Annotated in this window: 44 protein-coding genes and 2 pseudogenes; 39 read left to right on the top strand and 7 right to left on the bottom strand. The window is 36.9% G+C overall.

What is annotated here, in order from left to right; all coding sequences use genetic code 11:
* Positions 1-91 precede the first annotated feature (91 nt).
* The 3 genes from ACFSTH_RS17365 to ACFSTH_RS17375 all read left to right on the top strand — a co-directional run bounded on the left by ACFSTH_RS17365 (position 92) and on the right by ACFSTH_RS17375 (position 2,441).
* The gene (locus ACFSTH_RS17365; protein ID WP_377775218.1) at positions 92-826 is read left to right on the top strand and encodes a class I SAM-dependent methyltransferase; all 735 of its coding nucleotides are present in this window, start codon (positions 92-94) and stop codon (positions 824-826) included.
* Positions 827-845: 19 nt separating this feature from the next.
* A complete protein-coding gene (locus ACFSTH_RS17370) occupies positions 846-1,331 on the top strand; it encodes a nucleoside deaminase (protein ID WP_377775220.1) in 486 nt (161 codons plus the stop codon).
* A 63-nt stretch (positions 1,332-1,394) separates the two neighbouring features.
* Positions 1,395-2,441: a S66 family peptidase gene (locus ACFSTH_RS17375; protein WP_377775222.1), complete on the top strand. Its 1,047-nt coding sequence runs from the start codon at positions 1,395-1,397 to the stop codon at positions 2,439-2,441.
* 91 nt (positions 2,442-2,532) lie between these two features.
* Here the strand turns inward: ACFSTH_RS17375 and ACFSTH_RS17380 are convergent, their stop codons facing one another.
* Positions 2,533-2,964 (bottom strand): hypothetical protein, encoded by a 432-nt coding sequence (locus ACFSTH_RS17380; RefSeq protein WP_377775224.1) that lies wholly within the window; start codon positions 2,962-2,964, stop codon positions 2,533-2,535.
* Positions 2,965-3,214: 250 nt separating this feature from the next.
* On the opposite strand from ACFSTH_RS17380, the gene ACFSTH_RS17385 reads away from it, so the two are divergent.
* The 3 genes from ACFSTH_RS17385 (at position 3,215) to ACFSTH_RS17395 (ending at position 10,887) form a co-directional block, all read left to right on the top strand.
* Positions 3,215-6,202 (top strand): chondroitinase family polysaccharide lyase, encoded by a 2,988-nt coding sequence (locus ACFSTH_RS17385; protein WP_377775226.1) that lies wholly within the window; start codon positions 3,215-3,217, stop codon positions 6,200-6,202.
* A 93-nt stretch (positions 6,203-6,295) separates the two neighbouring features.
* Positions 6,296-8,554, top strand: coding sequence for an ATP-binding cassette domain-containing protein (locus ACFSTH_RS17390; protein ID WP_377775228.1), 2,259 nt, complete (start codon positions 6,296-6,298; stop codon positions 8,552-8,554).
* Between the two features lie 638 nt (positions 8,555-9,192).
* Positions 9,193-10,887, top strand: coding sequence for a proline--tRNA ligase (locus ACFSTH_RS17395; protein ID WP_377775230.1), 1,695 nt, complete (start codon positions 9,193-9,195; stop codon positions 10,885-10,887).
* A gap of 77 nt (positions 10,888-10,964) precedes the next feature.
* Here the strand turns inward: ACFSTH_RS17395 and ACFSTH_RS17400 are convergent, their stop codons facing one another.
* A complete protein-coding gene (locus tag ACFSTH_RS17400; protein ID WP_377775232.1) occupies positions 10,965-11,327 on the bottom strand; it encodes a winged helix-turn-helix transcriptional regulator in 363 nt (120 codons plus the stop codon).
* 122 nt (positions 11,328-11,449) lie between these two features.
* Between ACFSTH_RS17400 and ACFSTH_RS17405 the strand changes: the two genes are divergently transcribed.
* The 4 genes from ACFSTH_RS17405 (at position 11,450) to ACFSTH_RS17420 (ending at position 16,197) form a co-directional block, all read left to right on the top strand.
* On the top strand, positions 11,450-12,565 hold the full coding sequence (locus ACFSTH_RS17405) for an S-(hydroxymethyl)glutathione dehydrogenase/class III alcohol dehydrogenase (protein ID WP_377775234.1): 1,116 nt from the start codon (positions 11,450-11,452) through the stop codon (positions 12,563-12,565).
* A 4-nt stretch (positions 12,566-12,569) separates the two neighbouring features.
* On the top strand, positions 12,570-13,403 hold the full coding sequence (gene fghA / locus ACFSTH_RS17410) for an S-formylglutathione hydrolase (protein ID WP_377775236.1): 834 nt from the start codon (positions 12,570-12,572) through the stop codon (positions 13,401-13,403).
* Positions 13,404-13,519: 116 nt separating this feature from the next.
* Positions 13,520-15,769, top strand: a complete 2,250-nt coding sequence (gene gshAB / locus ACFSTH_RS17415; RefSeq protein ID WP_377775304.1) for a bifunctional glutamate--cysteine ligase GshA/glutathione synthetase GshB — start codon at positions 13,520-13,522, stop codon at positions 15,767-15,769.
* A 77-nt stretch (positions 15,770-15,846) separates the two neighbouring features.
* Positions 15,847-16,197: a thiol reductase thioredoxin gene (locus tag ACFSTH_RS17420; RefSeq protein WP_377775238.1), complete on the top strand. Its 351-nt coding sequence runs from the start codon at positions 15,847-15,849 to the stop codon at positions 16,195-16,197.
* A 259-nt stretch (positions 16,198-16,456) separates the two neighbouring features.
* Here ACFSTH_RS17420 and ACFSTH_RS17425 read toward each other — a convergent pair whose 3' ends face one another.
* Positions 16,457-17,215, bottom strand: coding sequence for an HAAS domain-containing protein (locus tag ACFSTH_RS17425; protein WP_377775240.1), 759 nt, complete (start codon positions 17,213-17,215; stop codon positions 16,457-16,459).
* Positions 17,205-17,552, bottom strand: a complete 348-nt coding sequence (locus tag ACFSTH_RS17430; protein WP_377775306.1) for a PadR family transcriptional regulator — start codon at positions 17,550-17,552, stop codon at positions 17,205-17,207. Before ACFSTH_RS17430 ends, ACFSTH_RS17425 begins: the two co-directional genes overlap by 11 nt.
* A 332-nt stretch (positions 17,553-17,884) precedes the next feature.
* Between ACFSTH_RS17430 and ACFSTH_RS17435 the strand changes: the two genes are divergently transcribed.
* The 6 genes from ACFSTH_RS17435 to ACFSTH_RS17460 all read left to right on the top strand — a co-directional run bounded on the left by ACFSTH_RS17435 (position 17,885) and on the right by ACFSTH_RS17460 (position 21,631).
* Positions 17,885-18,274 (top strand): DUF2089 domain-containing protein, encoded by a 390-nt coding sequence (locus ACFSTH_RS17435; protein WP_377775242.1) that lies wholly within the window; start codon positions 17,885-17,887, stop codon positions 18,272-18,274.
* Positions 18,267-18,698, top strand: coding sequence for an SHOCT-like domain-containing protein (locus ACFSTH_RS17440; RefSeq protein ID WP_377775244.1), 432 nt, complete (start codon positions 18,267-18,269; stop codon positions 18,696-18,698). The genes ACFSTH_RS17435 and ACFSTH_RS17440 overlap by 8 nt, the downstream gene beginning before the upstream one ends.
* Positions 18,699-18,701: 3 nt before the next feature.
* Positions 18,702-19,061: a hypothetical protein gene (locus ACFSTH_RS17445; RefSeq protein WP_377775246.1), complete on the top strand. Its 360-nt coding sequence runs from the start codon at positions 18,702-18,704 to the stop codon at positions 19,059-19,061.
* Positions 19,062-19,082: 21 nt separating this feature from the next.
* A complete protein-coding gene (locus ACFSTH_RS17450) occupies positions 19,083-19,667 on the top strand; it encodes a YdcF family protein (protein WP_377775248.1) in 585 nt (194 codons plus the stop codon).
* A 174-nt stretch (positions 19,668-19,841) separates the two neighbouring features.
* Positions 19,842-20,327 (top strand): NUDIX hydrolase, encoded by a 486-nt coding sequence (locus ACFSTH_RS17455; RefSeq protein WP_377775250.1) that lies wholly within the window; start codon positions 19,842-19,844, stop codon positions 20,325-20,327.
* Positions 20,328-20,407: 80 nt separating this feature from the next.
* Positions 20,408-21,631, top strand: coding sequence for a hypothetical protein (locus ACFSTH_RS17460; protein WP_377775252.1), 1,224 nt, complete (start codon positions 20,408-20,410; stop codon positions 21,629-21,631).
* 130 nt (positions 21,632-21,761) lie between these two features.
* On the opposite strand, the gene ACFSTH_RS17465 is transcribed toward ACFSTH_RS17460, so the two are convergent.
* A complete protein-coding gene (locus tag ACFSTH_RS17465; protein ID WP_377775308.1) occupies positions 21,762-22,649 on the bottom strand; it encodes a dihydrodipicolinate synthase family protein in 888 nt (295 codons plus the stop codon).
* Positions 22,650-22,801: 152 nt separating this feature from the next.
* Positions 22,802-23,668, bottom strand: coding sequence for a DMT family transporter (locus ACFSTH_RS17470; RefSeq protein WP_377775254.1), 867 nt, complete (start codon positions 23,666-23,668; stop codon positions 22,802-22,804).
* Positions 23,669-23,791: 123 nt separating this feature from the next.
* On the opposite strand from ACFSTH_RS17470, the gene ACFSTH_RS17475 reads away from it, so the two are divergent.
* The 23 genes and pseudogenes from ACFSTH_RS17475 to ACFSTH_RS17585 all read left to right on the top strand — a co-directional run bounded on the left by ACFSTH_RS17475 (position 23,792) and on the right by ACFSTH_RS17585 (position 41,543).
* On the top strand, positions 23,792-25,165 hold the full coding sequence (locus ACFSTH_RS17475) for an aminotransferase-like domain-containing protein (RefSeq protein WP_377775256.1): 1,374 nt from the start codon (positions 23,792-23,794) through the stop codon (positions 25,163-25,165).
* Positions 25,166-25,930: 765 nt separating this feature from the next.
* Positions 25,931-26,554, top strand: coding sequence for a hypothetical protein (locus ACFSTH_RS17480; protein ID WP_377775258.1), 624 nt, complete (start codon positions 25,931-25,933; stop codon positions 26,552-26,554).
* A gap of 177 nt (positions 26,555-26,731) precedes the next feature.
* On the top strand, positions 26,732-27,430 hold the full coding sequence (locus tag ACFSTH_RS17485; RefSeq protein WP_377775260.1) for a GntR family transcriptional regulator: 699 nt from the start codon (positions 26,732-26,734) through the stop codon (positions 27,428-27,430).
* A gap of 24 nt (positions 27,431-27,454) precedes the next feature.
* Positions 27,455-28,465, top strand: coding sequence for a zinc-binding alcohol dehydrogenase family protein (locus ACFSTH_RS17490; protein ID WP_377775262.1), 1,011 nt, complete (start codon positions 27,455-27,457; stop codon positions 28,463-28,465).
* Between the two features lie 24 nt (positions 28,466-28,489).
* Positions 28,490-29,626 carry a mandelate racemase/muconate lactonizing enzyme family protein gene (locus ACFSTH_RS17495; RefSeq protein ID WP_377775264.1) on the top strand — a complete coding sequence of 379 codons (1,137 nt, stop codon included), beginning with the start codon at positions 28,490-28,492 and terminating at the stop codon, positions 29,624-29,626.
* 58 nt (positions 29,627-29,684) lie between these two features.
* A complete protein-coding gene (locus tag ACFSTH_RS17500) occupies positions 29,685-30,533 on the top strand; it encodes an SDR family oxidoreductase (RefSeq protein WP_377775266.1) in 849 nt (282 codons plus the stop codon).
* Between the two features lie 172 nt (positions 30,534-30,705).
* Positions 30,706-31,212 carry a DUF2569 domain-containing protein gene (locus ACFSTH_RS17505; protein ID WP_377775268.1) on the top strand — a complete coding sequence of 169 codons (507 nt, stop codon included), beginning with the start codon at positions 30,706-30,708 and terminating at the stop codon, positions 31,210-31,212.
* Positions 31,213-31,280: 68 nt separating this feature from the next.
* Positions 31,281-31,778: an NUDIX hydrolase gene (locus ACFSTH_RS17510; RefSeq protein ID WP_377775270.1), complete on the top strand. Its 498-nt coding sequence runs from the start codon at positions 31,281-31,283 to the stop codon at positions 31,776-31,778.
* An 87-nt stretch (positions 31,779-31,865) separates the two neighbouring features.
* Positions 31,866-32,126 (top strand): DUF2569 family protein, encoded by a 261-nt coding sequence (locus ACFSTH_RS17515; protein ID WP_377775272.1) that lies wholly within the window; start codon positions 31,866-31,868, stop codon positions 32,124-32,126.
* A gap of 19 nt (positions 32,127-32,145) precedes the next feature.
* A complete protein-coding gene (gene pgsA / locus ACFSTH_RS17520; protein ID WP_377775274.1) occupies positions 32,146-32,733 on the top strand; it encodes a CDP-diacylglycerol--glycerol-3-phosphate 3-phosphatidyltransferase in 588 nt (195 codons plus the stop codon).
* Positions 32,734-32,833: 100 nt separating this feature from the next.
* Positions 32,834-33,847 (top strand): leucine-rich repeat domain-containing protein, encoded by a 1,014-nt coding sequence (locus ACFSTH_RS17525; protein WP_377775276.1) that lies wholly within the window; start codon positions 32,834-32,836, stop codon positions 33,845-33,847.
* A 386-nt stretch (positions 33,848-34,233) separates the two neighbouring features.
* Complete coding sequence (locus ACFSTH_RS17530; protein ID WP_377775278.1) at positions 34,234-34,719, top strand: NUDIX domain-containing protein; 486 nt, start codon at positions 34,234-34,236, stop codon at positions 34,717-34,719.
* A 547-nt stretch (positions 34,720-35,266) separates the two neighbouring features.
* Positions 35,267-35,662 carry a RidA family protein gene (locus tag ACFSTH_RS17535; RefSeq protein WP_377775280.1) on the top strand — a complete coding sequence of 132 codons (396 nt, stop codon included), beginning with the start codon at positions 35,267-35,269 and terminating at the stop codon, positions 35,660-35,662.
* 191 nt (positions 35,663-35,853) lie between these two features.
* Positions 35,854-36,177, top strand: a pseudogene (locus tag ACFSTH_RS17540) (NUDIX domain-containing protein); the annotation flags it as partial.
* The gene (locus ACFSTH_RS17545; RefSeq protein WP_377775282.1) at positions 36,174-36,488 is read left to right on the top strand and encodes a hypothetical protein; all 315 of its coding nucleotides are present in this window, start codon (positions 36,174-36,176) and stop codon (positions 36,486-36,488) included. The pseudogene ACFSTH_RS17540 and the gene ACFSTH_RS17545, both read left to right, overlap by 4 nt.
* Positions 36,482-36,718: a hypothetical protein gene (locus ACFSTH_RS17550; protein WP_377775284.1), complete on the top strand. Its 237-nt coding sequence runs from the start codon at positions 36,482-36,484 to the stop codon at positions 36,716-36,718. Before ACFSTH_RS17545 ends, ACFSTH_RS17550 begins: the two co-directional genes overlap by 7 nt.
* 56 nt (positions 36,719-36,774) lie before the next feature.
* A complete protein-coding gene (locus ACFSTH_RS17555; RefSeq protein ID WP_377775286.1) occupies positions 36,775-37,893 on the top strand; it encodes a hypothetical protein in 1,119 nt (372 codons plus the stop codon).
* 689 nt (positions 37,894-38,582) lie between these two features.
* The gene (locus ACFSTH_RS17560) at positions 38,583-38,885 is read left to right on the top strand and encodes a GNAT family N-acetyltransferase (protein ID WP_377775288.1); all 303 of its coding nucleotides are present in this window, start codon (positions 38,583-38,585) and stop codon (positions 38,883-38,885) included.
* Positions 38,886-38,902: 17 nt separating this feature from the next.
* Positions 38,903-39,061: a ChbG/HpnK family deacetylase gene (locus ACFSTH_RS17565; protein WP_377775310.1), complete on the top strand. Its 159-nt coding sequence runs from the start codon at positions 38,903-38,905 to the stop codon at positions 39,059-39,061.
* A 736-nt stretch (positions 39,062-39,797) separates the two neighbouring features.
* Complete coding sequence (locus tag ACFSTH_RS17570) at positions 39,798-40,007, top strand: hypothetical protein (protein WP_377775290.1); 210 nt, start codon at positions 39,798-39,800, stop codon at positions 40,005-40,007.
* A 107-nt stretch (positions 40,008-40,114) separates the two neighbouring features.
* On the top strand, positions 40,115-40,321 hold the full coding sequence (locus tag ACFSTH_RS17575) for a hypothetical protein (protein ID WP_377775292.1): 207 nt from the start codon (positions 40,115-40,117) through the stop codon (positions 40,319-40,321).
* Positions 40,322-40,374: 53 nt separating this feature from the next.
* Positions 40,375-40,713 carry a hypothetical protein gene (locus ACFSTH_RS17580; RefSeq protein ID WP_377775294.1) on the top strand — a complete coding sequence of 113 codons (339 nt, stop codon included), beginning with the start codon at positions 40,375-40,377 and terminating at the stop codon, positions 40,711-40,713.
* Between the two features lie 500 nt (positions 40,714-41,213).
* Positions 41,214-41,543, top strand: a pseudogene (locus ACFSTH_RS17585) (restriction endonuclease).
* Here the strand turns inward: ACFSTH_RS17585 and ACFSTH_RS17590 are convergent.
* The coding region (locus tag ACFSTH_RS17590; protein WP_377793604.1) for an IS3 family transposase at positions 41,517-41,637 on the bottom strand (121 nt) is incomplete at its 5' end. The pseudogene ACFSTH_RS17585 and the gene ACFSTH_RS17590 overlap by 27 nt on opposite strands.

A 41,637-nucleotide genomic window follows, 5' to 3' on the forward strand; every position in this document is an offset into this window, starting at 1 on the left:
GTTTATTTTTTTGACAAAAGAGATTTAACATCGATATGATAAGAAATAATAGTAATTATTCAGGTTAATTGAGGGGGAAAAGGTGATATAAATGGAGACTAATACATTCTACCACGATGCCTTAGTAGCTAAACTCCCTTTAATGGAGTTGCTACAGGTGAAGTCAGGTGAACATATACTCGATCTCGGGTGCGGTAATGGAAATTTGACAGCTCAAATTGCAGCTGCGGGAGCAACGGTACTAGGAATTGACTCGTCTGAACATATGATTGAGAAAGCAAAAGCACAATACCCTTCACTACCGTTTGTTACAGTAGATGCTACAACATTTCGTAGGGTACAATTATTTGATGCTATTTTTTCTAACGCAACTATTCATTGGATACAGGATGCCAAAGCGTTAGTAGAAATGATGCAAGCTGTATTGCAAGTCGGTGGAAGAGTTGTTGCGGAATTTGCTGCTGCCGGTAATGTATCGATTGTAATGGATGCGATCTACCAGGTGCTAAAGAACTATGGTTATCATACAACTAATCGCCATCCTTGGTACTGGCCAACGATTGGAGAATATAGTCAGTTACTGGAACAGCATCAGTTTCGGGTACTGTATACGCATCACTTTGATGGAGTTCAGCCTCTGCCAGCAGAAAAAACGATTCGTCATTGGATAGAGAGTTACGCAGCTTACTTTTTCCATGATTGTGCCGAAAGCGATATAGAGATGATGTATAATGAGATAGAAGCAATGACAGCCCCAGTTTTAATGCAGAATGATAGATGGCATATTAATATTAGCAGAATGCGTGTAGTAGCGATCAAAGAATAGATGGAAGGGGATTAATAATATGATTACAGATAAGGATATACAGCATTTACAACGTGCTGTTGCACTTGCGGAAATAGCTTTAGAAGCAGGAGATCATCCATTTGGATCAGTACTTGTGTCCGAATCAGGTGAAGTATTAATGGAAGATCATAATCGGGTATCTGATGGAGATCATACAAGGCATCCTGAATTTGAAATTGCTCGTTATGCGGCGAATCATTTAACGCCAGAAGAACGAAAAAAAGCGACTGTTTATACTTCAGGAGAACATTGCCCGATGTGTGCTGCGGCGCATGGTTGGGTAGGACTTGGCAGAATTGTCTATGCTAGTAGTTCCCAGCAATTAGTAGAGTGGTTAACCGAGCTAGGCGTAGCAAACAGTCCAGTTAAAAACTTACCTATTCAAGATGTCATTCATGATGCAATAGTCGAAGGACCAGTACCAGAATTAGCAGAACAAGTAAAGCAGTTACAGATTCGGTTTCATACGAAGAATAAAGCATAGTAGTAAGTAATTAGTGTATGGAGAAGTTGAGAAGGATTGCGACGAAGGGGAGGGGAGAATAGGATGAATATCAAGCCGAAATGTTTAACGAAGCAAGCAAGGATAGCTGTCGTATCACCATCTAATGGTTTACCTTATTTATTTCCGGAAATTTATGAGCTGGGATTAAATAATTTACGAGCGTTATTTGAGTTTAACGTAGTAGAAATGCCAACTGCTCGTATGTCATCAGAGCAATTATATCGCAATCCTCAAATGCGAGCAGAAGAACTTAATGAATGTTTTGCCAATCCTAACATAGATGGCATTATTACATCCATTGGTGGATATGAGTCCATTAGAATACTACCCTATTTAGACACAGAGCTTATATTACAGCATCCAAAGTTCATTATGGGCTTCTCTGATGCAACTACTTTTCTTTGTTACTTAAATACATTAGGTTTAGTGACATTCTATGGTCCTTCTGTCATGGCTGGTATTGCACAACTAAGAAATCTACCTAAAAAGTCACTAGAACAGATGAAAACTATTCTATTTTCAGATAAATATCCGTTCCCGCTTCAAGCAACTTCACAATGGACTAATGGTTATCGTGATTGGAGTGACCTTAACACTTTAGGAGAATGTTTACCATTTCAAGAAAATAAGCATTATCCGCACTGGCGATTTTTACAAGGCACAACTACAGTACAAGGAAAACTATGGGGTGGCTGCATAGAAGTATTGGAGTTTATGAAAGGAACAGATTACTGGCCTTCACCGGATTTTTGGCACGACAAAATATTACTTTTTGAAACATCAGAAGAAAAACCAAGTCCAGAGCAAGTAGGGTATATGCTTCGTAATTATGGCATGCAAGGTATTTTACATAAAGTACAAGCAATTCTGTTTGGCAGAGCAAAAGACTATAGTAGTGAAGAAAATATTGCGCTTGAAAAAATCATTTTATCTATAGTAGAAGTGGAGTTTGGATTGAATCAATTAGTTATTGCATTTGATGTTGACTTTGGTCATACTGATCCGAAATTAATTTTGCCATTAGGCACAATGGTCGAACTTGATTCTGCCGAGGGTACAATACTATTGCAAGAAAGCCCATTTCAATAGCTATAGAACTAATGTCCGGTGTGAAACGGGAAGAGCACTCCATCTACTTACATCCATGGATGTGAGTGATAGAGTGCTCTTTTTTAGTACTCTATAGTAAAGTTTGAAGTAGTCGTTTACTTTCATCTTCCATACCTAAGTTCCATAAAACTTCGCTGCACTGTTGAGCTAGTGGTAGGTTATCCATAATTTCTGAGAGAAACTGTAAGTTTCGAATAGCAGCCAGCTTTATTTCTGGTACAGCATGTTGTAATGCTTCTATACAACTTTCTGCATCTACTAGTAACTCCCCAGTTTGCTGAACTAGTCCTCCACTATGTTTCGAATGATCATTTAATGGTACCACGCCTATTTTATCAAGTGTCGATACATAACATAATTTCGCACGCTCGTTTGAAATTATTTCCATATATTTAGCTAAATTTTCAATGGGACGCAGATCAAATGTTTGTTCATGCAGTAGTACATAGTAGTTCCAAACACTTGATATAATTGCATTTTTATCTCTTATGATCTCTTTCATGATCAATCCCCCTGCTTATTCAATATGGTGTTAATTAAACCAAATATTACATTATATCAAGCTTACCACATAATGGATGTTAGCACTTAGTATAGTGAAATTAAAAAATTTGCAAGTGGAATAGTAGGCTTTTACTGAACGACTGCTTATTTTAGTGAACGTCCACAGCATTTCTGAAATCTAGCATATACTAAAAGCAATCTCCTAACATTTGATAGAATACAGATTTTTAGAAGGGGTTGTTAGTATCATGGAATCATTTGAAACGAATAGTTGGCAAGTGAACTGGAGTGCTACGAATAATGGAACATTGGAACAAACGAGTGATCGCTTTAAAGATGGTCAGCATTCCTTGGTTTGGAATTGGACGAGCAATGGAGCAAAAGTACAAATTTCTAGTCATCCTGAACTTGCTGCTGCAAATGTGAAAAATGGTGGGCTAAAGCTGTGGATATACAATGAACTAGAAGTGGATGATGTGGTTACTTTTCAATTTGGAACATATTCAGAAATTGCACAACAAAATCATCATTTTATATTTCAAGTACGATTAAAATTTACGGGCTGGCGTGCCATTTGGGTGAAATTGCGTGAAGAAGGATATAATTCAAACTATACGGGCACTCATTCCTCACCGCTTGAAGTAATGGAAATTGTAGCTCCTGCATCTGTCTCTAGTGGAAAACTTTATTTTGATAACGTAGAGTTTTTGACAACGATTGTGAAGAGACGTTCTGAGGATTATCAGTTGCCCAAACCAGGTATAGATGTAGGTGCTAGTAGTTGGGATAATGTGTATTATTATAGTCAACAACAACCTACTATTCCGTTAAAACCGGAAATAACACAAGCAGAGATAGATGGATTCGAAGCAATAGCTAACAAGTATGAACAATGGATTTATGGTGATAATATCGTTATTTCTAATATAGAAGGACCTCTATTGGCTAGATATAATGCTTTGCAGCAATACATTACTCAGGGATTACAAGCTTATTCAAGTTTGAACATTGTCCGTCATATCGATGGACGAATAACTGGAAAACCATTGTATGCCCAAAATGATCCGCAAACTCCTAAGTTTGGTGATCAACTTAGCCGAAATGTATTGCTTCCATTAGTCTATGATTACAAATGGAATGGAAATATATCGAGCAAACAAAAATATATAGATGCACTTGATTATATGCATGATCAAGGATGGGCAGATGGCAGTGCAATTGGAACGTTAGATCATGAATCTAATCGACATAGTGGCTATTTTCATAGTGTGTTTTTAATGAGGAATGAATTAATAGCAGTCGGTAAGTTAGATAGAGAATTATCTACTATTTTTTGGTACGGTTCTTTTGGTAGAACATTTGATCACTCCGTTTATATTGAAACAACAGCTGATGAAATTCGGACAAAGTTTATCTATTTACTGCTCTATGTTTTAGCCATGGAACATACCCCTAAAAAAGTACAATATATGGAAGGTTTAATGGAGTGGTATGAGCAAGGATTACAAGTTGTACCTGGGTATGCCGATTTATTCAAGCCAGATGGAACAATGTTTCATCATCGGGCTGTTTATTTGAATGCATATGGAGAACCAGCGCTGCAATCTGCTACTTTACTTGCCTATTTATTGCATGGAACGGTATGGCAACTTTCTCATAGAGTATATTCTACATTAAAGAATTCTTTACTAACATTAGAAAAGATAACAAACAGTTTTACAATGCCTATTGGGGCGACGGGTCGGTTTCCAGATAAAACGAATATAGCAGCTTACTTATTCAGTTATGTTTATTTAGCATCTGCTTCAACACCGATAGATTCAGATTTGGCAGCTAGATTTAAAAGGCAATGGCAACCAGACTCACCTGCATTACAAGCAGTATTTCGTCAAGCAGATGCTTATGGTGTGCAATATTTGGACACTTTAGGTGGATTACAAATGGCAATTGACTTAGCGCAACAAACAGGTGTTCCGAAGATAAATCCGCAAGGGGTATGGATGATGCCGTATGGCGCAATGGCTGTTAACCGTATCCATGACTACGTTGCAGCAACAAAAGGATTCGGACAATATACTTGGAATGCTGAAATGACTAATAAAGAAAATGTTTATGGATACTATCAAAATTTTGGGAATCTATTGCTTATCGGCAAGAGTGAAGGTGATAGTCTAAAAGATAGTGGTATTCATGTAGGGGCAGGCTGGGATTGGAGCAGGTGGCCAGGTACAACCATTAAAACAATGCCGTTGTCCGAATTGGTTAATAGGTTTAATTATTCAAGAATATTTACAGAGAGCACTTTTGTAGGTGGGGTAACAACAGCAGATCAGTATGGTTTTTTTTCCTTATTGTTACAAGATCCTGTTGATCCAACCTTTTCTGCTCACAAGTCCATGTTTTTTTTCGGTGATCTTATTGTCTGTGTTGGTTCAAATATAAATAATACCGATCAAGTAAAGCCGACGGAAACGATATTATTCCAATCTTATATGTCTCATAGTGCCAAGCCTTTTTGGCATAATAACTCAGCAGCTATTACCGCAAGTGCATATGATGATGTGCAAACAACTGCAACAATGAGCTGGTTGGTAGATCCTTATGGGCATGGTTATATTATTCCTAATGGTAAAGGAGTAACGATAAAACGAGGATTACAAACATCGCGTTCAAGTACGGACAAACAAGCTACTTCAGGTTATTACACAACTGCTTATATTCAGCACGATTATGCGCCACAGCAAGCATCATACGAGTATGCGATTAAAGTTGGAGCTGGTGCAAGTGTAACTGCATCTTATGCGATGGATAGATCATACACCATTTTACAAAACGATCAATATGCTCATATTGTAAAGCAACAAGATAATGACGTTGAAGTAATCGGATATGCTATTTTTGATCATTCTCTAGTTGTCGATAAAGGTATTTTATACAAAAGCAGCGATCCTTTACTTGTAATGGAGCAACGATTTGCGGATGGAACAGTACAACTGAGTATCGCAGATCCTGATTTAAGACTTGGAAAACATGAGAATAATAATATGCCGTTTTCCGTTCTGACTCAGTCAAGTATGATGAAAACTATTTCGCTTACTATAATAGGTGAATGGGATATCGTAACAGCTGATACATCCATTCGGTTAGTATTAATAGAAGATAACTATACAACAATCGAGATAGATGCCATAGATGGAAAATCTTATCAAGTAACTTTGCATTCATTAGAAGATTAACGTTCTTTGTTGACAACTACCTCATTTATAGCTATATTACTAAAGCACTAACTTTTATGGCATTTAATACGGAGCAATCGGAGGATAATAACCATGCACAACGATGAGCAAAAGTATATTCAGATTTCTGGTGCAAGAGAGAATAATTTGAAAAATGTATCGTTACGTATTCCGAAACAGAAAATAACAATCTTTACTGGAGTATCCGGTTCAGGAAAGTCTTCTATTGTATTTGATACGATTGCCGCTGAATCTGCCCGTTTACTTAATGAAAACTTTAGTATGTTTGTTCGTAATTTTCTGCCACGTTATCCGAAACCAGATACAGATGCGATTGAAAATTTAAGTATGGCTGTTATCGTCGATCAAAAAAGGCTGGGTGGTGGTTCACACTCTACCATGGGTACGATTACGGATATTTCGCCATTATTGCGATTGCTTTTTTCACGAATTGGAGAGCCTAATATTGGAAAAGCGCATCTTTTCTCATTTAATGATCCGCATGGTATGTGTCCCGATTGTTCTGGGCTAGGTAGACAGATGATAGTAGATATGGATAAAGCAATCGACATGTCAAAATCGCTTTTGGAAGGTGCAATGCAATTACCCGATTATACGGTAGATAGTTTTGATTGGACAATGCTTGTGCAGTCTGGACCATTTGATACGAATAAAAAATTGGCAGACTACGCTACAGATGAACTAGAACAATTATTATATGGAAAAGCTAAAAAAATGGCTGTACAGTTCGGTGGAAAATCAATGAACATAACAGTTGAAGGCTGCATAGAAAAATTTACTAACAAATATATTAAACGTGATTTAAAAACGATGTCTGAACGGACACAGCGTGCCGTCACTCCCTTTATTATAGAAGGGGGCTGTAATAGTTGTAACGGAGCTAGATTAAGTCAGCATACGTTACAAAGTAAAGTAAACGGCTATAACATTGCAGACATGTCGGCAATGGAAGTAGGTAAACTAATCACTATAATGGAGAGCCTAGATAGTGAAATAGCAAAACCGATCGTTACATCTCTAGTTGAACGACTGAAACACCTAGTAGAAATTGGTCTTGGTTATTTAACATTAGATCGTGAGACAGATACGTTATCTGGTGGAGAATCGCAACGGGTGAAAATGGTCAAACATTTGAGCGGTAGTTTAGTGGATGTCACTTATATATTCGACGAACCTAGTATTGGACTCCATCCTCGCGATGTTAATCGATTAAATAAATTGCTACAAAAACTTCGTGACAAAGGCAATACAGTAATTGTAGTAGAACACGATCCCGATGTTATCCAAATTGCCGATCATATCGTTGATGTCGGACCCCACGCTGGAACTAATGGTGGTACGATAATGTTTGAAGGAAGTTACGAACAACTGTTGCTATCCGATACATTAACAGCTAAGTTTATGAAACAATCGATGCAACTTAAAGAACAAGTGCGAGAACCAATCGGACAATTAGTTATTGCTAATGCAACGAAGCATAATTTACAGGATGTAACTGTGTCCATACCGACTGGCGTACTAACTGTAGTGACTGGTGTTGCTGGTTCTGGCAAAAGTACTTTAATTCATGACGTCTTTTTGCAACAACATCCCGAAGCAATAACTATAGACCAATCAGCAATTGGTGTGTCCACTCGTTCCAATCCAGCTACTTATACGGGAATAATGGACGATGTTCGCAAAACATTTGCGACAATGAATAAAGTTAGCCCGGGGCTGTTTAGCTTTAACTCAAAAGGAGCATGCGAGAACTGTCAAGGCTTAGGCGTTGTATATGCCGATGTCGCTTTCCTAGATCAGGTAAAGTTACCTTGTGAAATTTGTGAAGGAAAAAGATTTAAGGAAGAAGTGCTAACCTATACGTTGCATGGCAAATCAATCGCGGATGTACTTGAAATGACGGTTGAAGTTGCATTATCATTTTTTACACAGAAAGAAATTGTTCGTAAACTACAGTCGCTAAGTGATGTCGGCTTAAATTATATTAAGCTTGGTCAACCGCTCAGTACGTTGTCGGGTGGAGAATGTCAGCGGATTAAACTAGCAAGTGAACTTCATAAGCAAGGTAGTATTTATGTAATGGACGAGCCAACAACTGGACTACATATGTCTGATGTTGGTCTTATCATTCAAATTATGAATAGACTTGTAGATGCAGGAAACAGTGTTATCGTTATTGAGCATCATTTGGATGTAATAAGTCAAGCGGATTGGATTATAGATATGGGTCCAGATGGCGGAAGTAAAGGTGGACAAGTTGTTTTCGAAGGAACACCTGTGCAAATGGCCAAAGCAGAACATTCTATCACAGGTAAACATTTGGAAAAATAACGAGATTAAAATCTTTTTCAATCATACCTCATTTCAATAAAACTTCACTATGTAAAATTGATTCTCACGTAACGTGATTTGCCGGAATTTATAGATAGTAAAATCCGGATTAACTCATTACGCAAACAGGATTAATAGATGATTTTGCAAAGGCAAGTGAGCAAACTGTTGAACTTGCTGGAGTGAAAATTGACGGTGGGGAACAAATTAAGCAAATGTATTTATTGGAATGGAATAGTCGAGTTGCTACACAGGATGAAATGTGCTAATAAACGCTGTAGATGGTCAATCATTCCAGTTGGAACTACATTTGATATACAGGGAAAATAACTTGACTTTGAAGTGAACTATCGTCTATGATCATTATCAATAAATAATATAAACAGCTAAGATCAAGGAGCATGTAATTGCATTCGGCGGCGCAGAGAGGGACCATCCGAGCTGAAAGGTCTTCCCCGAACTTACATTCCCTGCCTTGTGAGCTGCAGCGGTGAATAGAGTAATCGTTGCCGGAGCCGATCGTTATTCGGATGGAGGATCGTCTTTTATAGGCGATTAAAACTAGGGTGGTATCACGACACATTCGTCCCTGACGAATGTGTCTTTTTTTTTATATTGAAAAAAGGGAGGAAACAAACGTGCGTCAATCTCAAATATTTGTAAATACATTAAGAGAAGCGCCGGCGGAAGCAGAAGTCGCAAGCCACCAATTGTTGCTACGAGCCGGTTTTATTCGTCAACTTGCTGCTGGTATTTATACGTATATGCCTCTCGGTCGGCGTGTTCTACGTAATATCGAGCGCATACTACGCGAAGAACTGGAACTAGCTGGGGCACAAGAAATGCTCATGCCAGCATTGCAGCCAGCAGAGATATGGAAAGAATCGGGGCGTTATAAAAGCATAGGCTCCGAGCTAATGCGACTTACGGATCGACATCAACGTGAGTTTGTACTAGGACCAACACATGAGGAAGTTATTACGATGTTGGTGAATAACGAAATTAGTTCCTATCGTAGATTACCTTTAATACTTTATCAAATCCAGACGAAGTTTCGTGATGAACGTCGTCCGCGTTCTGGTTTACTTCGTGGTCGTGAATTTCTTATGAAGGATGCCTATTCTTTTGACGCATCTTGGGATGGATTAGATCAGTCTTATCATGCTATGTATAATGCTTATCATCGGATTTTTGAGCGGTGCGGATTAACATTTAGAGCAGTAGAAGCTGATGGGGGAGCGATCGGTGGTGCAGGAGGTACACATGAATTTATGGCGCTAACCGACATTGGGGAAGATACAATCGCCGTTTGTTCTCACTGTGGGTATGCGGCAAACCTAGAAAAGGCAATTTCTAAGGAGAAACATTTTGAGAGTGACAGGGATAGAATCGCTATTATCGAAAAGATCCACACCCCAGAAGTGCGAACAATCGAGCAACTAACCCAGTACTTGTTAATCGAGCCTATGGAAATAATGAAGACGCTCATTTATTTAGCGGATGGTAATCCTGTAGCAGTCCTCGTACGTGGTGATCATGACGTGAATGAAATCAAGATAAGAAATGTTTTAGGTGTTGATTTATTGATGCTTGCAGATGCGGAGTCGACTGTAGTGGTAACAGGTACTACTCCTGGGTTTGTCGGTCCGATTGGACTTTCAATCCCCCTTTTTATTGATGAGGCTGTTATAAGGATGGAGAGCGGTGTTGTTGGTGCGAACGAAAGTGAGTATCATTTGAAAAACGTAGTTCCAGGGCGCGATTTCTCGATAGAGCATGTTGGCGATTTTCGAAACGTTAAGGAAGATGAATTATGTTCGCGATGCGAAGAAGGTAAGCTTCGCTTTATGAAAGGAATTGAGATAGGGCATGTCTTCAAGCTTGGGATGAAATATAGTGAAGCACTCGGAGCCCGATATCTAGATGAAAATGGAAAAGAACGTTCGTTCATTATGGGTTGTTATGGTATCGGTGTTTCGCGCATAGTATCAGCCATAGTGGAGCAGCATCATGACGAACGAGGGATTATTTGGCCAGAAGTCATCGCTCCGTACAAGGTGCATCTTATTGTCGTTTCCATCAAGGATGAGACGCAAAGGAAGGTAGCGGAAGATCTGTACAATGCTTTACGGAAAAGGGAGATCGACGTGTTGTTAGATGACAGAGACGAGCGTGTAGGTGTGAAATTTAAAGATTCTGACTTGATCGGTTTACCGATTCGTATCGTAATTGGTAAAGATGCTATTAATAGAAATGTTGAATATATGGAGCGTAGCGTAAATGAAAAGCAGGTTGTGTCGATTGACGAAGCTCTTCTTAGAGTGAATATATAAAGAACGGAAAAAGCAAGGGGAAATGGATTGTTTGCAGCCTCTGTATATCCTCTTGCCTATTTGAATCAACTTAAATTTTATTCAACTGATTTTTTATGAGCATCTTTTTCTAAAAATCCTCTAAAATTATCTCCCCAATCACAGATGGAATTTACAACTGGTTCTAGGAGTAAACCAATTTCACTTAGTTGATACTCTACTTTAGGAGGTACAACCGGGTATACAACTCTAGTAATGATTTGATCTTCTTCTAATTCCCGCAGTTGTCTGATTAACATCCGTTGATTGATATGAGCAAGGTATTTTTCTATTTCATTTAACCGTAATGGAGACTGTTGGAGTAAACACCATATAATTGCTATTTTCCAACGTCCACCTATAACGGATAAAGCCAAATCTTTACTAGTGAAAAACGCTTTATCTTTATAGTGAATGACCATATAATGACCTCTTTCTAATGACAAGTTGTTTATAGTGACAAAAAAGTCAGTATTGTCAAATGCATTATAATATGTGATCATTGAAATGTAAAGTTAGATAATAAAGGAAAGAAGGGATTCGATTGAAAAGTAGAGCTGCTGTTGCATTTAAGCCGGGAGAGCCACTTCAAATTGTAGAAATAGATGTAGAGGAACCAAAAGCAAAAGAGGTATTAGTAAAAATTTTATATACATCCGTCTGTCATACTGATGCATTCACCTTATCAGGTGATGATCCGGAAGGCGTATTTCCTGCTGTTCTAGGTCATGAAGGTGCTGGCGTCGTTGTTGCTGTCGGCGATGAAGTTACTTTAGTAAAACCCGGGGATCATGTTATTCCACTATATACGGCTGAATGTGGAGAATGTAAATTCTGTCGTTCTGGTAAAACAAATTTATGTAGTGCTGTCCGGGAAACGCAAGGTAAAGGTTTAATGCCTGATGGAACAACTCGTTTCTCTTATAAGGGAGAACCTGTTTATCATTACATGGGAACAAGTACATTCAGTGAATATACCGTCGTTCCTGAAATCTCTTTAGCAAAAATTGATAAAAAAGCGCCACTTGATAAAGTTGGTCTATTTGGATGCGGTGTGACTACAGGTATTGGCGCTGTACATAACACAGCAAAAGTGGAAGAAGGAGCTGTGACAGCCGTCTTTGGTTTAGGAGCTATTGGATTAGCCGCTATTCAAGGATTGGTTCAAGCCAAAGCAAGTCGAATTATTGCTATAGACGTAAATGAGAGCAAGTTTGAACTAGCTAAAAAAATGGGCGCAACTGATTTCCTAAATCCTACGACATTTGATAAACCAATCCAAGAAGTCATCGTTGAAATGACGGATGGAGGAGTAGACTATAGCTTCGAGTGTATTGGTAATGTTGAAGTTATGAGATCAGCGCTTGAATGTTGTCATAAAGGTTGGGGTGAAAGTACGATTATCGGTGTAGCGGGAGCAGGAAAAGAGATTCATACTCGTCCATTCCAATTAGTTACGGGCCGGGTATGGCGTGGTTCTGCCTTTGGCGGTGTGAAAGGAAGAACGGAGCTTCCAGGCATGGTGCTAGATTATATGAATGGTGAAATCGACATCGATTCGTTTATCACACACCAGTTAAACTTTTCAGATATCAATGAGGCATTTGATTTGCTTCATAAGGGTGAGTCTATCCGTACGATGTTAACATATGAGGAGTGAGAAAGTGAGTCTTAAACTTATTGAAAACCGTCGCTCTTTCGGTGGGGAACAAGTGAAATATACGCATTATTCAGAAGTTTTACAGTGTGAAATGACGTTTAGTATTTACTTACCATCCAATAAAGAACAGAAAAAAATCCCTCTTATTTGGTGGCTGTCTGGTTTAACATGTACAGATGATAATTTTAGTCAAAAAAGTGGGTTCCAAAGATTAGCAGAAAAACACCAAGTGGCTGTCATGATTCCAGATACTTCTCCGCGGGGAGAACATGTGGCTAACGATGATGCTTGGGATCTGGGACAAGGTGCAGGTTTCTATGTAAATGCGACACAAGATCCGTGGGCAAAGAACTTCAACATGTACTCGTATATAGTAGAAGAATTAGCAGCTATTGCGTTAACATTGGTACCTCATTTTTCAGGAAAAGAGAGTATAATGGGACACTCCATGGGAGGTCATGGCGCTCTTGTAACTGGTATGAAAAATGCGGAAAGATACAAAGCGATTTCTGCATTCTCCCCTATTTTAAATCCGATGAAAGTCCCATGGGGAATAAAAGCTTTCTCCGCTTATTTAGGTGAGGATAAAGCTTTATGGAAAGAATGGGATGCTTCAGAATTGATCAAAGAAGCTGGTATGCCGCCTATACTCATTACGCAAGGAACGGAAGATAATTTTTATCCAGAACAATTAGATGAAACGCAATTCTTAAATAATGTTCAGGAGAATAATCAAACCGTGCTTTATGAGAAAAAGGATGGTTATGACCATAGCTACTTCTTTATATCTTCATTTTTAGAGGACCATTTCTCTTTCCATATGAAGTACTTAAGCTAGTATGGAATAGAGAGAATGAGAATATCCACATTCAATTGCAATGTGGATGTTTTCGATTACTGTTTGGTGAAGGGGTGAATGAATTGGGAGTTATCGTTACAACGGATTTCAAAAAAATGTTAGCGAATGATCGTGTGAAAACGTATTTATTACAAGCACGTTATGGGATTGAAAAAGAAAGTCATCGCGTTGACTTAGCGGGAAATTTAGCTAAAACAGATCATCCTAAGAGTATTACGTTAAAAGATGATCATCCATATATACAACGAGATTTTGCAGAAACACAAATGGAATTAATTACACCTGTTACGGAGACAATAGAGGATCTGTTTCATTACTTAGCAGCGATACATGATGTTGCTTATCGTTCGATGGAAGATAATGAAATGCTATGGCCATTAAGCATGCCACCACAGTTACCAGAAAAAGAAGAAGACATTGTCATTGCGAAATTAGAAAATGTTGAAAATGTGCGCTATCGCCAATCATTAGCGGATTCTTATGGTCGGCGCAAACAAATGGTTAGCGGCATTCATTTTAACTTTGAATTCGGCGAAGAGTTGATTGAAGCACTATTAAGCTCACAATCGGAGCAAAAAAATTACCAACAATTTAAAACGGAAATTTATTTAAAGGTTGCAAGAAATTATTTACACTATCGCTGGTTTGTTACTTATTTTTATGGCGCATCTCCTAGAAGTGAAAAGAATTTTTTTAGGGAAGACTTTTTGCATGAGGCAGTAAGAAGTATTAGAAACAGTACATTTGGCTACACTAATTCGGATGATGTTGAAGTTTCATACAGCAGTATTCAGAACTATATATCAGATCTTTCTTTGATGGTTAAAAGAGGGCTTCTATCGGAAGAAAAGGAATTTTACGGAGCTGTTCGTTTAAGAGGCGGGCATCAAGTTGCAGATTTAGAAGATCATGGTGTGCAATATATCGAAATGCGCAATATCGATTTAAATCCTTTTGAAACATATGGCATTAGTTTTGAACAAGTAGAATTTCTCCATCTTTTCTTACTCTATTTACTTTGGAAAGATGAAGGTTATGATAGTGATGAATGGGTAAAAACAGGTGATTATTACAATGGGATAGTGGCACTTGAGCATCCATTAGCGCATACACAATTTGAAATAGAAGCTCAACAGATAATTGATGAGATGGAGCATTTAGCAGATACTTTAGATTTACCTGTTTCTGATACGTTATTCGTTCATCTGAGAGAAATGCTGTTAGATCCAAGTAAGACTTTAGCTGGAAGACTTTATAAAGAAAGCGAAAAAAGCAGTCAAGCTGAAGTAGCTAGGTCAATTGCTAAAGAAAACCATGAAAAATCATGGGCTAAACCATATCAACTAGCCGGTTTTACGGATATGGAGTTGTCCACTCAGATTGTCATGTTTGATGCGATTCAACAAGGTATACAAGTAGAAATTTTGGATCGACAAGATCAATTTTTGAAGTTAAAATTAAAAGAACATATCGAATATGTAAAAAATGGGAATATGACAAGCAGAGATAATTATGTATCCACTTTAATTATGGAAAATAAAACAGTAACAAAGAAAATTCTGCATCAACATGGATTTCATGTGCCTAAGGGAGAGGAATTTCAGTCAATCGAGCCGGCTTTACGTTCCTTTAATCTATTTTCTAGCAAACCTTTTGTTGTGAAGCCAAAAACGACTAACTATGGAATAGGAATATCGATCTTCAAAGAAGGCGCGGATTACGAAGATTATAAAAAAGCACTTACGCTAGCATTTAAAGAAGATTCATCTGTATTAATTGAAGAATTTATCAATGGAACGGAGTATCGTTTTTTTGTATTAAATGATAAAGTTCTTGCTGTTTTATTACGAGTACCTGCGAACATAAAAGGTGACGGTAAACATTCCATCCAAGCGTTAGTGGATCAAAAGAATCGTGATCCGTTAAGAGGAAGAGACCATCGGACTCCTTTAGAAATTATCGAATTAGGTGAGTTAGAGAATCTTATGCTGAAAACGCAAGGATATGAAATTGATTCGGTTCCAGCAGAGGGTGAAATCATCTATTTGCGTGAAAACTCTAATATTAGTACAGGTGGAGATTCGATTGATGTGACCGATCAAATTCCTGATGACTATAAAAAAATAGCAGTGGATGCGGTAGCTACACTCGGGGTAAAGATTTGTGGGATTGATTTGATCATTGAACATACAGAAGTTCCTGCAACTGATAAAAACGCATATGGAATTATTGAAGCGAACTTTAATCCATCGATGTATATGCATGTTTATCCATATAAAGGGCAGTCCAGGCGATTAACAAAGCATGTTATCGATTATTTATTTCCTGAACTTTTACAGAGCTAATATAATTAAAGTCAGTTAACAGTAGCACTAGTAAAAGCCGGAGCAGGGTTAAATTCATAGTAAAAGGGGTTTGACCAATGATTGCTATTTATGAAAAAGATGTAGTTGGTTTTGATAAGATTGATTCCGAAAAAGCACAGCAACTGGTAAAAGGAGACAGTGAAGCCGTTATCTATATTGGTAAGGCTGTATGTCCTTATTGTCAAAAATTCGTCAAAAAATTAAAAAAGGTTTCTGAAGAAACGAACACTCCCATCTATTATGTAAATAGTGTGGAAGAATCTGATATGAAAGGTATTGCGGCATTCCGTAATGAATACGATATTCCAACGGTTCCTGGTTTCATCTATACGAATGGTGACACCGTAAATGTGAAATGCGATTCATCCATGCCAGAAGAGGAAATCAAATCTTTTATGAATAAATAAATTATTTTTATAAAATAAATCATATTATTCAATTAAAGGGCGCAAATCCGTAACATATTAAAATATTGTTCAGACAATGGGTTTTACAAAACGTATCGTTTTAAATAGGTTATGGGAACTCCGAAAAGGAGTTCCTTGTTTATTTCCTTCCAACTTTTAAAATAAAATGTAATAGCTATAGGAAACAGCTCGTGGAACCTTGATTATAATAAGGATTTTGATCAAAGTTCCCCAATGTCTATTATCGAAGTATTCCTCTTCACTTACTCATTTCCAATTTAGACAATATCCAAAGGTACAGTGCAATACCACCAAAGGTTATAATCATGCTTACAATGAATTTTGTTTCATATTGCAGTGACGTTAAATTCAGTAAATAATCTGGCAATGTTAACAATGCTATTATAATGATTAGTGTCCATGTTTTTGCCCAAATAGATACGCCTATTATAAACAGGAACATAATTAGACCAATGATCAAGCTCGCTGTATTGCCAAAATAAATGACGGGAGTGTCAATGGCTTTATTTAGAAAGATTAAACCAACAAAAAGAGCGATTGGCAGTATCGCTAAACCAACTAATACCATTCCCTGTTTACTGATAGATTGACTAACTGTAGAAAGGTATTTAAATCCTGTGAAAACAGAGGCAATAAATACTATACCAATTAAAATATGCCCGAAAATCTCCAAGACAGAATAGGAAAGATTTCCTTTCAATAAATCAGGGAAAACCGTAAATGAAAATGAACCCAAAACAATGATACAAATGTATTTGAACCATGTTCGATAGTCAATGATCATTTCATTAGAAATCATTTTCATATACTCTTTCGGTGATTTACCAATGATTTTGTCGATAGATTTACCATTTTTTTCAGCTTCTGATAAATGGGTTTCTAACTCTCTTACAATATCATCGATTTCATCCGTGTTTTTACCACTTGAAAATAAGTATAGACGTAAATTTTCTAAGAAATCTTGGCTCTTTTTAGAAAGTTGTAATTCATTTTTCAATCATCTCATCTCCTTTTGTAAACTTTGTATCTGATTCATAATCTAATACTTTATTAACGTTGTTCTGTAGCGTAATCCAACGTTCCTCAAATTTTTTTAATTCCAGCTTACCTTTGGTTGTTAGTGAGTAATATTTTCTTTTTGGTCCTGCTGTTGAATTTTTTAATGTTGATGTAACTAATTCTTCCTTTTGCATCCGCATTAACAATGGATAAATTGTCCCTTCACTAAAGGACTCAAATCCATAATTGCCCAGTTTCTCCGCCAATTCATATCCATAGACTTCTTTGTTTTGTATAATTGCTAATAAACAGCCATCAATGATACCCTTTAACATTTGTGTTGATGACAAACCTCTCCCTCCTTTTCAGTAGCTTGCAATACAAGGTATATAGACATAAGATACCTTGTATTGCATGATAATGATACAATTTAGTATAACTTCATTAGTCTTGTAATGCAAGGTAAAGGTTGAAGAGAAATTCCGATTATTTTATATCATTATGTTAGTCAACGGACTATTATGGAATAGATGGAGGGTAGGTAGATTCGAAATTATAATGATTAACTAAATAATTAATTAATTGATATAATATTATAAAAAAATTAAAATATTTAATTTAAAAATTAATATTATTGATTTATAATTAAATAAGAAAGGAGTTGCTTATGAAGTATCCTATTCTTACACAATGTCCTGTATGTGACCATTCCCTTTATGCTATTAAGTTACAGTGTGGCCATTGTCATACGACAATTGAGAATAAATTTGAACTATCTAAGTTAGCACAACTCGCCCCGGAACAACTTGAATTTATCATTACATTTCTGGTGAGTAGAGGTAATATAAAAGAAGTGGAAAAAGAACTGGGTATATCTTATCCGACGGTGCGCGGTAAACTGAATGAAATTATTATAGCGCTTGGATATGAACCACAAAAGAAGCAAGTAACTGATGAAAGTAAAGTCATTTCTATGTTACAAAGCGGCAATATTACTGCAGATGAAGCTCTAGAAATGTTGAAAGACAATCAAGGAGGAAGAGAAGAAGATGAATGACGAGATTAGCAAAGTGCTGCATATGATGCAAGAAGGTAAAATTGACGCAGACAAGGCTGCGGAATTGATCACCATATTGCAGGAGAAACAATCAGATAGTCAAGTTCAAACTAGACAAACTACCAGGAATAGTGAATATGTTAACTATTCAACCCCGTCCACAGGGAATTATTTTGATAAAATGTTGAAAATACGCATCAATTCACAAGAAAATGATAATGTGAACATAAACTTACCAATTAAAATAGTAGCCGCTTTGCTTGGAGCCGGTCATAGTATAGCAGCGAGTATTCCGCAGGCTTCAAAATATGTGAAAGATATCGATATTGACTTACTAATTAATGCGATTGAAAATGAGCTTGAAGGGCAAATAGTTGACATTCGTTCTGGAGATTCTGATACGGTTAGTGTAGTCATTGAGTGATAGATGATGATTGTTAAAATAAAAAGTGAAGGACGTTCCTTTACCATCCCAGTTCCATATGTATTGTTACGTGTAGCTAGTCGAACAGCATTGTCAGGTTTAGCGCAGCGAATATTAAGAAGCTCCATCGCTAAACAATCTCTTTCTACTGCAACGGAAGAAGTGGTGTACGTTCCAAACGAACAAGATTTATTTCATACCAATAATAAAGTATATTGGATGGAACTAGTATTAACTATTTTGGAAAACCCTAGTACAAAACAAACTATCATGCAACTTTTGAAAGAGTTGCAGCGTTGTAAAGGTATAGTACTTGTTGATGTACAAACTGCTGACAGAACAGAAGTAAAAATTATTTCATAAAGGATGTGGAAAATAAAAATAGTGGTGCGATTGCAAATTAATTATATCAAACGAATACTAATTATTGGTGTAACATGCTTAGTACTGTGGCCGCTTATTCATTCTCTTGTTATTGTTATAGATGGATTAAATGATCAATTGAAACCGGTAGATGTAGCTGTAGTATTAGGGAATAAGGTGGAAATAACGGGACAACCCTCCAAGCGATTAAAAGCAAGATTAGATAGATCTGCTGAACTTTATGACAAAGGATATTATAATTACATCATTGTAAGTGGTGGTATTGGAAAAGAAGGCTTCGATGAAGCGAAGGTGATGAAAGATTATTTAATAGAAAAAGGGATAGCAGAAGCTAATATTATCGAGGATAACAATGGCTATAATTCCTATATGACCGCCCAAAACACTAGTGAAATTATGAAAAATTTAGATTTAGACTCAGTAATGATTATTACGCAATATTTTCATATATCTAGAACTGAATTAGCATTTAGAAAAATCGGTTTGAAAGATGTTTATTCCGCTCATGCCAAAATTTTTGAATTTAGAGATATTTACTCTATCATACGAGAGTTCCCAGCATATTATAAGTATCTCATGAAATAATAAAATAAATAAAGTGATAACTTTACCTGCGTTCAAATCGGATCGAATCAACTATTCGTCCAGGAATGTCAGGTCTTTCTGTTATATTAAAGCATGTAAGCTTATTAATATTCATTTGAAAAGTTCCATCGATATTATGTTAACGTTTTAATTTAGTGAATGGAGGAATATAAGATGCAAATGCCAGTACATATCGTTGCAGCAGGAGGTTTTGTAGAAAATGATCAAGGTGAAATCTTATTAGTGAAAATTCGTCGAAGTGGAGAGTGGGTTTTTCCTGGTGGACAAGTAGAGGTAGGGGAGAACTTAATGAATGGTTTAGTGAGAGAAATAAACGAAGAAAGTGGGATCGATGTAGAAGTATCCCATTTGATCGGGGTTTATTCTAACACAGCAACATATGAAGGACATAGTGGTGTAAAGATAATACCTACGAAGGTAATGTTTGATTTTGTATGCAAACCTGTCGGTGGAAAACTGACTACATCGGATGAAACAGCAGATAGTCGTTGGGTAAGTAAAAACAAAGTCCTTGACATGATATCAGCGCCTGCAATCCGCACACGTTATCAAGCGTATTTAGATTATAACGGAAGTGTTCAGTACATGGACTACATAACGAAACCACAATTTGCAATAAAGCTGAGCAGAAAAGTATAGTTTGAAAAAAGTTAAACAAATCAAACATTCTATTTTATTTTGCATCATGACAAAGTAATAAAGGAAGGTAGATGAAGTGAATGTCGCATAATAACCAATCTCATCCTCCTGTTGGTTCCATTAGCGAATGTGGACGATATCCGATCGATCTAACTGGACCTGACAGTCATATGCTTGTTATGAAGCCCGGTGTAGGTAGTCTTTCTATTGGACCGTCACGATTGGGTAAACAGGTAGATTTGCATGTGGAGGCTGATACACCGATTGATTGGACTGTATTCGAGCCTTTTGCTACTCCCGCCGGATCGCCTTGGCCACGTTTTTTATATTATACAGGTAACGACGATGGATTTTTCAACTGGGCTCGAGAGCGATCGATTGAAAATATGACGTGGGTTCCAGTCTTGCATACAGATGTCGTAGTGGATGCTAGCGAGTCGCAAGTTCGTGATTTACATATCAACATGGATCAGTCATCGGACAACAAATTGCATTTGAAGCTTCCCAAGCGACAGGGATCTAGCTATTTTCATTTGAAATTGTCAGGTGATCTAGCTCATTTTTCAGCCGAAGGTGATCTACCATCCTCTATAACGCTTGCACCTTCTACCAATCGCCGCATTAACGGTGTTCCGTTTTTATTGCCAGACTTAGGAAATTTACATCGTGTTACAAACTTGGCAATCCAAAACGAGCCATTAGCACAACCGATTTCGCTGGAATGTTTACGCCAGTTTCCAAATCTAACATCACTGCATTTATGGGGAAATTTCTGTGACTTGGACGTATTGACTGATCAAAGTCAGCTAATAAATTTAGAACTGCGCTTCATGGCTGATCTAACTAACATGCCCTCTTTAATTACCTTTCCATTACTAGATAGGTTTATCGCATACAACGTAGAAGAGAGTGGCGGCAAGCGTCTGCGGCAACAAATGAAAGCTCGGGAAAAGACTCATCCGTGGACCGGTTACGCTTCAGTGAGCCAACTCAGAAAGCCAGACTGGTGGAACACTGAATTTGGTCGACCGTTTTCATCTTGGTCTAAACGTCTAGCCAAGCTGGCTAACCAAGCATATGATGCTGCACAGGCAGAGATAGCGAAGGCTCGTAGTTTTGCTGATGCTAAAGCAGCTATTACTGCCTTTACCACACGCTTTAATACGGTCAAAGGCATCGAGACTACGGAACGTGAAGATTTAGCTGAAGCGGTATGGCAACTAAGTCAATCTCACCATCTAATTGGTGAGCCTATACTTGAGGAGATGGCTCAACAGTGGTTTGATGCAGTACGCGATTACTAAATAGCCCCCAGTAGACTAGCAAAAATGAATAATGAAAAAGCTTTTTATTGCTAAAACAAAAGCGATGCTACGGACGACAAAACAAAGTCCTGTTCTATCGCTGTTTTATTTTTCATACCTGTTAAAGAGTTTAATTGTCCAAAATAGGAAGCATAGTTTCCAATTCTAAACGAGCAGCCCCATTTAAGCTTTGCAGTGGTAAGGGAAGATTTGGAGTATCGGTTAGACCTAGCATTTCTGCTATTGTTGCAATTACACGTAGACTTCCATATTTAAGAAACATTTGCCAAAGAGGGGCAAGACGGTTAGATAGATTATCGGCTAACTCCGATTGTCCTGCTAAAGCCGCTCGTGCAATTTTCATACATATTTCCGGATATAAACCACCAAGGACAGAGTACCAAGCATCACATCCGGCATTTAGTCCCACTGCACCATAGGGATCACCACTTACCCCGATAGTTACATCACTGGGAAGGTAGGCACGTAATTGTTTCACTCTTTCTTTAGCAGCATCTATTTCCTTAGGAACTCCAGGTATCTTAATAGAACGGACTTGTTGTAAAGCAGCTATTTTACCATGTAATTCATCACTAAATTGAAAATGAGTTGTAGTGGGATTATCGTATACACACAAAGGTACAGATAGTGAACTAGCCACCATGTCATATAGTGAATACACTTCCATATCAGTTAATGGCTGATAGGAAACCGGTGAAAGAAGAACACCATGCGCTCCTAATTTTTGAGCGTCGTCTGCTAAATAGAGCACATCACGAGTTCGCAAGGCGCTGATTCCAATTACGATAGGAATTCCTTCACTATGTTCGACTGCAAGTTGCGTAATACGAAAACGTTCTTCACGACTGAGATAAACATAGGAACCAGTGGAGCCTAATACTGCGATGGAATTTACTTTTGCAGAGGTAATCCGTTTTAACAGACGTATAAAAGCTACTTCATCTACTCCCGTCTCATTCATAGGTGTTAATGGAAATGCAGACATTCCTGTAAACATCATATGGCACATCCTTTAATCATTCGTTTAAATATCTACTCGACTCCCTTATGTAATAGTTATAATTCTAAGCCAGAATCGTATTTTAGGAAAGATATAAATTTAGGTAGTTTTATAACGTCTGTTTAAAGATTGTTTGTGTGCAAACTCTCTTATTTGGAAGCGAAACGTTTTGCGAACATGACGCATAGAACAACGCCAATATTTACAATAAAGACTGGTAATCCAATAGATTCATGTAAAACAAGTGCCGAGAGCAACAAGCCAAAGAATGGCTGGAGAAGTTGCAATTGTCCGACCGCTGCTATGCCTCCCTGAGCAAGTCCGCGATACCAAAACACGAATCCGATAAACATACTAAATAGGGAGACGTATGCAAGACTCAAGAAAGATGAAACTTGAATACCGCCCCAAGATGCAGGCATCATATAGAAAGAGAGTATCAGCATGATGGGGAGTGAAATGAGTAGTGCCCAAGAGATAACTTGCCATCCACCGAGTCTCCGCGTTAGACGGGCGCCTTCGGCATAACCATATCCACAGACGATTATCGCAGCTAACATAAGTGCATCGCCATGCAGTGAAGATGTGGTTCCATTTGCTAAGGCAAAGCCTATTACAAGACAGCTTCCCAACGCAGAAAGTACCCAAAAAATCGGCTTAAGTCGTTCACCGCCTCGTAATACGCCAAAAATAGCTGTGGAAAGTGGCAATAGCCCTGTATAGATAACGGCATGCGCAGAAGTGACATATTGAAGAGCTATAGCTGTTAGCAGCGGAAACCCTACAACTACACAAAGTGCAACTAACGCAAGCGGAAAGATCTCGCTACGAATAGGAAATGGCTGTCTAAATATAAGAAGTAAACTTACTGCTACTATTCCAGCAATTGCTGCTCGACATACGGTGAGAAACAATGGATCGAAATCCATGACAGCTAGCCGTGTTGCTGGTAGAGATCCGCTGAAAATTAACATACCTAAAAATCCATTGATCCAACCATTTGTCGATTTCTTCATTCTGTGCATCACCCCGTATTTACTTTTGTACGATAGTATGTATTATAATAGTTACAGATATGGAAGTGTAGGTATTTAATATGCATCTGTATGGATACAGATTTCGATTTGCGAGGTGAGGTTATGACAAATAAAAAACAGAACATTATAAATAATATCCGAGCGGAAATCATTAATGGTCACGTTAAACCTGGTCAGAAATTACCCTCTATTCGAGAGCAAAGTCAAAAATTAGCCTGTAGTCTAAATACAATCATTAGCGCATATCAAGAACTAGAAAAGGAATATTTGATTTATTCACGCCCTAAAAGTGGCTACTTTGTTGTAGCACAGGAAGCAATATCACCTTTGATCCAAGAAAAACGAATTGATTTTACAGCAGCGGCACCTGATCCCTCCTCTATATTCCAAATGGACCTTCGACAATGTTTGAACAAAGCGATGGAACTATTTGAAGAGTCTATTTTTACGTATCCCGATCCGCAAGGGTTATTGTCGCTACGCCAGGAAATCGTGAAACTATTTCATAACCAACAAGTTTTTTCTTCTGAGCAGCAGGTATTTATTTTTTCAGGTGCCCAGCAGGCGCTTCATCTGCTTATTGGAATGCCTTTCCCTAATGCGAAAACGAATATATTAGTGGAACAACCAACCTACTGGGGAATGTTGGAATCGTTAAAAGCACAAAATCAAACCGTCATTGGAATCGAGCGAACACCTCATGGAATTGACTTGGCAGCATTAGAACGACATTTTCAAAGTAACATGATCAAGTTTTTTTATACGATACCGCGTTTCCATAACCCACTAGGCACATCCTATCAGCCAGAAGAAAAACAAAGAATTGCAGAACTTGCGCAAAAATACGATGTGTTTATTGTTGAAGATGATTATTTAGCGGAATTTGAAACTAACAATAAAGCGGACCCCATTTGGGCGTATAATGGCTCCAGTCATGTCATTTACCTTCGAAGCTTTTCAAAAATTATGTTACCTGGATTAAGACTTGCTGCGGCAACAGTACCCAATTCATTAGTACCTTCTCTCCAGCAGCATAAACGAGCAGCAGATTTAAGCACTTCTGTTCTATCGCAAGGGGTTTTAGAAATATTTTTGAATGCAGGAATGTATGAGCATCATGTCAAGAAAATGAAGGCTTTGTATCATCATCGAATGGTCAAATTAAAGGAAGTTTCAAGCCGATTATTGCCAATGGAGACTTTATATTCTATCCCGACAAGCGGAGGTCTTTTTTCTACGTTGCATCTTCCAAATATTCATACGGAGGAATTAATTAAGCGTTTAAGTACACGCGGGGTTGATGTATTACCAACCGATAAGCAATTTATTGCCTCTTTTCCAAAAATGAACTTGTTACGTATGAGCATTATGCGTACCGACGAACAGGATATTGAAGCGGGTATACACATCTTGGCAGAAGAATTAAAGCTTTCCAAACGGACAAGTAGTGCCTATAAGCCAGTTTTATGGATTTAAGAAAATAGAAGCTACCTATGAGGATAATAATATAGCATTTTTTTAAGTGATAGCATGGAAAAGATTATTTGAACCTTACTGTGGTATATTGACAAAATATTGGTTGTTCAGTAGTTTGTATATATAATAAAAATAAGGTTTAAGGAGAACTAAATTTATGAATTGTTCGTCCACAAAAAATAAGGAAACAATGGGATAGGCTTATGAAAATATAATGAGTTAGGGTGAATAATTTCGGAATGACAATTAAAAAGTCAATGTTAATTTTATGTTCTATATTATGCTGTTGGATGTATTGGATTATCATTTATATTGGTTTGGATTACATAACGTTTGAGATGTCTATAAGTATAATGGGTTTAGGCACTGTTAAAGCAGTTAATAATATGTTTTTGGTTAGTATTGTTCTGAGCTTATTAATTGCGCAAGTTTTAACGATCATTCAATACAAATTATTTACTAAAAAAGATAATTATAGGAATTTAATTAGTGCGATACAGTTAATTGTGATTGTATTATTTATATATTTGATGAACAGCACGAATGCACCAATACCATTTATTAAGAATTGGAATATTTCAATATTTTAGTTCTGAAAGATATAATCTTGCTTCTATATTTGTCTGAGTGATTATTAATATTTTCCCATTGTCCTACAATTCAAGTACCAGTTAAACAGATACATTTTTAGTGTCTTTTCATTGTGCAGACAATAAAGCACCGTGATGTATAAATGGAATAATATGACGAAAAGGGCGGATAGGTTTGAGAGAACGAACTCAGATTTTAGTATGTAGTTTTTTATTAATTATAGTAATAGTAGTAGCTAGTTTTTGGGGATATAGCAGAATGGAAGCCCACATTGCAAGGAGTAATGCTGAAACTGCAGATGTTATGGAAGTATTAACTTATGCTCCTACATTAGGAGACGGATCGAATGTAGACGATGCTGATTATCCTTATGAAGTCGTTGATGCGGATAAGTTTGATGTGAAAATTCCACTAGATCTCGCAGAACAATCGATTATGTCAAGTAGTGGTAATGAAATTACTACATTAATTGAATTAAAAGGTTTAGATAATGGTACGACGTCTGGAGTTATTGCTTTTTATCAATTAGCAGATGGAGAACATGAAGTGATCGTATCGCAAACGATAAACACTTTAGGAGATGTAAGGCAAGCTGTTCACGAATTGTATACATATCAAGGTACTGTTGATTCTTATCAAATAAAAGAATACGACAAATATATCATTTTAATAGAAGATAGTGTTACAAGAAAGCAGATACATATGATTACTGACGATGACATCTTCACAGTTGCATCACCAGGCATACTTGATTTGGAGTTATTACAATTGGTAGCAAATAAAATAGTCATCGATTAATGGATAGAGAAGCAGGTGTATGCTCATAACTTGCTTCTTTCTTATGTGCTATATATTTATCTATAGTTAGGGTGATGGTTACTAACTTATAACTCATAAAACAATTGTAATTATACCGGTATACCGGTATAATACAAACAAGTAAAATAATTTTAACAACTATTTAAGGAGGCCATTGTGACTTTAAAAAATGTTTCCATTAAAAGAAATACGTTGGGTGAAAAAGCATATCTATCGATTCGTGACGAAATTATCTCCTTACGTATGACTCCTGGGGAGATGATCTATGAGCCTGATTTAGCGGAGAAATTAGGAGTAAGTCGTACGCCAGTCCGTGAAGCTTTTTCCATGCTAGCCAAAGAAGAACTAATTGAAATCCTTCCTAGTCGTGGAGCGCGTGTTGCATTTATTTCGGAGCAAAAAGTAAATGAAGCTCAAGTTGTTCGTGAGACTTTAGAAGTGAAGGCATTTACAGATGTGGCTAAAATTTGGGATAAAGAACTAGATCAGTTTAAACGAGCGGAAAGTAAGATTTTGGATATCATTCAATTTCAAAAAGAAGCAGCAGCGAAAAAAGACTACATTCGTTTTGTTCATTTGGATGAAGATTTTCATAATGCTGTACTCGAGCAAGCAGGAAATCAAACGTTATTATCGGTTGTCTATCAGATGAGAGGTCATCTAAATAGAATGCGATACTTAGAATTGGAAGAAGCACAGCATGCGCAGCAAGCGATTTTACAACATGAGAAGTTGTTCCAAGCCTTGCAAGATAATCATGTTACCGAAATAGAGCGTTTACTACTTGACCACCTTCGTGTACTAGAGCTTATTCGACCAGAGATTATGAAAAAATATAGTCATTATGTTAAATAAATGAATGGTGGGGTGTCGTGTAATATGAAATCAATCATTTGTGAACAACCTAATTTGTTTCGTACTGAGGAAGTGGAGATGCCTATCCCTAAAGCGACTGAAGCGTTGATTAGAGTGAGACGCATCGGGGTATGCGGAACAGACTTACATGCCTATAGAGGAAAGCAGCCATTTTTTAGTTATCCAAGGATTTTGGGACATGAGATTGCAGGAGAAATTGTTCAAATCGAAGAGGACTCGGAACTACGTATAGGAGATCAAGTTGCAGTGATACCTTATATCTCATGCGGTACATGTATTGCCTGCCGAAAAGGTAAGGAAAATAGTTGCGTCAGTTTGCAAGTATTAGGGGTTCATATCGATGGAGGCATGCGGGAATACATGAAGGTTCCCAAAAAACAGCTCATCAAGACGGAATCATTAACACTAGATCAGATTGCAATGGTCGAGCCTTTCAGTATCGGATTACATGCGGTTAACCGTGGACAAGTGCAATCTGGAGAAAATGTATTAGTTATAGGAGCGGGACCTATTGGATTATCTGTGATGAAGTTCGCCAAGCTGGCTGGAGCAAGAGTTATTGCTATGGATCTGAATCTCTCTCGTCTTGCATTTTGCAAAAGTTGGGCTAGTGTTGATGAGATTATCGAAGCTTCATCTGATGTGATGAATCGATTGGCTGAGCTTACGGATGGGGAGTTTCCAACAACGGTTATTGATGCGACAGGGCATGCGCCATCGATGATGAATACGATTGGGTATGCAGCTGCTGGAGGGAAAGTGGTCTTTGTTAGTTTGGTACAAGCGGATATTACTTTTCATGACCCCGAATTTCATAAGAAAGAACTGACACTTCTGGGCAGTCGTGCGGCTACTCGTGAGGAGTTTGCTTATGTTATTGATTGTATGCAGGATGGGCAAATAGACATCACACCCTACATTACCCACCGAGCTACTTTGGATGAAATGACAAATGAGTTTGAAAACTGGCTAGATCCTAAAAATGGTGTGATAAAAGCGGTTATTACATTATAAAAAAGACAAATAGGAGAGATCAATGTGAAAATAGAACACGTAGTCACCAATGCTTATCGTATGCCGCCTAGTTCGCCTTGGGAAGATGCGACGAATAAAGTGCAAGGGCTTGAATTTATCGTTGTAGAACTTCATACAGATAATGGTTTAGTAGGTACAGGAATCAGTTATACCGTCGATATCGGCGGAACAGTCATCAAAACGCTAATCGAAGATTATTTGGCAAACCTCGTTATTGGAATGAATCCGCTTCATTATGAGGAAATATGGAACAAATTGCAAAGACAGTCCAGAAGGCTTGGCTTAGGTGTTAATTCGATGGCAATTGCTGCTATTGATATAGCGGTTTGGGATCTGATGGGTAAGCACTATAATCAACCGATTTATAAATTGTTGGGGGGCGCACGTGAACAGATTTCATCCTATATTAGTGAAATTAATTTGAGTAGTACCGATACAGTAGATGGTTTGCTTTCGCGTGTAGGCGGTTACATAGAACAAGGCTATCAAAATGTTAAAATCAAAATTGGAAAAGAAGATATAGAAGAGGATATCGAACGTATCATGAAGGTTCAAGAGCTTCTTGGAAAAAGGGGAAACGTATTCGTTGACTTAAACCAAAAGTGGGGTGCAGCAGAGGCATTGCAGAAATGCGGAATGCTTGATCGTCTGAACCTCGGATGGATTGAAGAACCAATGCTCTATCAAGATATCCAAAGCCACCGTAATTTAAAGAAAGCAATAAAAACGCCGATTGCACTTGGTGAAAGTATGTACAGTAGGTTCCAATTTTTAGAGTATCTCAAAGCAGATGCAGTAGACTATGTGCAAGCGGATGTGGCATTTGTCGGAGGGATTACGGAATGGCATAAAATTGCTCATCTAGCAGACGCATTCGGCAAACTTGTTGCGCCACACTTTATGATGGAATTATCATTGCAATTGCTATGTGGTGTACAAAATAGCTTTATGCTTGAAAATGTAGTCGGTGGTTCGCTTACTGAACTAGGATTATTAGAAGTTCCTATTACAGTAAACAACGGTATTGGTATCCCGTCACAACTGCCAGGACACGGGATTATTTTCAATACATCTGCATTGGCGCCATATCAACTTGATTCTTCCACCATTCGAGATATTTTCGTTGGGGGTAGCAAGTAATAAACTTTAAATAAAGTAGTAAATGAAAGATGCGATGTTACATAAGGAGTTGATAATAATGAGTACTACCTACGATCATCTTAAGGGAAGGACTGCGGTCATAACTGGAGGAAGTGGGGTTCTATGTCAAGCGATGGCGAAAGAGCTAGCGCGATACGGGGTGAACATCGTTATTTTAAATCGGACGGAAGAAAAAGGTCAGAAGGTTGCAAAAGAAATTGAAAAATTTGGAGTTAAAGCGATAGCCATTGCATGTAATGTAGTCGATTTGGAAAGTGTAAAGAGAGCAGAGCAGCAAGTGCTTGCTACATTTGGTTCTTGTGACATTCTTATTAATGGCGCAGGTGGTGGACATCCCGGAGGTAATACAACCAATGAAAAACTTAAGTTGGGGGATATCGGTAACCCTGATATTTCAACATTATTTGATATGACAGTGGATGGTTTTGGTGATGTGTTAGATCTGAATGTACTTGGGACTTGGATACCTACGCAAATATTCAGTAAACATATGATTAATCGAACAGGAGCAACAATCATTAATATTTCTTCGATGGCAGCTCCACGTCCAGCCACAAAGGTTCCAGCGTATAGCGCTGCCAAAGCGGCAATCGATAATATAACGAAGTGGTTAGCTGTCTACCTATCTGAAGCAGGAATTCGAGTCAATGCAATTGCCCCAGGTTTTTTCCTAACGGAACAAAACAAGAATCTGCTAGTGGAGGCAGACGGTTCTCTTACCGAACGTTCTCAGAAAATTATTGCCCATACACCGATGGGAAGATTCGGAAATCCAGAAGAACTTATCGGTACGTTAATGTGGTTGGTTAATGAACAAACGTCCGGATTTGTAACTGGTATAACGGTACCTATAGATGGTGGATTTATGGCATATTCGGGTGTATAGAACTATATTCTCAAGTGCAAGTTTGGTGGAAATACTAGCCATACGTGCACTTTTTTAATTTAAAGAATGAATTAGATACTGATAAAATTATATAATTCCATAAAAACTAATATTTGTTATAATGTATTAAGCTACATGAAGTTTATAAAAAAATTAAAAGGAAGTGCAACATTTGGAGCCAAACATTAATGAAATAAGAAATGATAATGTAAGACTTGGTGTATCGGGATTAGGAGGATGGTTAGTATTAATTCAAATCGGACTGATTCTTACACTGATCCAATTATTAAATCAAATCATAACGGTCGATTTAACTATTTTCACAGATGGAACATGGCAGTTATTAACCTCAAAAGGCTCAGATTTCTATGACCCATTATGGAAGCCGACGCTTATTTTTGAAACCGTTTATAACATTTTATTCTCTATCTTCACTTTATTTATATTAGTTCAATTTTACAGAAAAAAAGGTATAATTCCACGATTGATGATTGTATTTTATTCGCTAAGTCTACTTGTTGGTATTTTTGATTACATAATGTTGCAGCAGATCCCACTTGCCAAGGAACTAGAAGATGGAAGCTCGATAAGGGATATAATTAAATCAGCGATTACCTGCTTAATATGGATACTCTATTTTCTGAGATCTGAACGAGTAAAGAATACTTTTATACAATAATTCAATTAAAATAACGCTCAGTAAACATGTTGATGGTGAGTAAGTTTATTGAAAGGATGATTGTTCTAGTGGAACAGAATAATACTATATTTCAGAGACATATGGGGGTTTATGGAATCAGCATATCAGATAGATGTTTACTAGTAATCAAAAAAATATTAGGACCATATACAGGCAAGTATGATTTACCCGGTGGGCGATTGGAAGGGGGGGAATCTTTAGAAAAAGCGACTATCCGGGAAGTTCATGAAGAAACAGGGTATTCAGTAGAAAAAATGGAGCATATTGGTGTCTGTGATTTTTTCATTAATTGGGTAATGCAAGATAATACGATAGAACATGTGCATCACATTGCCATCTTGTATGAAGTGAAGATTGATTCGGAAGAACCAAGTCATATGATTGAAAAATTTGAAGGACAAGATTCAGGTGGGGCTATTTGGATACCACTTCATGAGCTGACTCCGAAAAATTCATCACCTTTGGTATTGCAAGCTATTGAATGGATAAATACAAGAACCTTGCAATTGAGAGCTGCTACTTTTGATTATAGTTTATTAGACTAAATAAATTCAAATTGGTCTTTATTCTACTCTTATCAATATTACGTTTCAAATATTAAAGCATGAAATATACTTTTTTACAGATGAAATTTGGCAGTTATTTTCAGTATATTTATTTTAGTTCAATTTAATAGAAAAAAAATGATCGTTCCTCGATTAATGATAATATTTTTCTCGCTAAATCTATTTATTTGTATTTTTGATTACATAATGTTACAGCAGTTTGCTTTTGCCGAGGAATCAGAAGTTCGAAGCTTCACATGGGATATAATCAGATCAGCGATTATGTGTTTAATATGGATACCTTATTTTCTTAGATGCAAACGAGTAAAGAATACGTTTGTTAAATAATGTAAAAGGAAGTGAATATATGAATATGGCAAATAAGATTACTATTTTGAGGATTTTATTAATACCTTTAATTATCGTATTGCTCCAACCATATCCTCCATGGATAGTAATTGAAATCCCTTTTTTTGGGCATTTGAATGAGTGGGGTATTTACTATGGTGCATTTCTTTTTTTACTGACTGCAGCAACTGATAAACTAGATGGTTATATTGCAAGAAAATACAAAATAGAAACAAACTTAGGTAAATTACTAGATCCACTAGCAGACAAGCTACTTGTGTTAGTGACTTTAATTATGTTAGTCAATTTACATATGATTCAAAGCTGGGTAGTTACTATTATTATCAGCAGAGAAATTATCGTAACTGCACTTCGATTGGTAGCAACAACTAAAGGTGTAGTTCTGGCAGCAGATAATTATGGCAAATTAAAAATGGTTTTTCAAGTTATTGCAATAACTTCTTTATTACTCAATAACTACCCGTTCGCATTAGTAACTGACCTTCGAATTGATCATATGCTAATGTTTATAGCTATATTACTAACTTTATATTCTGGTTTTAACTACATAAAAACGAACTACAGAAAGTTACAATTAAATGTGTGATAGCACTTTCGTGGGAAGAAGACTGCAAGTAACTCTATATTCACATAGAGCTTAATTAGTATCCTAACAATTACTTTGAATGGAATTGGGGGCTTTTGGGATGAGAATGTATAAGGAACCTAGAGGCGAAGCTTATGAGCTAGTAATAGATTTGGCGATATGGAACTCGGAATGTTTTGTACTTAAGGTGAAAATACCGACGAATGCGTTACGGGTTCATTACATAAGTGTACTGGAAGCGTTGAAACCTTATCAGGTAGAGACAATTGTAGTTCAAGGCAATAATAAAGGTGAATTAACGCAAAATAGAAGTACTTATCATAGTGATGGCTTTTATAGCGTAGGAACCTACTTTTTATATAGATGTTGTGAAGAAAGTGGGAACATACTGAAGAAGATGGCCAAAAACCTATCGGATTGGATTTATCCTAATCTGCCTGAAGACTTATGCTTCTTAAAAGAAGGTGGCGGATACTACCTATACTCTGTTGTGCATGAACAAATGTATGGTATTGATGTAACGGAAGCAGTAGCAATCGAATTGATGGATCAAAATACTGGTCTTTTTTTGGAGTTAGAATCCCATCGAGATCTAGATTGTCTGTTGGATGATGCGATTAAACAAAAAGCTGATCGGTTGAATATAAGTGGATATAGGCTGACGGAATTACCTGAGCGAATTCGAGAGCTGACTGAGCTACGCGATTTACACATTTTTGAACAGGATATTTATCGGTTTCCCGAATGGCTGTTTGATTTAAGTAAGCTGGAACTTTTGGAAATTTACACAGCAGATTTAGAGTCTATTCCTGCATCGATTGGCAAACTGAAGAAATTGAAACAGCTTTATATCCATTGTGGGAGCTTGGATCGACCTACTTCAGAATTTCAACTCAAGCCGAAGGAAGAGATTAGCTTAAACTGTATTCCGCCTGAGATTGGAGAGTTAGAACAATTGGAGCAGCTAACAATTCAATACACCTCGATTCATGAGCTACCGCCAGAGCTAGAAAAGCTTAAGAACTTGCGCGGGTTGAGTTTGGAAGCATGTATGATCAAGCAGAAGCCGGAATTTCTAAATCGTATGAAAAAACTGAGATATATTAGTTTGTGAAGGATTGAACTAGAAGAGGATTGATATGAAATTTAAACGATTTAGAGTTTTTACTCTAATTTTATTAGTTATCCCTTTAATAATTGGATATCAAAGTAAACAAACTTTATATGATACGAATGCAGATAATGATATCGCTAATTATGAAAATGAAGAATCGTGTAATCAAATATCTAGATGAAAGTTTTCAAAAGACAGTATGGGTACAGGCAGTTGAGGTTTATCATGATGATCCAACGTGCTTTTTAGAAGGTCAGAGAATTTATTTTTTTACTAAGGAATCAGATGAATGGAAATGGATTGCACGAACGGAATGGAGCTTATAGGGGGGGACATTGATTTGTACTAGAGTAGAATGCAATATTTCTAATGGGATGTGATGGAGGATGGAAAAGATAAGACTTCGCGCTTGTGCATTAATCATTGCAAACGACGCAATCTTACTAATTGAGTTCAAAAATGATAATGGTGTTGGCGTACATTACAATCTTCCAGCAGGTGGTCTTGAACCGGGTGAGACATTGGTTGAAGCTGTACAACGAGAAGCAAAAGAAGAGGCTTGTGTCGAGGTAGAGGTTGGTCCTGTTGCTTTTGGTTATGAATATCAACCAACGAAAAATAACTTTATTTATGGAGATACTCATTCGGTGGGTGTCACATTTGAATGTAAGTTGAAACAAGGATCTCATCCCAAACTTCCTGAAAATCCAGATCCTTATCAGATTGGTGTCAAATGGATCCCTATTTCGGAGTTATTTTCTATTCAACTATATCCTGAGATCAATAAGGATATTGTTGATTACTATCGTGATGAAAACTACCGCAATTATGTTGAGGAACATGAAATTCAACGGAGTAAGTTGTTGCATTAACGGATACGATTAAGAAAATTATTACACATTGCCTCAAATTGGCTTGATCTTGCGCATCACAGACATCAAGACAGTAGCCTTCATCCCCGGCTTGAATCATTCATGTAGGGGATGAAGGCTATTTGAAATATAGTGGGGGCATGGAGATGTTGTCGAAGGAGAAGACCTATTAATTGTTTAAATAACTTAGAAAATAGTCAGTACAAAAACTGCGCATTGCAATATATTTACTTGTTGAAAGTAGACTCGATTCTAGCGGTGGATAATCGATTATGTCTGTTATTTGACACAGGCTGAAATTTAAGATAAGCTATCTCTCATATTAATTTAATAACAACAAGTTTTTTGCTATTATAGAAAAGGTGTTATTTCACACTATAAAATAGGGGGAGTGTTCCAGTCATGAAGAAAAAAATACTTACGTTTCTATCTATGGGCTATGGATACTCTACTGCCGTTTTCTTTTAAGATATTCAGAAATTGGTGAAGTCTGTCTAAATTAATAAGAAAATGAGCAGAAAAATACTATAGTAGGTGAGGTAATAATATGAACGAAAAAATCACAAGAAAAAATCCTGAGTCTTTGCCTAAACCGGTGGGTAACTACACCCATATCACTAAAATTCCAAAAGATGCCGAATTGTTTGTAACATCGGGTCAAATTGGAGTTGATATGGACGGTAATGTTCCTTATGACTTCAATGAACAAGTAACAAACACATTTATAAATATAAAAAAAGTCCTAGAGTCTGAAGAGTTGAATCAGGATAATATTATAAAAGTAAACATATGGGCAACAGAAGAAATAGATTGGGAATATTTCTATTCTAAGTGGGATGAACTTTTTGGAAGTGAATATCCAGCTATGACTATTGCTTATATTACTAAGCTAGGTTTACCAGAGTTAAAAATTGAAATTGAGCTTTGGTGCGCAAAAGTTTAATGATCTAAAAAGAAACAGGTATAACCACTGTTACTCAACCTGATGAGAACCCTCATCAGGCTATTTTTTATTCTATCACTTTATTAACTACATCAATATGAAGTAATGCAGACTTCTTATTAAGTCGGTGATTGCTTGCTTCACTCCCATCCGAATGAGCAAAGTAGATGGGCTAGTTTGATTTACCTGATGGAAGATTGGAAGAAGGAGAATGTTTAGAAAAAGCGATTACTCGGGAAGTTCTTGAAGAAGCAGGATATTCAGTTCAAAAAATGGAGCATATTGGTGTTTGTGATTTTTTCATCTATTGGGCACGTCAGGATAATACGATAGAACATATACATCACATAAAGAATCATTCGAGGGACAAGATTCATAATGAAAGAGAAGTTATTACTCAAAAAATAATCCAACATAATAATGGAATTGGTTTCATGCTAGAATACAAGAGAAGCAAGAAAACAATTAAGTGTTATGACAAAGAAATGAAGCTACTAAAGGAGCTGACAACATGACAAAAACAATGCCAAGTAAAAATTTCCCTGGTTTAGAGTATGAAGCTGGTGTTGCTATTTGGCTAGATAACCTTTTGCCTAATCATAAGATCCCGTTTTATTTTCATATATCGGAATCGATCACACAAAATGAACATGCGATCACCCGTGTTGCTGATGTGCTTGATCAAATGGATGAGTTAGTAAACAAAGCTAAGAGACATCTAAATGATATTTTTCAAATAAATCAGCTCCAGACTATGAGCTATTACATGATTTTTTTGATTTTCACCTTTCTGAGATGGAAGAAGAGGACGTTAAAGGAATGCTAAATACTAATTTACCTGAGGCATTAAGTGAACCGGATTTAGTTGCATTAATGATGTTAAAGAGTTTGGGAAGTGGCTTAGGCGAGGGATGGCTTGGAAACAACTTTGAAAAAGAGAGATCAAAACAGATTTTTATGATGGATTTTACGTTTGACCCAGCATACACGGATCATTTGATTGTTGTGTATTTCGATCTTGACCACAATATATTGACTATCAGTCATGAAAGTTAAAGCTAGTTTAATATTGATACATCTAAGAGATCACATCGACCGGAGGTAAGTGTCAAATGGGAAACCGGACGTTTCTAAGCGTTTCAAACGCCGCTACAGATTCAATTGCATATGAGCATGTGGCTTTCGAGACAAATAATTTTCTCGCTCCAATATGGTTCTGTCTTGTCAGTCAAGAACAGTTCCAACGTTATAGCGATCAAGTCATGCAGGCATGGAACAATATTCAATCTTTTGCAGATCACCCGAATGTGGAGGAACTACCAGAGTGGGTAGCGTTTTCAGAAGCTTTTCAATGGCAAATTACATGGTCAGATGCTGCAAAGCAGTTGTGTCAGAACATACCTAGAACGCTAGCCTTTTTTCCATCGCTTGCTGATCCAGTTTATGAATGGTTGAAGACGTTATCAACCCATGTAGAACGATATTCTACGCCTGTTATTCACTTAGAGCTGTCACAATATTCCTCTTTCTATGATGATCCAGTCAACTATTTGAGAGACATACAAACAATTGTTACGCTCTGGCAATCGCCGCATCGCTCACATGAGAAGATTTGGCAGGAAGCGGCTGAAGACATTTATATGTTATATGGGGAGCAGTTACCTTGGGTTGACCAAAAAGTAACAGATCAGGAACAAGTTTTGGAAGCCCAATCAGTACCGCCTAATCCTTCAGTAACGAGGAAGAGTCGTCCGAAAGGGTTAGAAGAGCTCTATTACTGGTTACTTGCGATTCTAGCAGCAGCTGTATTTTTTATCGTCACATATTTTACTAAAAGCATTTGGATCGGAGCGCTCGCGTTCGTCAGTCCCTTAATCGTTATCATATTAATAAACCTTCCAAAACGAATGAAGCCAGCCTCAGTGTTAAATAAAAAAGATAACATTGCTAGCTTTTCAAATCATGTACTTAATATTGAGTATTTTGATGGTAAATCACCAATTGGTGCGGAGGGATTAGCAATCGATTGGTTGGAGGGTGAATCTATTTCTTGGAAACAAATATTGCAAGTGAAGGAGCTATCATCTCACGAGATAGAGGTAGTTATTTCTGCTGAAAATGAACCCATCACAAATAAAAGAATTGTTTTGAAACTAGAAGAGCAGCTTCTGGCTAGGGATATTGTTTTATCCATTTATGCAATTAGGTTGGTTCAAAAAATGGCCGTTTAACGATGCTTATATGATAATATTGGGGGGTTGTCAAATTAAAATATCCAAGAGAAATACGAAATTCAAAATTACTTTGAATAATTAATTAATTAATAATCCTATATATGTAAAAGGAACTCACTATTAGTAGGATCGGATAACTAAATTGTATAACCTTGTTTCATTAAGCAAGTTCGCATTAATATACTTGGATTAAGCAACTGCTATATGTTATTGATGCGACTGTGGCGCAAAACGAAAGGAAGGGTAGCGATGATTATGACACAAAAAGAAATGCTGTTCATTGTCCAGTCACAACTTGCAATTGACTTGAATTGCTCGATCGCTGATCTGAATGGTGAGAATGACTAGAAAATCCTGGACGAAGACCATTTCCGAGGCAGACGCATTACTTCGAAATTGTGTCTATGGGGAAATCAATTGTAGTGTCGGCTACACCAGAACGGTTGTCAATTGCTAAAACACAGATGCAGGGCAAAGACAGGGATAGTATATTTTCCTTGCCATTTATCAGAGGTCTTTACTTGCATTTTCTACCTGATGTAAAAAGAATAAAGCCAATGGCATCCCTGAATTATTTTTCATTTGAACTGATTAAGCGAGAAGAAGTGGTTAGTTTATTTGATGTCACATGATTCAATGAAGCAATTATTTATGATACGAGTCATCCTTGGCAGACTGATCTAGCTGTGCTTGCGAAGCAAGATGGGGAAATTGTTGGTGTGGCAGGTGCAAGCAAAACTTGTGCGAAACTGTGGCAAATTGGTATAGAAGTATTACCGAAATATCGTAATATGGGATTGGCTAGTTATCTTGTAAACAGGTTAACTTTTGAAATATTGGAACGTGGCGAGATACCAAGTTATGACGTAATCGCAAGTAACATTGCATCACAGAGAGTAGCTCACCGATTAGGATATTTTCCCGCTTGGGTGTCTGATTGGCGGTGCAATTTTGAAGTACTGGAACAGAAATCAAGATGTAGGAAGTAGTTAAGAGTGATTCAAGAATTGAGGTATCCGTTTTTGAAAAAAATGCAGACGTAGATGAAGTAAGAATGGTAGTAGAGGCACAAATTCAGACTGCTATTTCATTAAGAATAGAACCAACTCATTTAGATAGCCATGCAGGAAGTATTTTAGGTCTTTATAATAATAGCGATTTTTAGAAGTTATTTTTTATTTGTGCCAAAAGCATGCGCTTCTATTTTGCTTGCCTATCCGGACATTGGAACACCCGAGTGTTAGCATAGAACAAAAATCAAATGTTTAGACAAAGGATAGATTTAGCAAATCAACTTGGTGTCCGATTGATTGACGATATAGCAGGACTTTCTTGTGATATTCGATTACACAAATCACTACGCATCCAGCTATCGTATCAGATGAACTAAAAGAACTGGCAAAGTATTATAAAAATCGTGAAATGGAGTATCAACTTTATAATGATCCTGTTGTGAAAGAACGGATTAAGAATCAAAATATTAAGTTGATTTCCTGGAAAGAAATTCTTGATCTTCAGCGGCGGAACAGCATAAACAAGCACGTATAATGTATGACAGTAAATAAGTGTCGGAGGACAACAACATATATAGTTAAGAAGTCTTGCATAGCAAGGCTTTTTTTATTTAACCATACAAGTTCTTGTCTTTTGCTCAGGACATGAACTTGTATGGTTAGCCGAAAATGGACAAGAACAAATATAGTTAGCCGACTCGTATAAAATGAAATTAAGCATGTAATTTCCAATAATTTTCAAAAATTGATTTTAAGCGATTTAAAGTGTTTTATTTGATCATATGGTGAGCTGCCTTAATTAGAATTGATACGATATTTATATAATGGGGATAAAAATAAATGTCTATCATTAATAGTTAAAATTAGGAATGGAAATTTGTCTCATTTTTGTCTTACTTAGACTATAACTATATTACCTTATTATTAAGGGAGCTAAGAGTTCGTATTAGTAAAGCTGCCTTGTGGTTCAAATATAGTACTTCTGCGATGTTTAATCAGTTACTTAGTAATGAAGAAGTAGATGAAATGATTGAGCAGACAACTGAACAAATCAATGAAATGCAGGATATGTTAGAGAAGGAAACATATATGAAATAGAGGTAGTTATGTTAATTATAAAGTGGCTTTTATTGGTGTGTCTGTTTTATGGACTGATAGTATACATATGCTCCTGGTTATGGTTGCTTGAAGCACGAGTGAAATGTGTGGATCAACGTCATGAAGCATGGAATGACTATTTGAATAGTGTTAGTGGTATTATGAGCTACCAGTTATTATGTACTCTGGTTTGGATGCCTGTTCTATTTTCTAAAGCTAATAATCAACTTCAAAATAAAATTAATAAGGTAAATCCTATCATAAATAGTGCGTTTGATATATTAGATGTTTTAACAGGGAAGAAGGAAGGTTGAGACTAGAGTAGAATAAATAAGGAAGATGAAGTGTATATAGGAGGTAATAAAGTATGTTTCCAAATAATTATGATCATACAGTTAGATTAAAGAATATTCATCATAGCTATATTATTAATGATCCAGTTGTTCAAAGAAGAATAAGGAGAGTAATTCATCAATTAAACAGATACTATGCCAATGCAACAAGCAATCAAGTAAGCAATAAAAAGTTTTTTATTATATCCTTTGGAGTAGATGAAATGTATATTACTATAAGCACACAATATGCATTGCCTAACGCTGCTCGTAGCGGACAATGTATGAGGCAGTTATCTGTATTCATGATTAGAGCGGGATTCGGACCATTGCTTACTTCATACACTCCAAGAAAATTATTAAGATCAATATAGAAGTGTTTTAACTTAGAAAGGAAAGGTAAATGGATTATTCCATCTATCTTCCCTTTCTAAATTCTACATTAATGAGTAAAAAATAATAACACCAAAAGCCACAGCATCAAATTGTTATTTATTATTAAAATATGAACGGTTATATAAAATGAAGAAGTATATTGTTGCTTATGTATTAATGGGGAGAGAGGTAGTAATGGCTAAAAAGAAAAAGAGAATAAGCAAGGCTGAGGAATTCATTATTTTTTTTGTACTGGCTTGGAGTATTGATATTACTCTTATTAATTATAGTCAACAGTAAGACGCTTCTTACATACAGCCTTATTATTATAGGGGTAGTGACGATAAGATGGCCTGGCATACAAATTGATACCTTATTATCGTAAACGACACATTATACAAAACACGAATATTGAAATGATAGATGTATGCAGGGTAGAGCATTTGAAGAATATATGGGCAGTTTCATGACTGAAATAGGCTAAGAAACCAAAGTTACAATGGCTTCAGGGGATTTTGGTGCCGATCTGATTATGAACAAGGATAATACACGCTATGCTGTGCCATTAAAACGCTATGCTAAAAATGTAAGTATAGAGGTAGTTTAACAAATAATTGGAGCAAAAACGTATTATCGTGCTAGTGAAGGATGGGGAATTACCACCAGTTATTTTACAGCTGCAGCTATTAAACTTGCAGAAATCAATCGTAATACACTGATTAATCGTGATGAATTAATAAAAATGATTTTTGAGATAAACAATAAAAAGCGAAAAGAGAAAGTATGGTATGGCAATACTAAATCAAACAATTTTTTTAGGGGCTTGTAATCGATACTGTACAGGTGTTAGATAGTCCAATGTTCCATGAATACGATGATTATTAAACCAATGGACATAGTCGGATAATTCTATTTGTAATTGC

It is taken from the genome of Paenibacillus yanchengensis, from assembly GCF_042684845.1.
Taxonomy (GTDB): Bacteria; Bacillota; Bacilli; order Paenibacillales; family Paenibacillaceae; genus Pristimantibacillus; species Pristimantibacillus yanchengensis.

Coding starts and splice junctions, on each gene's coding strand:
- ACFSTH_RS17365 (WP_377775218.1), top strand. CDS start 92: ATGGAGACTAATACATTCTACCACGATGCCTTAGTAGCTAAACTCCCT.
- ACFSTH_RS17370 (WP_377775220.1), top strand. CDS start 846: ATGATTACAGATAAGGATATACAGCATTTACAACGTGCTGTTGCACTT.
- ACFSTH_RS17375 (WP_377775222.1), top strand. CDS start 1,395: ATGAATATCAAGCCGAAATGTTTAACGAAGCAAGCAAGGATAGCTGTC.
- ACFSTH_RS17380 (WP_377775224.1), bottom strand. CDS start 2,964: ATGAAAGAGATCATAAGAGATAAAAATGCAATTATATCAAGTGTTTGG.
- ACFSTH_RS17385 (WP_377775226.1), top strand. CDS start 3,215: ATGGAATCATTTGAAACGAATAGTTGGCAAGTGAACTGGAGTGCTACG.
- ACFSTH_RS17390 (WP_377775228.1), top strand. CDS start 6,296: ATGCACAACGATGAGCAAAAGTATATTCAGATTTCTGGTGCAAGAGAG.
- ACFSTH_RS17400 (WP_377775232.1), bottom strand. CDS start 11,327: ATGGTCATTCACTATAAAGATAAAGCGTTTTTCACTAGTAAAGATTTG.
- gshAB (WP_377775304.1), top strand. CDS start 13,520: ATGTTAGCGAATGATCGTGTGAAAACGTATTTATTACAAGCACGTTAT.
- ACFSTH_RS17420 (WP_377775238.1), top strand. CDS start 15,847: ATGATTGCTATTTATGAAAAAGATGTAGTTGGTTTTGATAAGATTGAT.
- ACFSTH_RS17430 (WP_377775306.1), bottom strand. CDS start 17,552: ATGTTAAAGGGTATCATTGATGGCTGTTTATTAGCAATTATACAAAAC.
- ACFSTH_RS17435 (WP_377775242.1), top strand. CDS start 17,885: ATGAAGTATCCTATTCTTACACAATGTCCTGTATGTGACCATTCCCTT.
- ACFSTH_RS17440 (WP_377775244.1), top strand. CDS start 18,267: ATGAATGACGAGATTAGCAAAGTGCTGCATATGATGCAAGAAGGTAAA.
- ACFSTH_RS17445 (WP_377775246.1), top strand. CDS start 18,702: ATGATGATTGTTAAAATAAAAAGTGAAGGACGTTCCTTTACCATCCCA.
- ACFSTH_RS17455 (WP_377775250.1), top strand. CDS start 19,842: ATGCAAATGCCAGTACATATCGTTGCAGCAGGAGGTTTTGTAGAAAAT.
- ACFSTH_RS17460 (WP_377775252.1), top strand. CDS start 20,408: ATGTCGCATAATAACCAATCTCATCCTCCTGTTGGTTCCATTAGCGAA.
- ACFSTH_RS17465 (WP_377775308.1), bottom strand. CDS start 22,649: ATGTTTACAGGAATGTCTGCATTTCCATTAACACCTATGAATGAGACG.
- ACFSTH_RS17470 (WP_377775254.1), bottom strand. CDS start 23,668: ATGAAGAAATCGACAAATGGTTGGATCAATGGATTTTTAGGTATGTTA.
- ACFSTH_RS17475 (WP_377775256.1), top strand. CDS start 23,792: ATGACAAATAAAAAACAGAACATTATAAATAATATCCGAGCGGAAATC.
- ACFSTH_RS17490 (WP_377775262.1), top strand. CDS start 27,455: ATGAAATCAATCATTTGTGAACAACCTAATTTGTTTCGTACTGAGGAA.
- ACFSTH_RS17500 (WP_377775266.1), top strand. CDS start 29,685: ATGAGTACTACCTACGATCATCTTAAGGGAAGGACTGCGGTCATAACT.
- pgsA (WP_377775274.1), top strand. CDS start 32,146: ATGAATATGGCAAATAAGATTACTATTTTGAGGATTTTATTAATACCT.
- ACFSTH_RS17525 (WP_377775276.1), top strand. CDS start 32,834: ATGAGAATGTATAAGGAACCTAGAGGCGAAGCTTATGAGCTAGTAATA.
- ACFSTH_RS17530 (WP_377775278.1), top strand. CDS start 34,234: ATGGAAAAGATAAGACTTCGCGCTTGTGCATTAATCATTGCAAACGAC.
- ACFSTH_RS17535 (WP_377775280.1), top strand. CDS start 35,267: ATGAACGAAAAAATCACAAGAAAAAATCCTGAGTCTTTGCCTAAACCG.
- ACFSTH_RS17545 (WP_377775282.1), top strand. CDS start 36,174: ATGACAAAAACAATGCCAAGTAAAAATTTCCCTGGTTTAGAGTATGAA.
- ACFSTH_RS17550 (WP_377775284.1), top strand. CDS start 36,482: ATGCTAAATACTAATTTACCTGAGGCATTAAGTGAACCGGATTTAGTT.
- ACFSTH_RS17555 (WP_377775286.1), top strand. CDS start 36,775: ATGGGAAACCGGACGTTTCTAAGCGTTTCAAACGCCGCTACAGATTCA.
- ACFSTH_RS17580 (WP_377775294.1), top strand. CDS start 40,375: ATGTTTCCAAATAATTATGATCATACAGTTAGATTAAAGAATATTCAT.